This is a genomic window from Calothrix anomala FACHB-343 (assembly GCF_014696435.1).
Classification (GTDB): Bacteria; Cyanobacteriota; Cyanobacteriia; order Cyanobacteriales; family Nostocaceae; genus Aulosira; species Aulosira anomala_A.
This window is the reverse complement of the sequence record NZ_JACJQG010000077.1, coordinates 1-47,345: the sequence shown is the minus strand read 5'-3', so window position 1 is coordinate 47,345 and position 47,345 is coordinate 1. Positions and strand designations below refer to the sequence as shown.

36 protein-coding genes and 5 pseudogenes are annotated in these 47,345 nt (G+C 39.6%); 22 read left to right on the top strand and 19 right to left on the bottom strand.

Going from position 1 to position 47,345, the window contains the following annotated elements:
- Positions 1-284 precede the first annotated feature (284 nt).
- The 4 genes from H6G08_RS31135 to H6G08_RS31120 all read left to right on the top strand — a co-directional run bounded on the left by H6G08_RS31135 (position 285) and on the right by H6G08_RS31120 (position 3,238).
- Entirely contained in the window at positions 285-728 is a 444-nt protein-coding gene (locus tag H6G08_RS31135; protein ID WP_190550231.1) for a hypothetical protein, read from the top strand.
- 272 nt (positions 729-1,000) lie between these two features.
- Positions 1,001-1,657 carry a DUF1294 domain-containing protein gene (locus tag H6G08_RS31130; protein ID WP_190550230.1) on the top strand — a complete coding sequence of 219 codons (657 nt, stop codon included), beginning with the start codon at positions 1,001-1,003 and terminating at the stop codon, positions 1,655-1,657.
- A gap of 67 nt (positions 1,658-1,724) precedes the next feature.
- Positions 1,725-2,204, top strand: coding sequence for a DUF3592 domain-containing protein (locus H6G08_RS31125; protein WP_190550228.1), 480 nt, complete (start codon positions 1,725-1,727; stop codon positions 2,202-2,204).
- A 299-nt stretch (positions 2,205-2,503) separates the two neighbouring features.
- Complete coding sequence (locus tag H6G08_RS31120; protein WP_190550226.1) at positions 2,504-3,238, top strand: hypothetical protein; 735 nt, start codon at positions 2,504-2,506, stop codon at positions 3,236-3,238.
- Between the two features lie 250 nt (positions 3,239-3,488).
- Here H6G08_RS31120 and H6G08_RS31115 read toward each other — a convergent pair.
- Positions 3,489-4,589 (bottom strand): annotated as a pseudogene (locus tag H6G08_RS31115) (nickel-dependent hydrogenase large subunit); the annotation flags it as partial.
- 116 nt (positions 4,590-4,705) lie between these two features.
- On the opposite strand from H6G08_RS31115, the gene H6G08_RS31110 reads away from it, so the two are divergent.
- Positions 4,706-6,190 (top strand): site-specific integrase, encoded by a 1,485-nt coding sequence (locus tag H6G08_RS31110; protein WP_190550224.1) that lies wholly within the window; start codon positions 4,706-4,708, stop codon positions 6,188-6,190.
- A 55-nt stretch (positions 6,191-6,245) separates the two neighbouring features.
- Here the strand turns inward: H6G08_RS31110 and H6G08_RS31105 are convergent, their stop codons facing one another.
- Complete coding sequence (locus H6G08_RS31105; RefSeq protein WP_190550222.1) at positions 6,246-6,632, bottom strand: site-specific integrase; 387 nt, start codon at positions 6,630-6,632, stop codon at positions 6,246-6,248.
- Positions 6,633-7,306: 674 nt separating this feature from the next.
- Here H6G08_RS31105 and H6G08_RS31100 point away from each other — a divergent pair.
- Positions 7,307-8,134: a hypothetical protein gene (locus H6G08_RS31100; RefSeq protein WP_190550220.1), complete on the top strand. Its 828-nt coding sequence runs from the start codon at positions 7,307-7,309 to the stop codon at positions 8,132-8,134.
- Between the two features lie 408 nt (positions 8,135-8,542).
- Positions 8,543-8,857, top strand: coding sequence for a hypothetical protein (locus H6G08_RS31095; protein ID WP_190550218.1), 315 nt, complete (start codon positions 8,543-8,545; stop codon positions 8,855-8,857).
- Positions 8,858-8,907: 50 nt separating this feature from the next.
- Here H6G08_RS31095 and H6G08_RS31090 read toward each other — a convergent pair whose 3' ends face one another.
- A complete protein-coding gene (locus tag H6G08_RS31090; protein WP_190550216.1) occupies positions 8,908-10,467 on the bottom strand; it encodes an AAA-like domain-containing protein in 1,560 nt (519 codons plus the stop codon).
- Positions 10,468-11,038: 571 nt separating this feature from the next.
- On the opposite strand from H6G08_RS31090, the gene H6G08_RS31085 reads away from it, so the two are divergent.
- Both H6G08_RS31085 and H6G08_RS31080 read left to right on the top strand, forming a co-directional pair.
- Entirely contained in the window at positions 11,039-11,512 is a 474-nt protein-coding gene (locus H6G08_RS31085; RefSeq protein ID WP_190550214.1) for a hypothetical protein, read from the top strand.
- Between the two features lie 5 nt (positions 11,513-11,517).
- The gene (locus H6G08_RS31080; protein ID WP_190550212.1) at positions 11,518-13,680 is read left to right on the top strand and encodes a toll/interleukin-1 receptor domain-containing protein; all 2,163 of its coding nucleotides are present in this window, start codon (positions 11,518-11,520) and stop codon (positions 13,678-13,680) included.
- Between the two features lie 180 nt (positions 13,681-13,860).
- Here H6G08_RS31080 and H6G08_RS31075 read toward each other — a convergent pair whose 3' ends face one another.
- From H6G08_RS31075 to H6G08_RS31065, 3 genes and pseudogenes are all read right to left on the bottom strand, one after another.
- Complete coding sequence (locus H6G08_RS31075) at positions 13,861-15,420, bottom strand: AAA-like domain-containing protein (protein ID WP_190550211.1); 1,560 nt, start codon at positions 15,418-15,420, stop codon at positions 13,861-13,863.
- Positions 15,421-16,091: 671 nt separating this feature from the next.
- Positions 16,092-16,601, bottom strand: a pseudogene (locus tag H6G08_RS31070) (nickel-dependent hydrogenase large subunit); the annotation flags it as partial.
- A 95-nt stretch (positions 16,602-16,696) separates the two neighbouring features.
- Positions 16,697-16,834 (bottom strand): annotated as a pseudogene (locus H6G08_RS31065) (hydrogenase); the annotation flags it as partial.
- Between the two features lie 48 nt (positions 16,835-16,882).
- Here H6G08_RS31065 and xisF point away from each other — a divergent pair.
- Entirely contained in the window at positions 16,883-18,199 is a 1,317-nt protein-coding gene (gene xisF / locus H6G08_RS31060; RefSeq protein WP_190550207.1) for a fdxN element excision recombinase XisF, read from the top strand.
- A 775-nt stretch (positions 18,200-18,974) separates the two neighbouring features.
- Here xisF and H6G08_RS31055 read toward each other — a convergent pair.
- From H6G08_RS31055 to H6G08_RS31040, 4 genes are all read right to left on the bottom strand, one after another.
- Positions 18,975-19,724, bottom strand: a complete 750-nt coding sequence (locus H6G08_RS31055; RefSeq protein ID WP_190550205.1) for a glucose 1-dehydrogenase — start codon at positions 19,722-19,724, stop codon at positions 18,975-18,977.
- 473 nt (positions 19,725-20,197) lie between these two features.
- The gene (locus H6G08_RS31050) at positions 20,198-20,521 is read right to left on the bottom strand and encodes a hypothetical protein (protein ID WP_190550203.1); all 324 of its coding nucleotides are present in this window, start codon (positions 20,519-20,521) and stop codon (positions 20,198-20,200) included.
- A 228-nt stretch (positions 20,522-20,749) separates the two neighbouring features.
- Positions 20,750-21,334: an NUDIX hydrolase gene (locus H6G08_RS31045; RefSeq protein WP_242046345.1), complete on the bottom strand. Its 585-nt coding sequence runs from the start codon at positions 21,332-21,334 to the stop codon at positions 20,750-20,752.
- On the bottom strand, positions 21,327-21,557 hold the full coding sequence (locus H6G08_RS31040) for a hypothetical protein (RefSeq protein ID WP_190550201.1): 231 nt from the start codon (positions 21,555-21,557) through the stop codon (positions 21,327-21,329). The genes H6G08_RS31045 and H6G08_RS31040 overlap by 8 nt, the downstream gene beginning before the upstream one ends.
- A gap of 419 nt (positions 21,558-21,976) precedes the next feature.
- On the opposite strand from H6G08_RS31040, the gene sugE reads away from it, so the two are divergent.
- Both sugE and H6G08_RS31030 read left to right on the top strand, forming a co-directional pair.
- Complete coding sequence (gene sugE, locus H6G08_RS31035; protein ID WP_190550235.1) at positions 21,977-22,297, top strand: quaternary ammonium compound efflux SMR transporter SugE; 321 nt, start codon at positions 21,977-21,979, stop codon at positions 22,295-22,297.
- A gap of 44 nt (positions 22,298-22,341) precedes the next feature.
- Entirely contained in the window at positions 22,342-22,659 is a 318-nt protein-coding gene (locus H6G08_RS31030) for a DUF6022 family protein (protein ID WP_190550199.1), read from the top strand.
- A 64-nt stretch (positions 22,660-22,723) separates the two neighbouring features.
- Here the strand turns inward: H6G08_RS31030 and H6G08_RS31025 are convergent, their stop codons facing one another.
- A complete protein-coding gene (locus tag H6G08_RS31025; RefSeq protein WP_190550197.1) occupies positions 22,724-23,836 on the bottom strand; it encodes a protein kinase family protein in 1,113 nt (370 codons plus the stop codon).
- Positions 23,837-24,054: 218 nt separating this feature from the next.
- Between H6G08_RS31025 and H6G08_RS31020 the strand changes: the two are divergent.
- Positions 24,055-25,416, top strand: a pseudogene (locus H6G08_RS31020) (class I tRNA ligase family protein); the annotation flags it as partial.
- Positions 25,417-25,443: 27 nt separating this feature from the next.
- Positions 25,444-25,980, top strand: a complete 537-nt coding sequence (locus H6G08_RS38830; RefSeq protein ID WP_422614294.1) for a class I tRNA ligase family protein — start codon at positions 25,444-25,446, stop codon at positions 25,978-25,980.
- A 262-nt stretch (positions 25,981-26,242) separates the two neighbouring features.
- Here H6G08_RS38830 and H6G08_RS31015 read toward each other — a convergent pair whose 3' ends face one another.
- Positions 26,243-27,226: an SRPBCC family protein gene (locus H6G08_RS31015; RefSeq protein ID WP_190550195.1), complete on the bottom strand. Its 984-nt coding sequence runs from the start codon at positions 27,224-27,226 to the stop codon at positions 26,243-26,245.
- Positions 27,227-27,255: 29 nt separating this feature from the next.
- Positions 27,256-27,606 carry an ArsR/SmtB family transcription factor gene (locus H6G08_RS31010; RefSeq protein WP_190550193.1) on the bottom strand — a complete coding sequence of 117 codons (351 nt, stop codon included), beginning with the start codon at positions 27,604-27,606 and terminating at the stop codon, positions 27,256-27,258.
- Between the two features lie 346 nt (positions 27,607-27,952).
- Here H6G08_RS31010 and H6G08_RS31005 point away from each other — a divergent pair, with 346 nt between their 5' ends.
- The 5 genes from H6G08_RS31005 (at position 27,953) to H6G08_RS30985 (ending at position 39,012) form a co-directional block, all read left to right on the top strand.
- Positions 27,953-29,152 carry a sigma-70 family RNA polymerase sigma factor gene (locus H6G08_RS31005; protein WP_190550191.1) on the top strand — a complete coding sequence of 400 codons (1,200 nt, stop codon included), beginning with the start codon at positions 27,953-27,955 and terminating at the stop codon, positions 29,150-29,152.
- 92 nt (positions 29,153-29,244) lie between these two features.
- Positions 29,245-30,435, top strand: coding sequence for a DUF1822 family protein (locus H6G08_RS31000; protein ID WP_190550189.1), 1,191 nt, complete (start codon positions 29,245-29,247; stop codon positions 30,433-30,435).
- A gap of 727 nt (positions 30,436-31,162) precedes the next feature.
- Complete coding sequence (locus H6G08_RS30995) at positions 31,163-31,930, top strand: DUF928 domain-containing protein (RefSeq protein WP_190550187.1); 768 nt, start codon at positions 31,163-31,165, stop codon at positions 31,928-31,930.
- Positions 31,931-31,989: 59 nt separating this feature from the next.
- A complete protein-coding gene (locus H6G08_RS30990; protein WP_190550185.1) occupies positions 31,990-38,397 on the top strand; it encodes a CHAT domain-containing protein in 6,408 nt (2,135 codons plus the stop codon).
- A 396-nt stretch (positions 38,398-38,793) separates the two neighbouring features.
- Positions 38,794-39,012, top strand: a complete 219-nt coding sequence (locus tag H6G08_RS30985; protein ID WP_190550183.1) for a DUF4177 domain-containing protein — start codon at positions 38,794-38,796, stop codon at positions 39,010-39,012.
- A 128-nt stretch (positions 39,013-39,140) separates the two neighbouring features.
- Here the strand turns inward: H6G08_RS30985 and H6G08_RS30980 are convergent, their stop codons facing one another.
- The 6 genes from H6G08_RS30980 to H6G08_RS30955 form a co-directional block, all read right to left on the bottom strand.
- Positions 39,141-40,925, bottom strand: a complete 1,785-nt coding sequence (locus tag H6G08_RS30980; RefSeq protein WP_190550181.1) for a ShlB/FhaC/HecB family hemolysin secretion/activation protein — start codon at positions 40,923-40,925, stop codon at positions 39,141-39,143.
- A gap of 487 nt (positions 40,926-41,412) precedes the next feature.
- The gene (locus H6G08_RS38390) at positions 41,413-42,123 is read right to left on the bottom strand and encodes a calcium-binding protein (protein ID WP_190550179.1); all 711 of its coding nucleotides are present in this window, start codon (positions 42,121-42,123) and stop codon (positions 41,413-41,415) included.
- Between the two features lie 238 nt (positions 42,124-42,361).
- Positions 42,362-42,565 (bottom strand): hypothetical protein, encoded by a 204-nt coding sequence (locus tag H6G08_RS30970; RefSeq protein WP_190550177.1) that lies wholly within the window; start codon positions 42,563-42,565, stop codon positions 42,362-42,364.
- A gap of 44 nt (positions 42,566-42,609) precedes the next feature.
- The gene (locus H6G08_RS30965; protein WP_190550175.1) at positions 42,610-43,131 is read right to left on the bottom strand and encodes a hypothetical protein; all 522 of its coding nucleotides are present in this window, start codon (positions 43,129-43,131) and stop codon (positions 42,610-42,612) included.
- Positions 43,132-43,404: 273 nt separating this feature from the next.
- Positions 43,405-43,929: an RICIN domain-containing protein gene (locus H6G08_RS30960; protein ID WP_190550173.1), complete on the bottom strand. Its 525-nt coding sequence runs from the start codon at positions 43,927-43,929 to the stop codon at positions 43,405-43,407.
- A 45-nt stretch (positions 43,930-43,974) separates the two neighbouring features.
- Positions 43,975-44,523: a hypothetical protein gene (locus H6G08_RS30955; RefSeq protein ID WP_190550171.1), complete on the bottom strand. Its 549-nt coding sequence runs from the start codon at positions 44,521-44,523 to the stop codon at positions 43,975-43,977.
- A gap of 704 nt (positions 44,524-45,227) precedes the next feature.
- Between H6G08_RS30955 and H6G08_RS30950 the strand changes: the two genes are divergently transcribed.
- The 3 genes and pseudogenes from H6G08_RS30950 (at position 45,228) to H6G08_RS30940 (ending at position 47,239) form a co-directional block, all read left to right on the top strand.
- Entirely contained in the window at positions 45,228-45,833 is a 606-nt protein-coding gene (locus tag H6G08_RS30950) for a nitroreductase family protein (RefSeq protein ID WP_190550169.1), read from the top strand.
- Positions 45,834-45,946: 113 nt separating this feature from the next.
- Positions 45,947-46,618: pseudogene (locus tag H6G08_RS30945) on the top strand (glutathione S-transferase family protein).
- Between the two features lie 186 nt (positions 46,619-46,804).
- Positions 46,805-47,239, top strand: coding sequence for a QcrA and Rieske domain-containing protein (locus H6G08_RS30940; protein WP_190550167.1), 435 nt, complete (start codon positions 46,805-46,807; stop codon positions 47,237-47,239).
- Positions 47,240-47,345 lie beyond the last annotated feature (106 nt).

The window sequence follows — 47,345 nt, the reverse complement described above, 5'->3', positions numbered from 1 at the left end:
CCCCATTGTTCAACTGCCCAAGTTTGGAGGTCTGTGAAATTTTCTAATTTCATACTCTGACTCTAATACACCCCATTTCCACTTTAAAAGATGTTGGTAATGACAAGCCTTTTAGGGGTGGGATGAGCTTAAAAGTCGTTTTAGTCCTAGCTTTAACTAACTCTATAGAAAGAGCTAATTCTTTTGACAGGTAATCAAGTTGTAACCTCTGTCTCAGGTGCGTTTTAGCTGATGAGTCTGATGCAGTAAAAATAGAATGCTAAATCTAAAGGAGATTGTATTCTATGCAACTAAATTATTTTACCAAAAAGCTCTCTACTGTAGGTCGTTGGCTAGCTACAACTCTATTTTGCTTGTCAGCATTCGCTGTTGTTTGGCATGGTGGATTTTTGGCGAATACCGCAGCAATGGCTAATCCGATTGTAATTGCATCAGCAGATGCAGGCGATCGCATTCAAGGCAAAGCTAGTGAAGATGCTGGACGCGCGAAGAATTTTATCCGCGACGCAGCAGATAAAGTAGAGGAAACTGCAAATAAAAATGCTCGTAAAGTTGAGCGCGCCACCGATAACGATGGTAGTTTTGTAGAGCGCAAAGCCAAAAGAGACAGAGCGACAATTGAACGCAGAGCAGAAGAAGACGCAGCACGCACTCAAAAAGCTGTAGACAACACTAAGAATGCTGTTGAACGCGCTGTAGATAGCGTTAAGGATGCTTTTGGTCAATAGAGAATAAATACTAAGTATTTTTTTCTTAATTTCACATCAATTTTTCTCCCACAAACTTATTTAGGTTTAGTGGGAGATTTGATTGTTTATATACAATTAATCGATTTATTTGACTGCGATCGCCATATTTATGAAAGCGTAATGACTACGCTAACACCTTGGGGATCGCTTTTTGGGTAGAGCGATCGCACAATCTGCAAAACTAGAGTTATGATTGTTTATCTATGAATAAATGGGCACACTAAAACTAAGTATAGCCATAAAAATTGTCCATGAAACCTGTTTTCAGCAAAGGTCAAATAATTAGATGGATAGATAACCGGGGGTTTGGTTTCATACAACCTAGTGATGGTGGTGAAGAAGTCTTTATTCACATCAGTGCGTTTAAGAATGTTAACCATCGTCCCCAAGTTGGAGATTTAATTCAATATCAACTCCTAGTTGATAAAAACGGTAAACTAAGTGCGTCTAAGGCTTCCATTCAAGGGGGAAAACCAGCACCCATACTTCAGTCCTCATCTTCTCGGAAACCAGCACAGTCTAAAACTAAGCTACTAAAGAAGCTGGTGAAGAAATTTTCACCATTAGTTTTCAAGACGTTGCTGTTATCTTTACTGCCTGTTTTCGGTTCTATTTTTCTTGTAATGAAAACTAGCAACCCAATTGGGCTAATTCTTTATCCTCTAATGAGTGTAATTACCTTTGCACTCTACGCCAATGATAAATCTCGCGCAAAACAAGGTAAATGGCGGGTGCCAGAAAATACTTTGCATCTATGTGAATTTGCATGTGGCTGGTTAGGCGGGTTTGTGGCACAACAGATACTACGTCATAAGACAAGCAAAGTTTCCTATCAAGTTGTGTTTTGGCTGATAGCAACTGTTCATATTGTATTTTGGTTATATTGGCTGTTGAATATGACAATGTAATGCGATCGCTGTTTGGTGATATCGACAAGGCAAAATTATCCCAACACAGTTGATTAGCAAATGAATTATGCAATTTTCCTTTTGGTTTTCTCGACTTTTTCCCCTGCCATTTATTCTTGTAGGCGGACTGGTACTGTGGATAGGTGGGCAAAATCTCTACAATGGCAAAAGTAGTGAAACCTGGCCACAAGTTTCCGGTCAAATTATGGAATCATCTGTAACTAGCAGCAAAGGTTCAGGTAGTCAGAGAACTTATCGCGCTGCGGTGCGCTATCGGTTTAGAGTTAAGGATAAAGCATATATAGGCGATCGCATCACCTATAAAGGAAATGATTCCGGTGGCTCATCTGTTGCCGAGGCATTAGTCAAGCGTTATCCTCAAGGTAAGCTGGTGACTGTTTACTACAAGCCAGATAATCCCAGTCAAAGCGTTTTAGAACCAGGCTTAACCCTAGATGCATTTTGGGTACCGGGTATCGGATTTTTATTTTTTGGTGTGGGTTGTGTCATGGCTGTGATGCTACCTAAAATGATGCAGGATGTGTAAATTTGCATCAACAGCAATTTTTTTGCGATCGCTCTCAGCAGATGAGCGAAGAAATTCCTATTCAAAAAATACCCTAATGCCAGAGACACGGCATCAATGAGATATTTCCTTGAAAGAAAATCTATTTTTGCCGTGCTCCTACTTGCATGATAATTGATTATTTAGAATTTTATAATTAGTCCTAAATGCACTAAATATTCAGTATTATTGCCATTTAAGGCTTTAAATGTAAAAAACAAATAATATTTGAATAATCAATTCTGTCCAAGAGTTATACCTCATATATCCTGGGGAATACTATGATCATCCATCACATTTTTGATGGTGTCGGATACAGCAGTAAGGTATTTATGAATGACGCTCAAGAGTCTCCATTAGTTACTTCAATTCGAGAAGCAGCTTACTCAGAGATAGACCATATTTTTGATTTATATGCAAGAACAGAAGATATTAGCGATTGTCTACCACTAATGCACCCACATAGTTTACGTCAAATATTTATCAATGCTGGACAAAAGCTTTCAGAAGTCTGTTTAGAAGCTTGTGAAGAAATTTATGAGGAGTTCATAGAAGAAAATCCTAGCGCCCAAGTGTTTACTCTCAGACCGTCATTTCGTATGATGAAGAATGTTAAACATTCAATTTTAGGTAACACAGCATTTTTACAAAGTGAGATAAATCATTACGAATCTTGCTATGAAAGTTTCATTCAGGAGGTAGGAGAATATAAAGAAAAATATAGTGATAACGCTCACAATGCCGAGACTATGGGTAGTATAATTGGTGCTGTCTTGTTTGGGAAGATTGGTGAATTAGTTGGTGGAATGGCTGCTGGTGCAATTGCTGGTGGATTGTCAGAGAATGAACTTGACGATGAAATACAAGAATTATGTGCTAATTTCTCAGAAATTGTTAGTAAAGTCGAGGCTCACCTTCAAGATATGGCGGAACGTTCGATTCAGTTGATAGTTTCATATAGCGAACGTTTAGAGCATTGTCAGAGCGGACAGAAATTTAATCATTTAGAGGTTTAGTAAGATAATTTATGGAAGAGGTTTAAGTACTTTTCTTCTAATACAAAATCCATGCCTAAAAATATTATTTTTAGGCATGGTATATGAAGTCTAAATCTCTATTAAGTTTCAGCTTATCTCAGTCAATAATCAAAATAATAAGTAATTTTGTAATTTTTTGAATATACATATAAAATAATTTTTTTAAGTTATACACAGCTTTGGCTAATGACTAATTGAAGAATAATCAGCCATTAGCTATTAACTGAATCTAAGCAGTGCGAAAACGTGCCAGTTCTTCGCCAGTCTTCGCATCGTGGGCGTGAACTGTACACACCAAACAAGAGTCAAACGATCGCGCTACGTGCCCTACTTCTACTGGATCTCTCGGATCGTAAATCGGCGTACCAATTAAAGCTTCCTCAATTGGGCCTCTTGCACCTTCACCATCACGGGGGCCGACGTTCCAAGTAGTTGGCGCAATCACTTGGTAGTTCTTAATCTTACCACCTTCTACTTCTACCCAGTGGCTTAAACAACCTCTGGCAGCTTCCGTTGCACCCCAACCTCTACCATCTTTCTCTTTCGGTCTAATATACCAGGGGTCGTTTAATTTGAATTCCCTTAAGCAATGTTCAGCTTGGCGATATAGCTTCACCAGTTCGTGAACTCTCGCTAATTGACGCACATGGATACTAGCACCACCCATTTGTTTGAATACATCGAGGATAAACCCATCTTGATGTTGCCAAGGTTCGCCATGCTTACCACCTGCAACTAATTGACGTGATAAAGCACCAACTTCTAAACGTCCAAAGTCTTGGTGACGGACAGAAGTAGACCAAGAATAAGCATTATCAAAGTCTTTGGTATTCTTCTGAATCGGATTCGTAGTGCGATCGAAGGGGTGAATATCTGCTGTACCCTCATCATACCAAGAGTGAGTAGTATTCTCACGGGTAAAGGTATGATCCATCAAGGTGTGAGTGTTAGTAAAACTGTCATACACTCCACTTTTCATAATCATCGCAGCATTGCGCCCTTCAATTGTCGGGTTTTGGTATTTGTCCTCGTGAGGTAAATATCCCCATGTGACATATTTACCCACACCTGCACCATATCGATCCAGACCGATATCCAAACCCATGCGCCAATATAAACCCAAATCCGAATCCCGATGCTTCCGGTCTTCGTCTAGCCAGTTCATAAAGTCATCATAAGTCTGAATTTCTTCATAGCGTTCTAGAGAACAACCTAACCATACAGGTTCTAACCAGTTGGTGCGGAAATATTCTAACAACGACCAAGCGCGAGTAATATCGGTCAGGGTGGGGGCGCACATCACACCACCAGGCACCATATAACTGCTGTGGTTACTGGTGATATGCTAAAAATGTTCATGAGTAACTTGTTGTGTAAAGTGATTTTGCTCGGCAAGAACATTTTATTTTCACCATTTCAGTTTATAAATAAGGGAATATTTAGGGAATGAACGAGCAAAATCAAAATCAGGGTAATTGCAGTCGCCAAAATTTAAAATCAAAGACATATCCCATATCTACAGATGAGTATGGAAATGCAGACTCAAGGGATTTGTTCGCCGATATGTTTGTAGATTTTGAGCCGCACAGCACCACAGACGGTAGCTACAGGGGAACAATGGCGAAAATTAAAGCAACAGAACTACAGTATCAAGCAGTTTTTGAGCAGAAGTTAGTCGAAGCTAATAGTAATTTAAAAAGGGATAGAATTAGAGTTAGCATTAAACAAACTGGCAATTCTCTTCAGTTACGAGCTACCCTACCGTTAAAACCAGGCGATCGCAGTTTAGGTAAAGAAAAAAAGCAGTATGACTTGTCTTTAGGGATACCAGCAAATTTAGAGGGATTAAAAACTGCAATTGAAGAAAGTTACGAGTTGGGTAAATTAATCGCCCGTCATACTTTCCAGTGGAATGAGAAGTATTTAGGAATTAAGTCAAGAGAGAAACAAGAGATAAAAACTATTGGGGAATTATTAGAACAATTTTCTGAAAAATATTATCAAAACCGTCAGCAAACTATCACCAGTCAAAATACTTTTGCCAACTATATATCTGTAATTAAAAGAAACTTTCCTTTAAGCACTTTAGCCACAAAAAATAATTTTGAGGAAATTATCAATTCATTTCAGGGAAATAAAAAAAATGAACTAATAGCCGTAACTTCTGTTTTTATTAAAACCTTTCAGTTGGGATTTACACTCGATGTCACACGGGATAATGTCACCCCAGCCCATCGAGAAATACCCGAAGATGATAAAATAATATCTTCTTTTGACCTATTTGAAAAATTCGCCCTCAACCGCAAAAATACAAACATCAGTGATGAAATCGACACTTGGGAAATGTGGCGTTGGGTGTATGGAATGTTAGCGACATTTGGGTTAAGACCAAGGGAATTATTTGTAGAACCTGATATTAATTGGTGGATATCTCCCCAAAATATAGACCATACTTGGAAAGTGAATAAAAATACAAAAACTGGATATCGAGAAGTTATACCTTTTGTACCTGAATGGATAGAATTATTTGATTTACATAATCCCAAACCATTAAATATTTTAGAAAAAAAAGTGACAAAAATCGCCTCTGTGCAAAATATTAATTGGATGCGCAGAGATATATCCAGATGGTTTAGAAAAGTGGGAATTGAGTTTCAACCCTACGATTTACGCCATGCTTGCGCGATTCGAGCGCATCTTCAGGGAATACCCATCAAAGCCGCAGCAGACAATTTAGGTCATACTGTTGATGAACATACAAAAACCTATCAAAGATGGTTTGGGATTGAAAACCGTAAAAAAGCCTTTGGTGAGGTAATTAGTCAAAAGTCGTTAATTGAATTGCAGAAAAATGAAATATTGGCGCTCAGGATGGAGAATGAAAGGTTGAGGTTAGAGGTGGAAAAGTTGAAATTCTTAAAGAATGTCTAACAATCCAGAAGACTGCGAACAGCTTTACCTCCACGGTTAAGAACATGGGTATAAATCATGGTGGCATGGTGGTTTTGACATCCTTTTGAAGGATTGCAAAAACTTCATTTTTCGTAAGAATGGTTGGTAAATATTTAAATTTCTTCGCACTCACCGCATCAACTTTTAAATCTAAATCTTGTTTTAATACCTCTTTGTAGAGAAATAAAACGGCATGAAGTGCTTGATTTTGCGTTGATGCAGCGACATTTTCATTAACGGCGAGATGTGTTAAAAATTCTTCTATTTCCTTTCCTCCCATATCTTTGAGATGGCGCTTATGATGAAAAAATATATAGCGTCGAATCCAGTAAATGTAAGTCTTTTCTATTTGATAATAATAGTGCTTAAGCCTAATAACATCTTGCACCTGTTCTAGTAGCTTTTTGAGGCGTTGTTCCATATAATGTTTGGCAGGAAAATTCCGTATAATACTCTAAATAAGGATGTTATACGGAAAAATTCCATATAATCCTCCCGTAAAGGGTGGTTATACGGAAAAATTCGGTATAATAGCCGAATAAGGACATAAAAAAGAAGTTTTCCGTATAATCCGAACGGAGGTGGCTATGATGCTTAATATATGTAGATTTAGAAAAAGATTATACGGAAAGTTTCCATATAATAAATAGTTATGCCGCTTGTTTTAGTTGCTGAGACATAGTTTAGAAACTTTCCATTGGCGTTCAAGATTAGCAATTTGTTAAGGATTAGTGAGATTTTGTTTTCGGCGGTTGAGTAAAAATAGCGATGTTTGATGTAAGGTCGAAAGATTCAAGTGTTGAACTTACGAACAGATAGCGTGGGCAAAGAATGCGGAGAATTCAACGATTCATAAATCAATACCCACCGAGAGAACTACTACGATCTCTCTTTGATTTGCTGGGCGACATTATAATAAATGCTAAAAGCATTAGTCAAATTGCAATTGCGTTAGTAGTAGTTCCTCTTGCTTTTTTACTAATTATTTTTCTGTATTTAGTAGTTTCAATTAAATGGATTTCAACTAACTTATTCAATCTTATAAGATCGCTTTTGACAGTGTGCATCGTAGAAGTGCGATTTTACTGGAGAATTATGCGGGAAATGGGAGAGGCTCTTGCTGAAGATTTATCTAATTTAATCGCAGAAATGTTGGAATTCATATCATATCTTTTTGAAAAAATCTTCGATGATGAAGCCCTATATACCAATTCCGGCAATCAAAAATCACTATTGGGAATTCTTTTTAGATTTATCATATGGTTGTTTCTTGTATTACTATCTATATCAATGAGTATTCTACTCGTGGCAACTTTCATTATAGGCTTTCCGTTATTACATCAATACTTACGAAGACTTTTAATAACTGAAGCTGATATCGAAAACGAGGTTATGAATGCTCACTTCCCACAATCAAAGCATCGGAGAAATCGATACAATTACGTAGCGTTGGGAGTGGCTGTGATAGTAATAGGCGTGGGAGTTCTCTACGTAACCAACTTATTTCCTCAAATTAAATCTCAATTGGAGCAACTGTTCAATGAAAAAGTAACTATTGAATCAATTAAATTTAAGGGTGACAATGATTCTGGTCAGAATGGCATGAAAATTGATTTTTATGTTCAAGGTTCTGCTCTTAAAGATTGCAAATGTCGTATTATAGCATATTTTTCTGATAACTCAGATAAACCACTCAAAACTCAGAATAGGAATTATTCTGATATGGATGGTAATGTTGCTGTTGGCAAAGATTTAACTTCGGGTTCAACAAATCAAAGTATTTCACTCTTCTTACCTTATAATGCAATAAGTACAATTCCAGGTAAGTATAGCCTTAAGTTTGAAGTCAAAGTATTTGATGAAAAAAAGAAAGAATTTATATCAGAATCATATGAGCAATTCTTTCAGCTAACTATACCTTAAGAGGATATTTTAAGAATCAGACGAAGCTGGTGAATGCTCTTGGCATGACCTATCAACAGATACTAAGAATACGACTCGGAAATGAATTGCCTCTGATATGGCTGTCCGTAAAACAGGATTGTTGATTAAACAAGTTCAGAAATTTCAACAACGACCCAACGGCTTCGCACAAAGCTGAAGTCGATAGATGTATGGAAAGTTGATCGCAAAAAACTGCATAACAATCCAGTTGGAGCGGACAGTTGAGAGTCTTCTCGTCTATCGTTGTGGTCGATTTGCTGCCGCTCAACCGGAACGTTAAACATCTTTGAGAAAAGCGATCGCTCAATATTCAAACAAAGTGCGATCGCCACTTCCACTGCTCAGGTAAATTGAACGTTGTGAAGATAAGCTGGAGGAGGATCAATTATGAATCTCAATGAGTTGCCAGGATCTGAGATAATCTTACCTGGACTAAGTGATCTTAACAATGGTGAGTGCAATACAATTGGGGCATTGTTAGTTGCGATCGCAGCAACGCGCTTAACTGAAGCAGGTTTAGATATCCCTAAATATAGCTTAACCCCAGAGCCAGAGCTAACCTTATATGCCCTTCTCCAAGATGAACGAGACGATGCTTACGCTTATTATAATGCTTTGTTAAATCTCCTCAATAGCTTTTGCAATGCACTCGAACTCAGTTATAAATATAAGCCGTCTAACTTCATTGTTAAACATCTTTGAGAAATGCGATCGCTCAATATCCAAACAAACAAATCAATCAATCAAAATACTCACGCCCGAATCACAGTAATCCGACGCTGATTTTCCGTCAGCACAACCTGAGTCGATAAGCGTTCTTCCATTGGTAGGGCATTTTTACGCCTGTCAAACACAAATAACCAACCAAAATCCAACCCCAAACGCCCTAAATAAGATTCTAATTGCTCAATCCCCTCAGTCAGGGGGTCACGCTTTTTCTCCCGCCATACCTTTAACTCGATACCTAAAGTTACATCCTTGTAACGCAGACATAAATCCATTCTGTCACTACCAATTGCATATTCCCTCTCCAGGGTTCCACCACCATTCACAACACGATGTAAGAAAGCCATTAAGACGATGTGGGGGGCGATTTCATGGTAAACAGCGCTACCAAGTAATGGTTCCCCATGCTGTCGCCAAAACTTGAGAAATGCTTGTAGCAATGCATCTATATTTAACTCTCCTTTTGGGGTTAACCAACTGGGACTAATATGAGGTAAACTATCCTGGGTTCCTTGCACTAAAACGCGGGGAATAACTTCGCGATAAATTGGGTTAGCAATAACTAGTCCCCCCGCAGGATCGCGTCGCAATAACCCTAAATCGATTAAATATTGGCGATCGTCGGCTGGAGTATCGGGTAATGCTTGTCCTGATAAAATGGGTTCAATAATATCTTTAACTCGTTTCTCCCTGAGTTTTTCAGCTAAAGAATCAAGATGAGTATCTTGACGAGCAATTAATATTTCCTTAGCTTGTAAAATATGCTCTTTTGTAATAGCAATACTTCTATCTTTAACCATTTTTTCCACAACTTCTTTAGCCAGCGCATTCACTAACCAAGGTTGTCCCTGAGTTAAATCAAACGCTGTTGCTGCGGCTTCTAAAGTAAAAATTTGTCCTGTATCTTCTGTATGTTGTTGATATAGTTCTTGCACCTCTGTAGCGTTAAAGTTTCTCAGGGTGATGGAACTGACTTTAATGTTAAAAGGACTGGATGTATTTAATCTGTCACTACCACCAGATGCAACTTTGTAATCTCGCACATCGCGTAAACCAATTAATCCCACGGATGAAGGGAAATTTTCTGGACGATTGGGAAAACCATCTCTTAACTGTCGTAAAACTGAAATTAGTGTTTGGTCTTGTAAAGAGTCAATTTCATCAATAAATACTACCAAAGGTCGGGGGCAAGACTGTGCCCAAGCCTGGAAAAAAGTCCTAATTCTGCGTCCTGGTTCTTCTTTTTGCCCTTGTGTGAGAACTGGTGGTTGCAATTCATTGGGTAATCGGATTGCAATTGTATCGTACCAAGTTCCCAAAATCGCTAATTCTGCTGCACTGGGGTCATGATTAAATGCGCTTCCCACCTCTACCGATACCATTACTGCTGCATAACGTCCTGTTGCGGTTAGTTGCTGCGCTAGAGCTAACATTGCTGTGGTTTTCCCCGTTTGTCGCGGTGCATGAACAACAAAATAACTTTCTTGTTGAATCAGAATTTCCCAGTCGGGGAGACGACTGGTAGGGGATAGCATATAGTTTTTGTCAGCTTGACAAGGGCCTGCAATGTTGAACCAGCGAGACATGGGATTTTGGCAGTTGGCGGACACTTTGAGTTTAGACGATTTTCGGGTTGGGGATGGCAGGAAGGGCTAATTGGGGATTTTTGTTTGTTTAAACATCGGGTAGATATACCGAATCATTCCGTCTATTACTCGGAAAAAGATGATAGCCAGAAAAGTTCTTGCTATCTACCACTATTTAAGTAGTTATCTGGGAATTTTCTGTATAATATGTGGATATTGACGATATCCGCCAAAGTTCTTAATTTTATGACTAAATTAGCTGTAATGCTTTATATCACTGGATTGTTTGGTGTGATGGATAAACGGAAATTTTCCGTCTAATAAATAGTTAGGTAGCTTAAGTTATTGATATAGAGGTAAGAGTAAGCTGTTCGTCATTTAGATCGGTTAAGGCTAAATCACTAAATCCTTATGCTGGAACTGTGACAGCAGATTGGAGTACCCAATTTAAATGCATGACAGCTTAGTCTGTACGATGTGTATTTGTTCATGAGTGAGGTGATCGATGACTGTGTTTCTTGTGCATGACTTTTAATGAGGTTATATTTAAAAAAATAAAATTTATCGCTGTATGTCTTACTATGTTGCTCCGCATCAACCAGAACGTTTGTTTTCTAGAAAGAGCAAGAATGAAAGAGATGCAAGATATATAGCAGCTCAAGAACTAGCTTGTTTGGTTAATGACAAATCATTAAGATTGAAAATGCCTAATGGTTTCAGCACTAGACAGTTGGTTGAAATTCAAGAAGAAACTTTGATGCCAAAAAATAAAGAAGAAATTTTTACTGCGGTGGAAACTCTTGCAAAGCTTTCTGATTCAAAGCAAAAAGCTCAAAATCTGTATAAGCAATCTTTGGAAGTACACAAAAATATGGACTTATTGTTTGAGGAGAGATTATTGCCTGAAAGTGATTTTAATGAGATTAAAAAAAGCCTGAAGATTATTAGAGATTATGCTGTAGCACTTTCATCTTATAAAGAAGCTTTACCTGAAGCTGCAAAAGCGAGAAAGTACCTAGAAGAAATTTTAGAACTACCTGAGTAACTTTTATGAAACAAGAAAGCGTTCTTTTCTCTGAAGTTTACAATATTGAGGCATCAGAACAAGATGACTGGTTTAATCCTCGTCTTGATAGAGATACCCATTTATGTATAGATCCATTCCAAGTTTTTAAGTCTAAAGATCCATTTTTTAGTAATTGCCGTCAGAAGTTTATGAATTTTTTTAGATGTGCTTTTGATGTAGCTTCTAAAATTGGTGAAGTTCCTTCTGAAGAAAATAAAAAATCAGGAAATTTGCCGTCAAAATATAAGAGATTAATATATGATACACTTCGTTTTCCAGAAGTAGAAGAAGTGTGTTTGGGTTTTTCTAAACACACCACTGGTGGAGCAGGTATGGGTAAGGATTTTGCAATAAAACTATCTGATGCTCTTATAAACCTTTCAAAGCAATCTAGTTCGCCTCCTAAGCATTTTGAACAAATTGAAATTTTTACTCCAGGTATCGGTAAAGATAAAATTAGTGATGCAACAGGTAATCTGATCAAAAAAGAATTAGTGCATTATACGAGGGATATTTGTAAGAGGCTTTCTATAAGAGATGAACATCTTAAATGGAACGCTGTTAAAAATTATGATTTTGACTTTGAACGTAACGAGTGGGATGATCAAGGCTTTTACTTACCTTTTAATCCTTTCAATAACAAGCCTATACTTTTAGTTCCAAAGGCTTTTTTACGTGAAATACCATCTATTAGTTCTGAGCAATTTTATCGCTTTATCAAGAGTAAAGAAAATGAACAATTAAGAGCTAAACTAAACTCTGAACTGCATGATGATCTTGAAAAATATGATTTAGAAAATGAAGAAGAGGAAAAAGAAGATGACAGCAGCATTTCTGTAAAAAGATATGTTTTAAACTACATTGAACAAGATCCAGAAATTTTGAATGAATTTATAAATGATGTTGAAACTCATCCAGATTCATACACCCAGTATAACTTTGAAAAAGATACCAAGAATATTATCAAGCTTCCTAGAGCTATCAAAGAGTTTGTTGACAAAAATCCCCTTCCACGCTCAACATATTCCAACTCAGAGGAATTTCGTGAGTTTCTGATTTCATTGATTCTAAAACTAAAACAGTTTGTTGAAGATGAGCAATTCAACGGATACAAGCATTTATGGGAGATTCACGAAGTTGATAGTGATACAGACAATTTAGCTGAACACAATCTTAGATTTCGTAGCCAATTAATTGTAAAAAATCTTGTTGAAGAGCTAATTGGTGAATATTGCTATCAATCCAAGGTAAAACTTAAAAGTGAAAGTGGTCTCGGAAAAAATCCTGTAGACTTCAAATGCTCACTTTATAAAGAAAAAGCTTTATTTATAGCTAAAACTATTGGCAATGTAAATTTTGATGAGGATGCTTTAAAGAAGCTGACCTCAGATTTAAGGAAAGGAAAAGTAAGATTTTGTTATTATATTGTGTTTGTGCATAGTTCAGAGGCTTTTGAAAAGCTTAAGGAAGCTATTCAAGAAATTGAAAAATTTGACCTTCAAGACCTTTTCTTTAAACTAGTTATTATAAACTCTGCACAAGAAAGAGATTTGGACATATTATCATTGGAGTGCCGACATATGACTACACAAAAAGAGGTCTGTATTAGCTACGCTCGTGGAGGAGCTAGCGGTGAAATTGTAGATAAGCTATGTAAAATTCTTAAGGAAAAAAATATTGATATTGTTCGTGATTCAGAAGAGTTGGAGTATAAAGACTCATTAAAAAACTTTATGCAAAGATTGGGAAAGGGTAAATGTGTAGTTACAGTCATAAGTGATAAATATCTCAAATCTAGATACTGTATGTTTGAGCTAACTGAGTTTATTGAAAACGGAAGGTTTAAAGAAAGAATTGTCCCCCTTGTTTTGGAAGATGCGAAGATTTATGAGCCAGTTGAGATCATTGAGTATATTAGATTTTGGGAAGAGAAACTTGAGGCTGTGGACGAAGCGATGAAGTCTGTTAAACTTGCCAATTTAGCACCAAATATAAGAGAAGATATCGACTTATACTCAAAAATAACACGAACGATAAGTGAATTTATTGGTCATCTGAGAGATTTTCTAATTCCGCCAATTGATATACACGAGAACTCAAATTTTGAAGATGTTGTGAATGAAATCAATAAGATTCTTTCAAGATGAATTTCTTTTATTTTTTCAAGTTAGTTCCCCATAATACTCCTGATGAATCTGCTGATAAATTCCTCTTAACGTACCAAGATTGTGGACTTTAAGCAAGTGCGATCGCAGTCTAGAGGAGTTAGATTTGCCGTTAAACATTTTTGAAAAAAGCGATCGCCTAGCTATTTCCTGTTAAAATACTCACGCCCGAATCACAGTAATCGCACGTTGATTTTGTGTCAATACAACCTCAGTCGATAAACGTTCTTCCATTGGTAGGGCATTTTTCCGCCTATCAAACACAAATAACCAACCAAAATCCAACCCCAAACGCCCTAAATAGGATTCTAATTGCTCTATACCCTCAGTTAAGGGATCGCGCTTTTTATCCCGCCATACCTTTAACTCGATACCTAAAGTTACATCTTTGTAACGCAGACATAAATCCATTCTGTCGCTACCAATTGCATATTCCCTCTCTAGGGTTCCACCACCATTCACAACACGATGCAAAAAAGCCATTAATACAATGTGAGGGGCGATTTCATGGTATCCAGTACTACCTAATAACGGTTCCCCATGCTGTCGCCAAAACTTGAGAAATGCTGCTAGCAATGCATCTATATTTAACTCCCCTTCTGGGGTTAACCAAGTCGGTGCAATCATTGGTAGAGATGCCATTGGTGTCACCGTTAATACCCTGGGTAAAACTTCGCGATAAATGGGATTAGCAATGGTTAATCCACCCTGGGGATGCATTTTACACAACCCCAAATCAATCACAAATTGAATATCATCATTGGGTATATCCCCCAATTCCAAACCTGCTAACATCGGTTCGAGAATCGCTTTTATTCTTGGTTCACGTAGGCGTTCGGCTAAAGAATCAAGATGAGTATCTTGACGGGCAATTAATATTTCCTTGGCTTGTAAAATATGCTCTTTTGTAATAGAAATACTTCTATCTTTAACCATTTTTTCTACAACTTCTTTAGCCAGCGCATTCACTAACCAAGGTTGTCCCTGAGTCAAATCAAAGGCTGTTGCTGTGGCTTCTAGAGTAAAAATTTGTCCTGTATCTTCTGTATGTTGTTGATATAGTTCTTGCACCTCTGTAGCGTTAAAGTTTCTCAGGGTAATTGAACTGACTTTAATGTTAAAAGGACTGGATGTATTTAATCTGTTACTACCACCGGATGCAACTTTGTAATCTCGGACATCCCGCAAACCAATTAATCCCACGGATGAAGGGAAATTTTCTGGACGATTGGGAAAACCATCTCGTAATTGTCGTAAAACTGAAATTAGTGTTTGGTCTTGTAGGGAGTCAATTTCATCAATAAATACTACCAAAGGTCGGGGGCAAGACTGTGCCCAAGCTTGGAAAAAAGACCTGATTCTGCGTCCTGGTTCTTCTTTTTGCCCTTGTGTGAGAACTGGTGGTTGCAATTCATTGGGTAATCGAATCGCAATTGTATCGTACCAAGTTCCCAAAATCGCTAATTCTGCTGCACTGGGGTCATGATTAAATGCGCTTCCCACCTCTACCGATACCATTACTGCTGCATAACGTCCAGTTGCGGTAAGTTGCTGTGCTAGAGCTAACATTGCTGTGGTTTTCCCCGTTTGTCGCGGTGCATGAACCACAAAATAACTACGCTGTTGGATTAGCTCTTCCAAATCTGGTAATCGTGTTGTTGCAGATAGCATGTAGTGGATATCGGCTTGACAAGGGCCTGCAATGTTGAACCAGCGAGACATGGGATTTTGGCAGTTAGCGGACACTTTGAGTTTAGACGATTTTTGGGTTGGGGCGAGGCAGGAAGGGCTAACTGATTTCCGTATAATTTTCAAAGGAAGTGGTTATGATGCTTGATATATTGGGATTTGAGAAAAGCGATCGCTTAATTGACAAACAAAGTAATTAATACTTGTATACTTAAATTATACTGTCGATATTGAGACTAAAATAATAGTATTTACGTATTTATATTGAGAAAAATCCGGCTTTTTACTTCAAGGTAAAGAAAATAATTATACTTACAGCATATTTCAGGTCAATGAGGTACGCGCTTCGGGGCATGGCAGTGCCAGTGCCCCTACAATCAACGATAATCTGTACCTCACTAACTGGTAATGTGCTGTAACTAATTCTTTTGGACTGCCTTAACTGCGTAGACGCGGTAGACGAGCGGCGCGAGGCTTCTCGGAGAGTACGGCTTGTCGCTAGACATCGCTAATCTAGGAATAGGGAAAAATTAGGTAATATCTGAAGAAGATTAAATAACTTTTAGCAGAGAAAAATAAATTGATTTGCTGCTGGCGATCTTTACTTATGGCGTAGCTGATAGCCTAATTTAAGGAAAAGCCAGGGAATGATTACACCTATCTTGGCAAATCCTGACTATATAAGCAATTCTCCAATTTATTTCCATATAACTGCTGTGGGGCCATTGACCGCCCAATAATGCATAAATTTCTACAGGTTTAGCGGCAATAGTCACGCCAAGTTCGTAAGATGTGCCAGTAAACGCCCCAAAGCGTCTAGTGGCTTCTTCATAGAAGCGACTGCTGCGATACTTTCTATGGGTTAAGTCAATAGCATATAGAGCGTAAAAATGGCGAGGGATACTTTGAATTGTTTCGACAATTTGCCCTAAATTCCTTGCCAAAATCGCATTGCGCGGGACTTCTGTACCCCATGCGGTATCTAATGCCCATGATGCACAAGTCAAGTGGGAACCACCGCAGATACCACAGATCCGAGGTGTGACGATTAATCCTGCTTGGGGGTCTTTACCGCGTAGGATCACTTCAAATCCCCGGAAAAGTTCCGCATGAGTCCAAGCATTGACTACATACCCATCCTCTATGTCTACCCGGACATCTAAATCGCCCTCGACTCTACCGACAGGCGATATATCTAATGTTTGAATTGTCATTTGTCATTTGTCCTTTGTCAATAGTCAAGGGTCAATGGTCAATGGTCAATAGTCAATAGTCGCTTGACTGTGGACTTTTGACTTTGGACTATTGACTAAATCGTGAAAATATCTTCGTCTGCCCAAGATGGTGCTATGTCTTTGGCTACCATCGTGAGTAAGGCATAGTCTTTGGGTTTGACTCCTGGTGGTAATTCTTTGGGAACCCCCATGATTGTTTGTGTTTTAAATACGATGTGGTACTATGATTTTCAACCCGATCAAAACCCCAAAACCCCAAAATGCGTATAGGCTATGCCCGTGTTTCAACTCGTCAGCAAGCAGATACAGAAGCACTTGACCAACAAATCAGCCGCCTGGAAAAAGCTGGATCTGAGAAAGTCTTATATGATATCGAATCTGGTAGAAAGGACACCAGGAAAAACTTTAACCAAATAATTTCCCTAGCCAAGAATGGGGTAGCAACAGAAATAATTGTGACGCGACTAGATCGACTTGGGCGTAACGTAATTAGCATTCATAAAACATTAGAATTACTCCAACAAACGGGGGTTAAGTTAACTATCCTTGATTCTCCTTTAGGCGATACAAATTCTGCTTTCGGGTGGCTAACTATTAATAATATTGCTGGGTTGGCAGAGTTTGAGAGTCGCTTATTATCTGAACGTATCTCCCACGGAACTGATTACTACCGCTCCAATCTCAAATACTTTGGGAGTCCGCCATTTGGCTACACAAAGGACGAAAATACTAAGTGCATTCCTCATCCTTCTAACTGGTTGATTGCCAAAGAAATTATTCACAGGCTTTACACTAATTCCTACGGTTCTATTTCTCGTTGGCTTCTCGAAAGTTTTGCAATCAAAATGTACCCTTCTAGCATCCGGAATTGGTTACATAACCCGGCGCTGCGAGGGCACACATTTTATAAGCTCAAATCAGGAGAAATTGAACGGCATTACGGAACCCATGAGGCGTTAATATCCGAGCAAGAGTATGAGGATTTAGCAAAAATAACTGCTCACGTCAATAAAAAAGACCCAGCTAAGTTTAAACCACACATTCTTGCTGGAATATTCAAATGTGGCGTTTGTGGACGCGCAATGACAAAAACCAAGGCGGGGAAACAGTTTCAATGCTCCCAGTACAAGCGGCTAGGTAAAACTGCTTGTCCAAACGGAAAAATAATCGCAAAATCGATAGTTAAAAAAAAGGTAATCACGGTTCTCTCACAACATGCTCAGGATGTGGTTAGGGAGGTAAACAGCAGGACGCAAAAGCAAGTAAAAACTGATGAAACAGTTATTACCCTGACTCACCAACTGCAAACACTCCAAACTTTACCCCGAAACCCTGCTATTGATTTAGCTATTACCGATTTGCAGCAGCAATTGAAAAATCACGAGCAACAAAAAAACGCTCTTCATACCACGACGGAAGAAGATTATCTCATGTTGAAGTCTTTTGCTCAAGCCGATTTTTGGGAGTCGTTATCTGATACCGAATTTAAGGTAATTTGCCTACGATTTGTGGAAACAGTTGTATTTAAAGGAGGGAGAGATATATCTGTTTGTTTGCGAACCATTTCTCTTCCGTAAGCGATCGCTTTTTCTCGAATACTCTGCCAAATATCTTTATCTTTCTCTGACATTCTGTCTGTCCTGAAGCGTTGACTGATTTTAGATTAGTTTGTCGGCAGAAAATTTCTGTTACGTGCGATGCCTAAGGCTGGCTACGCCTACGCATTTAGCAAATGGTGGGTTGATCGCAATTGCTGAAAAGATACGCACGCTTGTTGAAGACAGATAGATTTTATCTGTCTTTTGCGTTATTCAATGAGTTGCAATTCGCCCTGGCTGGTTGGTTATTTAGGGCGATCGCAACTTCCATTCCTGCACTCGTTTGCTTCAGCTGATCCCAGAAAGTTCGGGTGTTTGGTGCATCCTCACAATTGTACCCTTCCAGTTCTAGGAAGCTTGTTCGCAGTCAGCGCAAGAGATGCGATCGCTTATTTTGATTCGTCAACGAAGAGGACAAGGGGCAGGGGGCAGGGGGCAGAGGGGAGAACCCCATACATAAATTCCGGTGGCTCTGAAATAAAGACGCAGTATTTCTTGCACTACGTGTCTCGAAATACATATTTTTTCTTTTTTCATAAATAAATTTAGTTGCTCTGTATCCCTTTTGGCAGTGGAATTTACTCAACTTTCCCCCCTGCTCCCTGCTCCCCTGCCTCTTTGGTCATTACTTCAACCCACAACGACTTTGCTCCCGGAAAACTGTGCATTTGCAACAATGAAATACGGTAGCCTGTCTCAAATTGTGTGCGATCGCGGAGCAATGTAGCGGGGGAGGAGGTCAAGGCATCTCAAGCTAGCGAAGCCCACCGCTGATGTACAGCGTTTCGCCAGTAATCCAGGCGGAATCAGAGGAAGCAAGGAAGACAACAGCAGGGGCGATGTCCTGTGGCTGTCCAATGCGACCTAGTGGTGTTTGCGCTTCAATTTGTTGGCGACCTTCGCTTTCGGTAATTCCTGCTGTGTGCGTACCTTCTGTTTCCACCATGCCAGGATTGATGGAGTTGACACGGATGCGGCGGGGGCCTAACTCTTTAGCTAGGGACTTCGTGATGACATCAACAGCTGCTTTGGTAGCGCTATAGATTGAAGCATTCGGGGGCGCGAGGGTGCTGACAATGGAACTGATATTGATAATGCTGCCGCCTGCCGAGTCGAAGTGTTTTACGGCTTGTTGCGAGGTGAGGATCAATCCCAGAACATTGATATCGAATTGCTGATGGAAGTGCGCTTCGGTGATGTCTTCGATTGGGGAAAATTCATAAATTCCCGCATTGTTGACCAAAATATCAACCCTGCCGAATGCTTGCTGTGTTTCTGTAAACAGATGTTCAATCTCTGCTTTTTTGGCAACATTTGCCTGAACTGAGATCGCCTTTCCACCGGCGCTAATAATCTCATCCACTACGCGATCAGCCCCTTGTTTGCTAGAGGCGTAATTGACAACCACTGCTGCACCTTCAGCTGCCAGGTGTTTGGCAATCGACGCACCGATGCCTTTAGACGCACCTGTAACAACTGCGACTTTCCCCTCTAGTTTTGTCATGCCTGCGATCCCTGTAGTTATTGGGTTGAAAATATTTGTCTGAAACAGGTGCATTCTTGCAAGAATGCAAGTTTTTTATTTAAGATAGCAGTTAACTGAGAGCTTACACACTTGGTTATATCAACGGGTAAGGATAAAAGCAGCTAAAGCGATCGCTACAACATCTATTAAAAGCATAAAGTTAAAAAAACCGAATTCTCATTTCAGCGATCGCCCCTGCGCCCAATTTCCCAGATAACTAATCCGTAAATGTGCGATCGCATCTATCCTCTATTTCCTCTAAGAAAAATTTACGATTAAGAACAATCCAGCAAAAATTTTCTCCCAGTATAGCAATTATTTATCGCACTTCCCAATAGTTATAATTGCTGTTTATAAAAATACTCAGTTATTAAATAGTTTTCAATACACATTGTCAGAATAAAGATTATTTATATTATTTTTATCGGCAATCTCCATTTAAGCAATTATTATTATAATCTCCTTATCACCCGAATTTTACCTCTAGCAATCCCATTATTTTTTTGTTTTTCTTGGCATGATTCCATCGTCATTGTCCCATCATAACGAGCAAAAAACTGAGCGCAAAGTTTGCCTTCATGGAGATTAATTAAATTGAGAATTTCATGAGGAGACTTGCTTAAAAAGTTGTAAACATTTAATTGACAATAATGACATTTTCTCACATCATTATCACCTTCCATATCTGCCCAACGAACCTGACATGGCTCCTGAATAATAATTTCCACATCATCAAGAGAACTAACTGCCTTAAATCTTCTTTCTTTCTTTGACATATTTAAATTTTCCTCTAGGGTTTTATGTTGCTAAAGGATGGAGTGCGATACCTGCGATAAATGTTTACCTATGGACAACTACCAATTAAACTACTTTCGCTACCACTTTACCTCATGCTATCTCCAAACAACTAGTAAATGCAACAGGAGCGTAGGCGTAGCCCACTGCAGGTATCGCCTACATACGCTATTTTTCCTTGCTTGAATTTTAGTCCTCAAGAGTCGAGTTTAATTTGCATAAAATATCTGCACAAGTTTGCTCAAGTCACTTTTTGCAGGTTCACCTTTATTTAACCATTCTATTAAATCAGAAGGAGATAACCAAAAACTTTCAATAAAATCATTCTGATTGTAATCTGGTTCATAATCTAATGTGATTTCATAAACTTTCATAAAAGCAGAAACTTGATATTCATGTGGTGTTAAATAACCCAATAACTGCGGATTAAGCATGTTTAAATCTAGGTTTAATTCTTCTTTGAGTTCACGTTGCAGAGCATCTTCGTAAGTTTCTCCACTTTCCACATGACCACCCATACTGACATCAAGACAAAGGGGAAAAATCCGTTTTTGTGCAGAACGGCGAGGTATCCAAAGTTGTCCTAGTGAATTAACGACAAAAGCATTGACAACTCTAAAATTGCACAACCCTTGACTATATATTTCTGAGCGTTTCTTTTGTGCGATAACGCAATCATTTTCATCTACAATGTCAAGTATCTCTAAATCTTGCATCATACAGATAAAATAAGCACTGATATAAGATGACAATCCAAAGTTAACCAATATTGGTAATTCTCTCTCATTATTCAAGCTGTTGTCTCAGGGATGGTGTCAAAATCATGATTCCCCTGACAATTTCTTCAGGGGTTGCTGTGCCATCAATTACCTTTGGTGTAATAGTCATAACTTCTAAAGCTAAATGGGTAGGAATTCCCCTTGCTTCTAAGCGCTTCAATTCTAAAATATCAATCCCTGCTGTTAATCCATCTAAATACTCTTCTACAGTAACTCCCAAGTCTTCAATTTCCGACATAAGTATCATTTGCTAATTTTTCAGGTGATTACACTTCAATTATCTGGTAAAACTTCAGTTCTATCCTCATAGCTGGTGAGGATAGTAGTGGTAATCTGTTTTGGCTAGGTAGTGTAACAACTACAGGGTGATGGTTGTCTTGTAGCTTTTATAGAATTGGTAACACCAAAGCAGATGCTTTGAGAAATTGGTGGACAATTTGATATTCCTACTGAAGACCTGTTTAAGAGTTATGCCTTTTGAGAGATAAATATCAAGTGGCTGTAGAGCGCAAAATACCAAAGGTAGTTCATACTTTTTTCGCTTTACAGTACAATCCTACTATTTGGATGCTTTTTCTCTGTAAATGAAAAATGTGCTGATGATTACTATTAGGGTTGCACAAGAGCGATCGCATGCAAACAGTAGAGGAGAAAACGATGGCTTGGATTTACCTGCTGATAGCTGGTTTACTGGAGATGGGATGGGCAATTGGTCTGAAGTATACACAAGGATTTACCAAGCTTGTTCCTAGCATCGCTACTGTTAGTTGCATGGTAGTGAGTTTTGTTTTCCTGTCAATAGCACTCCGCACACTACCAGTAGGTACTGCCTATGCAGTCTGGACTGGTATAGGAGCAGCAGGTACTGCTTTGCTAGGTGTAATTCTGTTGGGAGAATCTGCTGAATTCAGGCGCTTTTTCTGCATTGGCTTAATTATCGCAGGCGTGCTGGGTCTGAGACTTCTCTCCTCACACTAGTTGCAGCATCAAAATAATATTGTGTCCGCTATCAGAACTTAGAAATGAAAAACTCCACCCACAAGGGGATGGAGTTTTTGGGTATGCGTTTCCACGCTGGTGGTAATCGTGAAGAAACAAATCAACAGCGTTGGATGTGGAGTACTATCAAGTCAAGAGAAGGAGATTCGCTAGGAACAATTGTCACAATTACTTTTCACGACCACAACCAGTTTCGCATCCCTCAACAGCCCGGAATTATCGCTTTAGCCCAAACTGATACAGATGCTGTTGTAGAAGTGCTTTCGCAGTTTTCTACTGATTTCAAGAATGCACACGAATTCAAGATTGAATATGCAGAATATTTGCAAAGTCAAAATTAAAGTTCTCAAAAATACGCGTACCGCACCAATTAATAATATTAAAAGAGAACTATCTGCCGTGTTATTAAGCGCTACGAATAAATCCTGTCTCTTTGAGCAGCCGCTCTAGTTCTGCGTGTGGAAATTTCGTATCCTTGTTTTTGTTATCCCACATGGCAGCAAAGAAGTTTTGCATGAGCGTAATGATGCTACGGTATTTAACAATGCTGGCAACGTAGAAATCATTTAACTTAATATCGCCGTCAGCATATATTTGTTCGATGTTGTCGAGTAATATTGAGCGCTGTTCATAAGGTTTTAAACTTTCTTGAATGCTATATTTTTCTCTGATTCTGCGTTGGTCGTTTTCTGAACATGAATCATAAGGTGCGCGAATCAAAAGACCCAGATTTCGCATAACTTCGCCGTAATCGTAAAATTTGTTCCGCTCAAAAAAAGATTTTTCTTCTGTTGTTAATGCAAAACTTTTGTCCAGTACCAAGCCAAAATCGCTTAAATAAATCTGCTCGCCATCAGTGAGAACATTACGAAAATGTGCGTCAAAGTGGATGATTTCCTTCATTCTCAAAAAGTCAATCGTTGTGCGTAACTCATCCAAGGGTTGCTGAAGTTTGTCGGGGTTTAAGAGTAGCCATGTTTCCAAAATATGGGGAATGTATTCTAGGAACAGAACTAATTCATAGTTGGCATTTGCTCTATCTAATAAATATTTCCCGGCGTTCTCACTATTACCCCAGTATTCTATGTAACTTTTGTAATGCTCTCTATCAACATCAGTACGCTGCCCAGAGAAGGGAATAATCCGATAATGGTACATCAAGGGGAAAGTGGCAATTTCACCTGCTAATACCCAGTTAGTTGTCTTGATATGGGTTACGAGTTCCCGGAAGACTCCAAAACCAGTGGAACCTAAGCCGTAATTACAGTAAGTCGGTAAGTTATAGAGGTTTTTGGTAGAAAAGAGGTTGTCAAATTCGATGTCCGTCACAGGAACAAGTTTCACAAAAACCTGGTATTCTTCCAGAGTTATGGTGTAATTTCTCCCCCAACCTGTACTTGAATCATTCGATTCACTATTGTTAAACAAAGAAAGCAATTGTGCATTATCTAACTGAGCAATTTGTGAACTAAGGTGGAAATATTTCTTGGTTCTAATTTCTATAGGATTCTTAGCCATTTTCCTCCGTCTAGCTACAGCGCATAGAGTGTCAGCAGTTAACGAATCTAGATGGAGTGGCTTTTCCCGCTGACTTTCCGTAATATCTAAATTTTCATTGTAGCCAATCTCAGGAATCGAAAATGGGAGTACTTCCCTAGTTAGAATTTGGCAACAAACTCTATTGAGTGTATTACAATTATATTACAGGTAGACATTGAGAATTTTATGATGCACGACTGAGACCTATAAAGCCGGATCAAAGAGATCCGATCAACTCTATTCCACCTTCTTTTACTTACGATCACCGTGCAATCGAAGCTCGATGGCAATCCATCTGGCAGCAAACCCAACTGCATGAGGTCGATTTAGCAACAACTGCTCAACCTTTTTACAATTTGATGATGTTCCCCTATCCCTCAGCAGAGGGTTTGCACGTTGGGAATGTCTATGCTTTTACCGGAGCAGACATATACGGTCGTTTCATGGCGATGCAAGGCAAAGCGGTATTTGAGCCAATGGGCTTTGATGCTTTTGGTATTCACAGCGAAAATTTTGCCATTAAGCAAGGCGTTCATCCCCGTGAATTGACGGCGCGTAATGTGAAGCGATTTCGAGAAACGCAGTTGCAAAGAATTGGCAATCGTTTCTGTTGGAATCACGAAATTCAGACTACCGAGCCCGCGTATTATAAATGGACGCAGTGGATTTTCTTGCAGTTGTTCAAAGCTGGGTTAGCCGTTCGCAAAAAAGCGGCAGTGAATTGGTGTCCTTCATGCAAGACAGTACTTGCTGATGAGCAGGTGATAGGGGGCGAATGCGAACGCTGCAATACCATTGTCATACAACGAGAATTGGAACAGTGGTTTTTCAAAATCACTCAGTATGCTCAAAGGTTGTTAGACAATTTGGAGCGATTGGACTGGTCAGAAAAAGTCAAAACGGCTCAACGCAACTGGATTGGGCGTGACGAAATAGATGGCACAGTGCAGTATCACTTGCGAGATTGGTTAATTTCACGACAACGCTATTGGGGCCCGCCGATTCCGATTATTTACTGCTCCCGCTGCGGTACAGTGCCCGTTCCGGAGGAGCAATTGCCAGTGCAGTTACCAGAAACTGAGAATTGGTTGCCTCAAGGAACTGGGAATTCACCTTTGGCAGACATTCCAGAATTCGTCAATACAATCTGTCCTGGCTGTGGTGGTGCAGCACGACGAGAAACGGATGTGTCTGATAACTTTTTGGATTCTGCCTGGTATTTTTTGCGCTATCCATCAAGCGATCGCTCTGATGTTCCATTTGATGGAGCAATTACAGCTAAATGGTTACCTGTGGATATGTATATTGGTGGCGCAGAACATTCTGTGCTGCATCTGTTGTACAGTCGATTCATCACAATGGTGTTGCATGATTTGGGGCATATCCCTTTTGAGGAACCCTTTGAGCGATTCCGCGCCCACGGATTGCTGACTAAGCAGGGTGCCAAAATGAGCAAATCCAAGGGCAATGTGGTGAATCCCGATGGCTACATTGAGGAATATGGTGCAGATACATTGCGGACTTACTTGATGTTTTTGGGGCCATACGACCAAGGTGGCGATTTTTGCGATCGCGGGATTGCTGGTATGCGGCGATTCTTGGATCGAGTGTATCAATGGGTGAGCAAACACAAAACTAGTTTGCAACCAAATCCACCAGATTTGGCATCACAGCGACGTTTACATCAAACAATCCACAAGATTTCTGAGGATATGCAATCGCTGAAATACAATACAGCGATCGCTGCTTTGATGAGTTATTTCAATGTGTTGCAGTCAAAGTCGAGTATTGCAGAGGTGGAATTGAAGTCATATCTGTTGATGTTGGCTCCCTTTGCACCCCATGTGACGGAAGAACTCTGGCAGCAATTAGGTGAATCAGGCTCGATTCATCAGCAGACTTTTCCCCAGTTCGAGCCAGAATTGTTGATTATCGAACAGGTAACAGTCGCAGTACAAATTAATGGACGTACTCGTACTACAATTACCGTTTCACCGGAGGCTTCACAGCAGGAAGCGATGGCGATCGCCAAACAAACAAAAGCAGTTCAATGGTATCTCAAAAATCAGGAGGTTCAGCGTGTGGTTTACGTTCCCGGTCGAGTTATTAACTTCGTCATTTGAACACAACTGACTGTAGAAAGCGATCGCGCATTTCGGTTCCTGGAATCAATTTGCGGTTTAGCAATTAAAATCGAACCGCAGATTCCGTAAAAATTCAGTGCTGTTCGCGACACATAAATTATGGGTAAGGGTACAGCAATACTTGTGCCCTTACCTATCTGTCACATTCTTTTATATTTCCCTAGCTAGGTTTTATGCCTACAGCGATCGCGGGAAAACTCATGCAGCAGGGTTGTTCAAAATGCTATCCCTTGTAGCATTGTCATCCTATGGATTTCAGGAGTTCTTCGAGACGGTTGAGAGTTTCGCTCAGTCCCTCTTCCATACCAGATTGGAGATGTCCATCGCGTTGTTCTGTTGACTGGTGTTGGATGTATATATGGAGAGTTGTTTTTCCCTCAAGCTCAGTCAGGGTGAGAATATTGACATGGTCGCTATTGGGAACAGGTTCATATATTTCAGTAGTTACCAATCTTTCTGGCGGCACAATCTCACGATATTCTCCTGAAAATGCGTGTTCAGTGCTGTTCTTGGAGTCTTGCAAGACATAGCGCCAAGCACCTCCCACGCGCAGGTCGATTTCACAAACAGTCATTGTCATACTGCTACAACCCCCAAACCAGCGCTTAACATGTTCGGGCTGAGTCCATGCCTCAAATACAAGTCTGCGTGGGGCATTAAATATGCGAGTAATCAGGATTTCCGTATCTGATGGCAACGTGACAGCAAAACCATTCTGCTGCTTTTTAACTTGCTTGGCCAAGAATTCGTCGAGACAATCAAAACTGGAATTCCACCCAGCAACCACACCCATCTGTTCGTGCTTGCGGCGATCGCTTTCGGTTGCATGACGAATTTGCAGAGTTAGTTTAGTCTTGCCTTCCAAATCTTCAAACATCACTGTCATGACGATTCCCTGCGGCAAATCTGCGTTGATGACTTTTTCAAAGCCTTCATCAAATTCATCGCTGCTGACAATCCGTTCAGGAGGCACGATTTCAAAGAAAACACCTTTGACCGGGTACTCTGTGCCATCGGGGCCAACCATGACATACCGCGATTGACCGCCTGGACGCAAATCTAGTTCAGTTACACGAGTTGTAAAGCCTTTTGGCCCCCACCATTGGACAATGTGTTTTGGGTCTGTCCATGCCTGAAATACAAGTTCTCGCGGCGCATTGAAGATACGGGTAATGATAATCTCGCGTTCGGACTGAGTGGATGTGGAGTCATTTTGTTTCAACATCTTGTTTCTCCTGAAGAAGGGAACGCAGTTTATGATTCGCGATCGCGTTTGTTGTCCTCTGCTTGCAATTGTTGTAAATACTCGTCTAGACGATCCAAATTCTGTTCCCAGAATTGGCGATATTGCTCAATCCAATCTGCTGCATCCTTGAGCGCTTGTGCCTCTAGTCGGCAGGGTCGCCACTGAGCCTCTCGACCCCGTGCGATTAATCCCGCACGTTCCAGCACTTTGAGGTGTTTAGAAATGGCAGGTAGGCTCATCTCAAAGGGTTGGGCTAGCTCAGTTACCGATGCTTCGCCCTTAGCAAGATGAGCCAGGATTGCCCGCCGAGTCGGATCGGCAAGGGCGGCAAAGGTGACGCTCAATTGATCGGTGGACATTTAGATTGGAAGTATTTAACCGCGCAGTTAATTAACTACTAGGTTAAATGTACTAGTCCACAATGTCAACCCCTCCAAGGAATTTAAAATTCAAAATACCCAGTGGATTTGCTGTAGTGCTTTGCAGTGTCCGTATCCCTACGTTTAAGCGAGCTATGGCTTATGCAAAGATGGAATATTTTTGGGCGAATTTCGGACTCGCCATCCGCAAATTGAAGCGATCGCTGTTCGATTTAAGTAAAAAAACAGCTTTACTGTAAAAAAAGGCGCAAATCGAGATAAAGTTGAAAAAACAGATATTTATCTCTATCAAATCCCCTTTAAAGTAGTTCTATTTTCTTAATATATGCGCTCTCGTTTAGAAATCACCGAAATGTTTTCTACTTTCGCTCAGTTCAATAACGACAGTAGCGGTCAATGGGTGACGGATATAAAACTGCGTCGCAGTATCGAAAATTGTCTCAAGCAATTTACCGACGCACCTGCATCAGAAAATTTTTGGGCAATATATTGGTATAAAATTTGGCATAGAGAATATACAGTTTTGGCAGCGAAGCATTTGTCAGCTTACTTACAAGAACCTTGTTATTACGCAGCAAAATATACAATCAACAGATATACGAGTAATCAATATGGGTTAGCTGACTACTTTCAAATGGCGATCGCAGAAGTCAACAAAATTTTAACAAAGTTCGACCCCGAAAAAAACTCCAATTTAAAAGCCTATGCCATGATGGTGTTTCCCAGTTTGCTCAAAGATATATTGCGCCAACGTCAAGACGCTGATATCTGTACAAACTGGGCTTTGTTACGCAAAGTGGGTAAAAAACGCCTGGTAGCAGCTTTACAAAATGTTGGACTATCTCCGGATGAAGTGGCTCGGTATAAATTGGCTTGGATGTGCTTTAAAGCGTTATACGTGCAGACTCAAATTGGTGGTACCCAGAGATTACCAGAACCAGACCAAAAATTATGGGAAGCGATCGCTAATCTTTACAACACTGAACGTTCAAGCCAATTACTATCTCCGGGTACAGAACTTAAGGTAGAAACTATCCAAAAGTGGTTGACAAATGCTGCAACTTGGGTGCGTAAATATCTTTATCCGCCAGTCGATTCTCTGGATGTACCCAAGCCAGGAAATGAGTCAACCGGAAGTTGGGATTTACCGCAATTGGCTTGTGAGTCGCTGCTAGCTGAACTGATAGCTGAAGATGAAAAACGCGATCGCCAAAATCAAATCAGCCAAATACATAATGTGTTACTAGCAGCTTTGAGAGAACTGGCTCCTGAGTTACAGCAAATACTGCAAATGTACTACAAACAAAACCTCACCCAAACTGAAATTGCTAAACAATTTGATCGGCCTCAAGCTTGGGTATCTCGTCGCCTAAATAAAGCCAGAGAATTGCTGTTAGGCGCATTAATTCAATCATTTCTAGAATCGCCAAAAAATCAACAACAACTGTATATTCCTTCAAACTCAAACCAATTAGAACATGGAAGCGTTGCTTTAGAAGAATGGCTTCAAGTTCGCAGTTGGTGAACTTGAAATCGGTTTATCCGTGATTGTAGGAGCCATCCCCTACGAATGGAAGAAACCATTTCCTAGACCCTAGACCCTTGAGAGACAAAACTATGAGTTTTAAATTTGCACAACCCCAGGAATGGTGGTTAGATGTACCACCGCTAACACGAACAGAATCGTGGGAACAAAGCCAACAGCACGCGACACCCAATAGTCGCTGGAATGCATACATCAATCAAATTTGCCTAAAAGCAGTTTTAGCCAGAATACAAGCTAATAATACCCCTGAAGCTAGTATTTGGCTGAATGATGCTCAAATGCCTGCTTTATGGGAAGTTGTCAATGGTAGCGCCATCACCATAGGCGCAACAAGGTTAGTATTAATTCCTACTGAAGCCATAGATGATGGTGAATTAGAAGTTCCGCAAGAGTGGGTGGATATTCCCAATTGGGTTGGAGATTATTATATTGCCGTACAGATCAGACCAGAATCTGAATGGCTGAGGGTTTGGGGTTATACAACCCATCATCAATTAAAAACTACAGGTACTTATGATGCAAGCGATCGCACTTACTGCATCGATGCAGAAGATTTAACTGACGATATGGATTCTCTGTGGGTAAGGTGTCAATTTTATCCAGATCTGCAAACACGAGTGGATATTTCTCCATTAACAGAATTATCAACTATCCAAACAGAAAATTTGATCCAGCGTTTAGGAAATCCAGAGATGATCTTTCCACGTTTGCAAGTACCATTTTCTACTTGGGGCGCATTACTATCAAACAATAATTCGCGGCAAAAATTGTATGCCATGCGACTAGGAATTACCAATAAAGTAACCGAATTGACTAGATTAAGTGAATGGTTGCGCGGAAATTTTGCACCTGTTTGGCAAACAATCCAAGATACATTGACAGATCAACAAATCGCTACAGCTTGGAGAGGAAGTAACACCAGAAGTTTAACTAATCAAAACTCGGTATTTGATGTTAACCGAGTTAAGGTTTTAGATTTTGGTTCTCCAGTAAATCAAGAACAAGTAGCTTTATTGATTGGTGTATCTGCAACCAATGATACCGAAGTCACAATTGGAGTAAATATTTGTCCTACAGATAATGCTGATTTACCTCATGAAGTTCAGGTGCGGTTACTGGACGAAGATGGTAATGAAATTGCCCAAGCTAGTGCAAATGTCACTCAAACAATTCAACTGCAATTTGCTGGACAACAAGGTGAGAAATTTAGTATAGAAATAACTTGCGGTGACAAAAGCATGACTGAGTATTTTGTGATTTAATTTACTTTCCCGCCTGCAATAGTCACTATTTTATCTATAGATTAATTTCTATTCTATATAACTAGATAGCTGATGTGGATATTTTACTAAGTATAATAAAATACTAAAAATCAGAGAAATTGAGAACCAAACTATATTTAGTGCTGGCTGGATGTGGAGTGTTAGCTAGCCTCTATGTAGTTTGCTGTTGGATTTTTCTCGCTGGTGGATGGATACCGTTAATTCCCGCGATAGCAGGTTTGACAGTGACAGGATTGAGCGTGATTTTCATAGCCTCTAAAATTCAAATTGCACAAAAAAGAAACTGAACTAGTACCTCTGCGCGGAAGTCAAAAGTCAAAAGTCAAAAGGTTAATACATCAAGGCTTGTGACTGTTTGAAATGGTAGCTTTATTTACACAGTTTTGTACTAGTGCGCTCAAAAACAAGATTATGTATTTTATATTACTTGTTTTTCCCACTGCAAGCTTGTAATGTTACATACTAAAAATTCTGTATGATTGTCAGTAATTTTGCGTTAAAATACTGTTCATGGGTGCTTTATCAGCTTTAATCAAGATTTTTGCCTAGAAAAACCGAGCAACAACCCAAATTCATTGATATAAGTCAATTCAATACTATTGAAACTAACGATCCGGGAGTAAATTTTTGCTCTCCAAATTTTGCTAATTTCCTTACTTAGTATCAAAACAGTTATCAAAAATACTAAATTTTCAGAATCCGAATCATGACTCAGATGCAAAAATATCGTCGTAAGGTGCTGCTTACAAATGCGATCGCTTTAATATTAACCAGCTTTCTTGGTTCATATTTACAAGTCCTAGCACAAGAGAAAGCAAAAAAAGAACCAAATTTTAGCGGTGACGGTCGGCCTCGCAAGACAGCATCTACAGGAAGTCGTGGAGATATTTGCTATTTTACAAACAAACCTCTGAAACTATTAGTACACCAAAATCCCAACAACGGAGCAACTACCGCATCCGAACGCCCGACTTTTTGGATTTACGTTCCTTATAAAAAGGTACCTGAAAACGCATTTAAATTTAACTTAAAAGACCCAAGTGGTAAAGATTATCCACTCAAAGTTGCAGGTGGGATTAACTCTCCCGGAATTATTAGTATTACTCTGCCGAAAGAAATACCTGCATTAGAAATTAACAAAGATTACCAGTGGACTTTCTCTGTAGATTGCAGCATTGTTACGGGAGTCTCCAGCAAAGTACCCGATGAAATCATCGGTTGGGTGAAACGAGTACCCCTTGACTCTAGTATTGTGACAAAAATTGAGCAAGCATCACCAAGCGATCGCAGCAAAATTTACGCAGACCAAGGTATTTGGTACGACACACTCAACACCCTTGCAGAAGCATTACGCAATGACCCCAAAAATCCCCAACTTCTAGCGAGTTGGAAAGAACTATTGGGATATTCCACTGTGAATTTAAAGGATTTTGACTCAGAACCAATCACCCCTTGCTGTACCGCACAGCAATAATCTCCAACTGAACCACCATTTTCCACACATCCCTGGAATCATTAATTTCTACAGTTTTTATGATGAAAAAAGCCTGGATTATCTCGTTAACAAAGAATATAAGCGGAATTCTATTATCCCTATCTTTACCGATAATTTTCGCTCTTCACACCATTACAGCCGCAAAAGCTCAATCAATTACCCCTGCTGCTGATGGTACAGGAACAAATATTACAACAGAGGGAAACCGCATCAATATTCAAGGGGGAACTCTTTCAGGAGATAAAGCAAACCTCTTCCACAGTTTACAGAAATTTGGTCTTAACCCCAACGAAATCGCCAACTTTGTCTCTAACCCACAAATTCAAAATATTTTAGGGCGTGTCACTGGTGGTAATGCTTCAATAATTAATGGCTTAATTCAAGTAACAGGCGGTAATTCCAACCTGTATTTAATGAATCCCGCAGGTATAATTTTTGGTGCAAATGCTCGTTTAGATGTTCCAGCAGCTTTTACCGCAACAACCGCCAATGGTATTGGTTTTGGTACAGATTGGTTTAACGCCATTGGTAGCAACAATTATCAAGCTTTGGTGGGAAATCCCAACAGTTTTGCGTTTACTATGTCCCAACCAGGAAGCATTTTCAATGCAGGGAATTTAACGCTGAAGGAAGGACAAAATTTAATGTTGCTGGGTGGAACTGTAGTTAATACAGGAACCATCAAAACACCATCTGGAAATATTACCGTTAGCGCCATACCGGGAAGCAACTTAGTCAAAATTAGTCAGCAAGGTAACGTGTTAAGTTTGGCACTAGAAAAACCAACCAGCAATGCGCCAAATCCTTTACCATTCTCACCTTTATCCTTGCCACAATTGTTAACTGTCGGAAAAATTACTAGTGGGGAAGCAGGGTTAACAGTTGATAACAACAGCAAAGTTAGGTTATCAGCTACCGGGACAGAAATTCCCACAGAACCAGGAACTAATATTACCTCCGGCAACATAGATGTATCTGGTAACACAGGAGGTAATGTAAATATACTAGGGGAGAAAGTAGGGGTAGTTAGCGCCAATATTAACGCTTCTGGGACAAATGGCGGTGGAACAGTGCGGGTTGGTGGCGATTATCAAGGAAAAGGTAATGTAGCAAATGCTTTGCAGACATTGGTAAGTCAAGATTCAACCATCAACGCTGATGGAGTCAGCACCGGCAATGGTGGTAATATTTTTGTTTGGGCAGATAAAGCAACCCGCTTTGATGGCAATGCCAGCGCTAGGGGTGGTAACCTATTTGGCAATGGTGGGTTTATTGAAATTTCCGGCAAAGAAAACCTGGGGTTTGCGGGTAATGCTAATGTAGGCGCATCTTTTGGTACGCCTGGAACAGTTTTGTTTGATCCAAGAGATATTAACATTGTGGCTGGTACCGGTACTGATGCTCAAGTTGCCGATGGCTCAATTTTCTTTGCAGATGGGGATACAACAACTGATTTTGAAATTAATAACACAGCATTCTCAGGAATTACAGGTAATATCACCCTGCAAGCAACTAGAGATATTAACTTCAATGCACCAATTGACATCACCACTGCTGGTGTAGGATTGACTGCTCAGGCAGGTAACAATATTAACGTTAATGCCAACATCACAACCAACGGCGGAAACGTTAATCTGATCGCTAATGGTGCCCTGACGATGTTGGGAAATCCTCTAGTTATTACTACAAAAGGTGGTAACTTTACAGGTACTGGTAATGGCAATAATACCGTTAACTATGGCATTAGCCTGAATACCACCATTATTGATACAGGTAGCGGTAACATTAACCTCACAGGTATAGGAGGAACAACTGCTAATAGCAATGCAGGTATTCTTTTAGTTGGGAGTGAGTTACGAACCACTGGTACTGGAACCATCACCTTGAAAGGTACAGGTGGTAACGGTGGTGGTGGAATCGGAATGGCTTTTGGCTCGAAAGTCAGTGCAGTAGATGGAGATATTAGCATAACTGGCGTTGGTAATGGTACGGGAGAAGGAAATGATGGGATTGTCCTGATTAATAACGCAGTTGTAGAATCGACTGGCAAAGGAAATATTATCTTAGATGGTACTGGTAGTCAGGACGGAACTGCCAGGTATAATCGAGGTATTGCGATCGCTAATCTTGATATTGTCCGCTCAACTGGATCGGGAAATATTACCATCATCGGTAATGGAGGGAAAGGAACAAACGAAGTTCTCGGAGTAGAGATTCAAGGAAATGTTACCTCAGTAGATGGGAACATCAGCGTCAAAGGTACTGCGGGAAACGGTTCGGGAAGCGGACAGATTGGAATTCGCCTAAACGATGCTGCTGCTGTGAAATCGCAAGGAAGCGGAAATATTACCTTAGAAGGAATTGGTGGTACTGGTAATATTAGTGGCAATGGTAATAGTAGCTGGGGAATACAGATTGGTGGAACAGCTGGTGCAACAATCACCTCAGTGGATGGAGATATTACTCTCAAAGGTCAAGGTGGTGATGGTTCTAATGAAGGTATAGTTCTTGGTACTGGTTCTGTTGAAGGTAATGGTAGCTTAATCGAATCCACTGGTAAGGGAAATATTACTCTAGAAGGAACAGGTGGAAATGGGACAGTAGGAAGTAGTGGTATACAGCTGGGTTCCTATGCAGCAAAATCGGGAGTCTCGACAATTAGATCGAACGATGGCAATATCAATTTGACAGGTATTGCTGGTAATGGATCTGGGCAAAATTACGGTATTAAAAACGATGTTAATAGCGTAGTGGAATCTGTTGGCAAGGGAAATATTTCTTTAACTGGTACTGGAACTAACGGTGCAGAGGGAATTTTCTACGCTAGCGGTTCAATTAACTCCAATAGCAATGGCAATATTGTTCTCACAGGTGATGCTAGGTTTAACACTCCGCTCACCCTTCGTGCTAATACGATTAACCATAGCGGGGGTACTCTGTTTGGTACTGGTGATTTCCCCTTTACCTTAGAAGCTAACGAGATTACCGTTGGTAATATCGTCAATCCAGGACAAGCAATTACTATCACCAGTCAAGGTAATATCAACGCCGGAAATCTTGACTCTAACTCCACAACTGGTAATGGTGGTGCAATTAATCTCAACGCTAATGGCAACATCACCGCAGAAACAATCAACTCTAATTCTACAGTTGGTAATGGTGGTGCCATTAATCTCAACGCCAATGGTAATATTACTACACAAACCCTTAACTCTAGCTCGACCACAGGCTTTGGTGGTGCGATCGCTAATGGTGGTAACATTAACCTGACCGCCAATGGCAACATTACTATTGGTAGTAGTCTTATATCTCCTGTGAATGGGATTGCTGTTAGTCTACTATCAGCATCGGAAACAGGTAATGCTGGAAACATTACTATTACCAGTACCACTGGATCTATTAATACTACTGCTGGATCTTTGGAATCTACCGCCGTGACTCCCGGAAATGATGTTAGTGGGAATGGAGGTGCAATTACTCTGACGGCTGCTAGTAATATCTCTACTAATGCTTTGTTTTCTTTCTCTTATGGCACTGGTAGCAATGGCGGCAATATTAATATAAATAGTACTGGCGGCTCAGTTAACGTTATCAGTGCAGAATCTTTCTCCAACTTTGCTAATGGAGGGGCGATAACTTTAGCTGCGGCTGGTGACATTATTATTACTGACAATTTGTCCTCTTCCGCTTACGCTGGCTCATTTCTTGAACGTGGCGATGGCGGGGCGATTACTTTGACCGCAGGTGGTAACATCACTACTAAAATTTTGGACTCTTCCTCCTTCCCTCTTGGAATTGGTAATGGTGGAGCAATTGCTGTGACGGCATCTGGTAATATCACTACTGGCAGCTTAGTATCCAGGTCTGATGGTACTGGCAGTGGAGGAAACATTAACCTCAATAGTATTACAGGATTAATTGACACTAGTGCTGGATCGTTGGAGTCTGTTTCTTTAAATGGCAATGGGGGTGCAATTAATCTTAATGCTGCTGGTAATATTGTTTCTGGTTCAATATTATATGGTTCCGGTTCTGGATTAGGTGGCGGTTCGCTGACGGCTAATACTGCCAATACTATCGACTTTTCTGCGGGATTTGTGCCCTCTGGATCTGATACCATCCTGGGTAATGTCACAGCCCCAAACAGGGTTTTGCTACCAAATAGCATTAATACTGGCGGTGGCAATTTTAACTTAAATGTCAGTAGCGACTTTAATTTATTGAGTTCTGTGGTTACCGGTGGTGGTAATTTCAGCCTTAGCAGTATCGCAACAGTGACAGTTTCCAATCCGATAACCACTACTGGGGGCAATATTACTCTTAGAGGAACAACAATTAACGCCCCAGCAACCCTAGACTCTAGTAACGCTACTGGAAACGGCGGTTTAATTTCCCTCCTAGCCAGAGACAGTATCACTGCGGGTACTATCAACTCCAGTTCCGTAGTTAGCGATGGCGGTAACGTTATCCTCGATCCGATTGGTGACGTTCAGGTAAACTCAATCAATGCTCAAGGCGGTGTCAATGGCAGAGGTGGTACAGTAGATATTACCGCCGGACGCTTTTTTCGTGCTTTAGGAAGATTTAGCGATCGCAATGGTAAATTAGCCAGTATCTCTACTGCTGGTGGACAGGGAGGCGGCGATATTATCATTCGTACTGGGTCAAAAAACGCTCCTTTGATTGTCGGTAATGCCAATCGCAATGGTACAGTAGGAGCAATTACCAGTGGACAAAGCACTATTGCACCCACAAGAGTAGTTTTTGAGAACTCAACTCAAGGTAATATCCAAATCCAAACTGGGACAGAGTCACCACCTAAAACTGCGGAAGAACAACCAACAAAAAAAGAATCTGATCCAGGAAAAAAACCACAACTTACTCCTACCCGTTTTGTTGCAAATCCCCCAGTTTTAGACCTTGGTGTCGTTGAAATCGACAAGAAATTTACTGAAAAATTTACCAATAATCTTCAGATAAAAATTAATACGACAGCAGGTGAGTTATCTAAAAACTCAAATACTAACACCTTAGTTGCTAGCGATATTCAAAACATAACAACTGCTGATAATCCTAGACCTACCCTTCCTAATGATTCAAATCCCAATCCGCAGTCTCCAAGTATTGAAACCCCAAAAAATCCAACGATTGTGGATGAGCAAAATCCTGTAAATTCACCTTTTTCCTCTCATTCTAATTCATCTGAAACCACTTCAAAAGCACCAGGTAATTCAGCACAAGAAAATACTAGTCCACAAAATAGATCTGGCAAAAATAGCGGTGCAAATACTCTAGGAGAAACTAGAGAACAATTAAGAAGAATCGAATCAGAAACAGGTGTTAAACCAGCAGTAATTTACGCGGTTTTTCAAAACAATCAATTAAATCTTTTTTTAGTGACAGCTAATGATGCCGTTGTTTTTCGTCATGTAGGAGTTTCATCACAAGACGTAAAACATCAAGTTGAAAGATTTGGAACTTTGATGGCAGATTACCAAAAAGCTTTAAAAAACCAAAATGAAGACGCTCAAAAAGTTTTGAAAAGTGAAGACCACTTAAAAATATCTCAAGATATGTATCAATGGCTTTTTAAACCTTTAGAAGAAGAAGTCAAAAACAGAAGAATAAACGGCTTAGTTTTCATTCTTGATGACGGATTGCGTAGCTTTCCTTTAGCCGCCCTTCATGATGGCAAACAATACATTATAGAAAAGGAGGAAAATTATAGCATTGGCTTGATGCCAAGTTTAAGTTTAACTGATACTCGATATGTAAATATTAAAGATACCGAAATGTTAGCAATGAGTACATCAGAGTTTTCTGGTTCGTTGAGAGATAAACCATTACCAGGAGCCAAGCTAGAAGCAGAAATACTTTCAAAACAAGTTTGGGGTAGAGGTCGTTCAATTCCAGATAATTTAACGTTGAATACTCTTAAAGAACGCCAAAATCAAGGGATTATTCACCTAGCAACTCATGCAGGTTTTTCAGATTATAACTCTTATATAGCACTTCGAGATGGAATTTTAAATTTAAACCAAATTCGTGAGTTGGGATGGAATAACCCACCAGCAGAATTAGTTGTATTAAGTGCTTGTCAAACTGCACTTGGAAATAAACAAGCTGAATTAGGTTTTGCTGGGTTTGCTGTGAAAGCAGGAGTAAAATCAACTCTGGCGACACTTTGGCAAGTTAATGATGCTGCTAGTTTAAGAATGATGGTTGAATTTTACGAACAATTAAAAAATGCTCCGGGTAAACCCCTCAAAGCTAAGGCTTTAAGAGAAGCACAATTGGCGATGCTCAACAGTAAAGTGAATAGTGGAAAAAATAAATTCAATTGGACAAATATTAATTTACCAAACGAGTTAAAAGACCTTCCCAATCAAGATTTATCCCATCCTTATTACTGGGCTGGTTATACAATGATTGGTAGTCCTTGGTAAAATTTTCACTCAATTATACCATTTTGAAAAAAGAATGCGACAGATGGGTAGGGGCACGGCACCAGTAAGATAATTTGAGATACCGAAAGATTGTGGATGTTCCCTACAAAGAATTTATTTGTCGCAAATATTATTTGAATTAGTATTAAAACATGTTTTAAAAATTTAAAGATGATTTTGTACCGATAAACCGATCGCAAAAAACCCTCACCTGGGTAGATGTGAGAGCTATATTTAGGACTTACGCACCGAACACAAAAACCCTCACAAGGGTGGTCAAAATTCAGGTATTTGGACTATGGACTATTGACCATTGACAAAAAGCATGAAAAATATCTGACACTGCGTAAGTCCTAATATGTTGTTGATTCCTAAACTTTTCAATTGAGGTAACTAATGGCTTGGGAATATATTACAAATGTTCTGGCTATTGCAGAGCAAGATATCAATGACTCAAATTTGGCTGATTCTTCACTTCATACAGTTTTGAATGATTGGGGTAAAGAAGGGTGGGAGGTAGTTAGCGTAGTACCTGTTTTAACTAGGGTTTATGCTGGTTTCGAGTATACTTCAAAAGTAATGGTAGTTTTAAAACGTTCCTATTCTCCAAAATAAAGCAACACATAGAAAGTAGGGGAGCGGGGGAGAAATATCTGTAGCTAGGATTTAGAGAAATGGTATTATTTTACAACCCAGCATCAAGGAATTGGAATAATTTTATCAATAGAGTCAAAAGTCTAATATTACGGTCGATAACGAAGACTAAAATATAAACCATCGTCTTGTAAATTATTCCCCTTATCGCTCAAATTAATAAATGGCAAACCATAATCAATTCGCAAGCTTAAACCATCAATTCCTAAAGGTTGATTCCATAATAATCCTAAACCTCCACTGGCAATAAATGTTTGTTCAGGTAGCTTATTCGGATTATCAGATTTATTCCAAACAGCCCCTAAGTCAACAAAGGGAATGAGTTGGATTGTTGGAGCGGCAGAAGCATCGCGTTGTAAGGTGATTCTATCTTCTATACTCAAGCGAAATCCATTGTCACCGAAGCGAGAATTTTGTCGATAACCTCGTACAGATTGGCTACCTCCCATCACAAATTGCTGAGATGGTAATAAACTGTCTGGTGTTAATTGTAAATCTGCTAATATTAACAATAAATGATTTTCACTGAGTCGTTGTACCCTCTGTACCTGTCCGATCCAACTAAAGAAATTTCCATCAGGAATCGGAGATTCATTGATAGTAGCATTGAATAAGCCAATCCCAAAATTAAATTGCGATCGCACTGACCAAGCTCCTTGAGGATCGCGTTTGGTATAATCTTGGCTAAACTTAATTACACTAGTACGACTCACCCCATCCGCATCAGGGCCAATACCAAAAGGGTTGGGGAGTTCGTTAAAAATAAAAGTTTGTCCTTCCTGGAAAGCAAAACCTAAAGATAAAGCGAATTCTTCTGTAGGATTTCTCACCAATGGCTGACGATAGCTAATTTCGTAAGCTTGTTGGTTTCCGCGAATTCCTAATTCATCAAATGGTGACTGGGTAATATTATTTTGATCAAATGTTGTTCTTAAGGTTAAAGTCCCATTTTTGGCATTTATTGCTACTTGATAAGTAAAACTTAATACTTCCGAACCTCCAGTCAGAGAACGATAATAAGAACCTGTGATTTCATCCCCAATTCCCGTCAAATTACGATAGTTTAAATCAACACCAATTCTTTCGGAACCGACACTAGGAGGTGAGTTATTATCAATAGTAAAACTACTGTTAAAAGAATTTGCTTCTTGAACTACGATTTGCAAATTACTTAAACCATCTTCACCTGATGGTATCAGCGTTGCTTCCACGTTTTTAAATAGTGGGTCGGTTCTCAGTATCTTTAACTGGTCTTCAAGTTGATTTGTATTGAGTGGAATACCGATACCCAGAAGAATGCGATTACAAATATAGGATTTACTTAGCCGTTGATTCCCATCAACTGTAATTTCTTTAATCTGACCTTCAATTACTTTAATTTCGTCTTTTTTCTCAGGATTAACAACTGCAGTCGAGGTTATATAACCTTTATCTAAATAGAGTTTAATAATTGCTTCCGCCAGTTGTTTAGGGAATGCTAAATTTTGTGAATCAAGCTTTTTTGCTGCTTCTGCAAAATCTTTTTGATCAAAAATACTGCTACCCCTAATTGTGACATTACCAACAATTGGGGGTATGCGATTTACAACTGAATTTTTAGCTATTGGACACAGTTGCTTTGGCTTGCTTTCCGGTTCTTGTTTGGGCGTTTCTGCTAAAGAAGTTTCCGAAACATTTGTCTTACTGGGAATTTGATTAGATACATAATTTTTTTTAAAAGTCAAGTCTAATGTTTGATTTTTAACTTGATGCAAAATTTGCAGAATGCGATCGCTTTTATTCTCAGAGTTCGCTTTTGCTTTGACAATACTTCCATCGACAATACTGATGCTATATATGAGTAGCAAGCTTTGTAACAACCGCCAATATTTCATATAGGGATAAAGTACAGAAAGATAGTGAATGTACTACTGTAGTGACACCAGATCTAGAATTAACCGTCAGTAAATGTAGTCAATATTGCACAGATATACCATAACTATGAGTGAATTGCACAGTATTAAATTTTACTTTTGTTTGAAAACGCACCTTCCTGAATGCGATCGCTATATACAAGCTTTATCAATAAAATAAGTATTTTTGCTTATGGAATAAGGTGCGATCGCAGAAAATTTTAATTCAAGTTTCATCAGTTTTTCTCCAAATTACTAAGTTAATTTATTGCAGCTTTTTCTGGAATTATTTTGGTATGCTCTTAAATTAAAAGTAGGACATATAAATGTCCTACCCGTTCAGCTATGACAAACTAGTTTGTGTTACTAACAGCCTTGTTTGCTCCAAGATTGCATTAGCCAGATTGCTTGTGTTGAATGCGATCGCAGACTTCTCTAATTAATACAATCTTGGTGAAGATATTGCTATTTAGACAAAGTTGAAGTCTCGAGCAAAGTTCACGTTAGTTGAGTCTTGTACAACACCAATCAAATCATTACCGAAGTAAATCGCCGTATCGAGAGCAGAACCACCAGACCAGTTTTCTGAGCGGAGAGAATATTGACTAGCACTACCTTTAACTTCGATATAATCTAGCTGCCAATCCCAGTCATTAATAGTAGCAAAACCAAGCCCTTGATATGAAACTCCCCAGCCACCACCAAGGATGAAAGTATCAGATCCAGCACCACCAGTGAGGGTATCGTACTCTATACCGCTAGTAGCATAGCCATCAAGGCGATCGCTACCATCTCCACCATACAGAATATCGTTGCCACTCATACCTCGGAGGGTGTCATTACCTCCATTACCATACAGGGTATCGTTACCAGAGCCACCATCAAGAATGTCATTGGCATAACCTCCAAGGAGGGTGTCATTACCGCTTCCACCGTAGAGATAATCAGGACTAGTATCATAGGCAGTTGGTGTGCCACCATCAAGATAATCGTTACCAGCGTCACCATATAAGTAGTCGCTTCCGTAACCGCCGTAAATCCTGTCATTGTCATTCCCGCCGTACAAAGTATCATTGCCGTCGTAGCCATACAAAGTATCATTGCCATTGTAGCCGTAGATAATATTGTTACTGTTGGTGCCATATATTGTCTCGCTATACGAGCTACCGTTGATTACCATTTGCGTTTCTCCTTCTAGTTAATGTTGTTGATTGTTAGAAACTAAATTTGTAGTTCAGCCAGCAGTAATTTATTCTGCCTGATGAGCGAATTTATCGTTTCTATTTACTTATTGGTTGACCTTTTTCTTTTTATTCACTTTGGCGATTTATGGTGAATAAAGTTCGTGTACTCGGGGTTGATATCAGTGCATTAACCCCTCTATTTAGTTATAGGTTTAGATTTTTAGCTTTATACAATCAGGTAGAAATATTTTTTCGAGAGATTTGATTCAAGTAATATACAATTAGTTCTAGCAATGGTTGAGCGATCGCAATCAAACAAGCAAGAAGAATACAAGTGGTGGAAATGAATCTATACTCAAGTAAATTACCCTCCACCTTACCCATTGATTCACAGCATCGACCACCTAAAGCATCAACGCCAAACTCTTCAGTAACCATTCTTGAGAGTTTGGAGTTAATCTATTAGTTGATGAATTCTGCTGTTATCTTTCTTGTAAAATATAGTTACTACTGCCACTGTTGTCATGAGAACCACCAGCAGCACAAGCTCCAAGAGAATCTCCACCAGCAAAAGCGATCGCCTGACATTTACGACACCATCGCCATTCAGCTTGACCAAAATAATCTGGGGAATCTTCTTTCGACTTCAACAAATAATCTGAGCTTCCTGTAGGATCGTGTTGTCCACCAGCAGGACAAACTCCTCTAGAACCATCTCCAGCAAAAAACAATTCTTGGCATTTACGACACCAACGCCATCCATATTGACCGCGCAGATTAGGTGTATTTAATATCAGAGAATAGTTACCACTACCTTCAGAATTATGCGAACCACCAGCAGCGCAAGCCCCAAGAGAATCTCCACCAGCAAAATGTAGTACTTGACACTTATTACACCAACGCCATTGATCCTGGCGATTAACCGCTTGGGCTAAAGTTGGATAAAACAAGTTTGTTGCACTGAAGCCAACTGCTCCTAATCCAGCGATTTTCATCGACTTCAAAAAATTCCGCCTTGTCCTGTGATAATGGAAGACACGATTGTAGAAGTTTAATTTCTTCATAGAATTCTTTCAGGAAAAATCCCAGAAATTGATAAATTACATAGCTCTTAGGTGAAAGATTAAAGAATGTAGGTCTTCACCATCTTTGAACCTTCTATCGATTAATTGGTTGATATCTTCCTGCTTATACACCTACTCCCAAAAATTTTTACAAAAACTTATCGCAAAAACTCTAAACTCTTCGTCTTCAAGATTGCGAGATTGACAATTTAATCAGAATACAGGTTCTAATTTCCATTTAACATTGTCATGATTCACACAATCCCACTGAGTAATTGCAGCACCATTGTTCTGTGAAAGCTCAACTACCTGGGCGCATTTATTACTATGTTTAGCTTTAATGAAGTAGTAGCCATTACCTGGTTTATCTAGCGACCATTTAACATTGTCCTGATTCACACAATCCCACTGGGTAATTGCAGCACCATTTTGCTGTACAAGTTCAACGACTTGGGCGCATCTACCACTCCACCTCGACCTAATAAAGTAGTATCCAGGTTCTCCTGATGCTTTTTCTAGTTTCCACTGTAAGTTAGGTTGATCGACACACTCATATTGAGTAATAGGAACACCATTTCCAGTTCCTCTATCACCAACAACATGGAAGCATTTATCACTGTGCTTTGCTCTCAAAATGTAGTATTCTGAACTTTGTGCTTCAGCAGTAATAGGAAGCATAGCCGCTACAATTGAAACCAAAGAAATAATCTTTGCACAAGCTTTCGTGTTAATTTTCATTACTTGTATTTAACTACTGGTGAACTTGAGTAAGTTGGAAATTTATTACTGACATTGATTAGCTGGATAGACATAGCCTTCAGTGCGCACAAAATTGTAACCAGCATCCTTTGCAGCCTGTATTCCTGCTGCTGATGCTGTTGTCATGTTGTCTCCTCGTCCAGCATTCCAATAAAGATTTAACGGAACTGTGCCAGGTTTTTGGGTAGTGAAAACATATCCATCAATTCCTACGTATCTGTAACCAGCATCGACAGCACTCTTCTGTCCTACTGTTGTTGCTGTACTAAAGTTATCTTGTCGTTCTTCGCTCCAATACAGCTTTAATGCAGACGTATCAGGTTGTGAACTAGAGAGAACACAAGCTTCGTTTTGTGCATATTCATAACCCATATCTGCTGCTGTTCCACCTCGGTTCGGCTCTGCTGCTCGTTCCTTTGTTGTAATGAAATTGTCTTCTCTTCCTGAGTGCCAATAAAGAAGTAATGCCTTCAGGCTTGATTGTCCAAAAGCTTCTTGGGCAATAGGAGAAAACAACAAAGCACTGAATATGGAAATAGAACAAGTAAGACTCAATAAAATTTGCTTTTTCATTTTGATTCCACACTATATTGAAGTTATAAACAGTGTTGGTACTGCTCAGATTTACTGAAATTGATGTATTGCAAACAAGCAGAGAATTTTTTGGTTCTTCTACTTAAGGTGTAATTGCAACTTTCTGTATATCTAGACCAAGAAGTTTGATATTTTGGGCTATATTGTGCGAAGGCAGGCTCAATAATTTCAGAACCTTAGTTACTTTCCTTACATATTTGAAACTTCCCCTTCATGCCTCTATATAGTTATTGGTTTGCTTTCCTGCGTTTATACACTTAACAGACAAACGAGAGCTAACGAGATAGATCCTCATAAAGATCAATGTTCCGAAGCAAAAGTCAAACACATCAAGTAAGAAATTCTCGTGTTGAGTTTCTTACTTTGATGTTTCTGAGAGCATTTTGACAATCTCCTGCAAAAAGCGATCGCCCTCCAAATCACAATTCCTGAATAAATGTTTCATGCTTGCAATTAATTGCAATATTCCGTAACGTATCGGTTTTTGATTCCCTGATACTTGATTAACTGCTGATGGATGCAGTAGGATAATTAAAATTCGGTTCTTACACGTATTTACCGTAGTATTGAGTATTTCTTCTCTAAACAAGTTTTTTAACTGCTACAAGCCTTTGGCAAGCAGCAATCAAATATAAATCGGTGATGTAGATCTATTCAGTTCATTACCCAGGACATTCACTCAGATGACGCAGAAACTTGCTCCTACGGAATACCCTGTTCATGACTTCATTCGCAGTCGTTGGAGTCCGAGAGCTTTTAGCGATCGCGCTGTTGAACCAGAGAAACTACTTTCTTTGTTAGAAGCGGCGCGTTGGGCACCTTCTTCCTTTAATCATCAGCCTTGGAGCTTTATTGTTGCAACCAAAGAGGATGTAACAGAATACAATCGCTTATTTAGTACCTTGGTGGAGTTTAATCAAGGATGGGCGAAAAATGCGCCGGTATTGATCCTCTCGGTGGCAAAAATTCGTACTGACGATGGCAAGACAAACAGACACGCATTTCATGATGTGGGACTGGCTATAGAAAACCTGATTCTCCAGGCGACATCTCTGGGTTTATTTGCTCATCAAATCGGGGGATTTAACGCAGATACCGCCAGAGAAACATACCAAATTCCCGCAGATTATGAACCTGCAACTGTGTTGACAATTGGCTATCCAGGCGATCCAGAGAATCTCCCTGATGGATTACGCGATCGCGAATTAGCACCCCGTACCCGCAAACCTTTAAGCGAATTTGTGTTTACGGGACAGTGGGGAAATACTTCACCTTTGTTGAAAGGCTAAGACAATTTTGGATTTTGAATTAATAATTCATCCCAAAAATTTTGAGATTTTTGAGATAGAAAATCTCTATCACAATGCCAAGCAACCAACCCTATTTATAGAGGAACATTAACATGGCGGACATTAAGATTTATAGTGCAGTTGTTTGTCCTTATGCTCACCGTACACGCCTAGTTTTGCAAGAAAAGGGCATTGATTTTGATTTGATTGAAATTGATTTGCAGAATAAGCCAGAGGGTTTTACAAAAGTTTCTCCCTATGGCAAAGTACCTGCAATTACACATGGTGAAAATCGAGTGTGGGAATCGGCGGTAATTAATGAATATTTAGATGAGGTATTCCCTAATCCACCACTTTTACCTAGCGATCCCATTGCTAAAGCACAAGCTCGAATTTGGATTGATTTTGCTAATACAAGATTAGTACCAGCTTTTTCTACTCTGTTACGCAGTACAGATACTCAAAAGTAAGAAGAAGCCAAACAAGAACTGTACAAACATCTAGAATTTATTGAAACTGAAGCTTTAGGGAAACTCTCTCAAAATGGCCCCTATTGGTTTGGTGAATCTATTAGTTTGGTTGATTTCACATTTTTCCCTTGGTTTGAACGCTGGCCTGCACTTAAGGAGTATCGTGGTTTTGGTATACCTGCGGAATTTGCTCGTGTAAAACAGTGGAAACACGCTCTAAAAGAACGTCCATCTGTGAAGGCGATCGCTCATTCTAAAGAGTTCTATATCGAGCGATATGCAAGGTTTGCTAAACCTACTCCTGTTGCTGCTTAGTAATTGGTAATTCGTAATTTTTATTATGAATTATGAATTACGAATTACAGCGAATTGCAAGTTGGTGAGTTACAGATAATCGTTGATTGTAGGGGCATTGGCACTGCCATGCCCCGAAGCGCTTACCTCATTTACCTGAAATATGCTGTATTTGCTCCTGAATTCCTGAACTAAAGAGGTAATATCTTGACTTTTCCTTTTTCTGCTACGCGCCGAAGATTGCTATTTTTTGCAGCCAGTTTTGCTTCTACTTTCGGTACTGCGATCGCCGCTTTTGGACAACAATCTAATAACTCTATCAAGCAAGCTAAACCCAGAACTGATGGTTTTGAGCCTGTTGTCGGCCCTACCAGTATTTTAGATGAACATGGGAAAGTATTGACTGATAAGCTTCTTATTGTCAGAAATAGCGCTAATAAAAAATTAGTCGCTGTCAGCCCTCTATGTGCTCATAGAAATTGTGTAGTTGATTGGAAACAAGAAAAGCAGCGTTTTGTCTGTCCTTGTCATGGTTCTGAATTTGCTACTAATGGGAAAGTGGTTAAAGGCCCAGCAGAACGAGGGCTAAAACCTTTTGAAGCTAAAATCGAGAACAATCGTTTCTTAGTCAAACCTCTCTAAGAGGATGTTTGAAAAGTCGGACAGATTGTAAAAAAGCTCTCTCGGTATACGCTGTGAATAGATAGTAGACAGCACCGAGAGAGCAACATGAGTAAAGCATATCCCA

Excerpts from the sequence above, each read along its gene's own strand:
- sugE (WP_190550235.1), top strand. The coding sequence starts at position 21,977 with ATGGCTTGGATTTACCTGCTGATAGCTGGTTTACTGGAGATGGGATGG.
- H6G08_RS31030 (WP_190550199.1), top strand. The coding sequence starts at position 22,342 with ATGAAAAACTCCACCCACAAGGGGATGGAGTTTTTGGGTATGCGTTTC.
- H6G08_RS38830 (WP_422614294.1), top strand. The coding sequence starts at position 25,444 with ATGCGGCGATTCTTGGATCGAGTGTATCAATGGGTGAGCAAACACAAA.
- H6G08_RS31025 (WP_190550197.1), bottom strand. The coding sequence starts at position 23,836 with ATGGCTAAGAATCCTATAGAAATTAGAACCAAGAAATATTTCCACCTT.
- H6G08_RS30955 (WP_190550171.1), bottom strand. The coding sequence starts at position 44,523 with ATGAAAAAGCAAATTTTATTGAGTCTTACTTGTTCTATTTCCATATTC.
- H6G08_RS31135 (WP_190550231.1), top strand. The coding sequence starts at position 285 with ATGCAACTAAATTATTTTACCAAAAAGCTCTCTACTGTAGGTCGTTGG.
- H6G08_RS38390 (WP_190550179.1), bottom strand. The coding sequence starts at position 42,123 with ATGGTAATCAACGGTAGCTCGTATAGCGAGACAATATATGGCACCAAC.
- H6G08_RS31050 (WP_190550203.1), bottom strand. The coding sequence starts at position 20,521 with ATGTCAAAGAAAGAAAGAAGATTTAAGGCAGTTAGTTCTCTTGATGAT.
- H6G08_RS31100 (WP_190550220.1), top strand. The coding sequence starts at position 7,307 with ATGCGGGAAATGGGAGAGGCTCTTGCTGAAGATTTATCTAATTTAATC.
- H6G08_RS31010 (WP_190550193.1), bottom strand. The coding sequence starts at position 27,606 with ATGTCCACCGATCAATTGAGCGTCACCTTTGCCGCCCTTGCCGATCCG.
- H6G08_RS31015 (WP_190550195.1), bottom strand. The coding sequence starts at position 27,226 with ATGTTGAAACAAAATGACTCCACATCCACTCAGTCCGAACGCGAGATT.
- H6G08_RS31080 (WP_190550212.1), top strand. The coding sequence starts at position 11,518 with ATGAAACAAGAAAGCGTTCTTTTCTCTGAAGTTTACAATATTGAGGCA.
- H6G08_RS31125 (WP_190550228.1), top strand. The coding sequence starts at position 1,725 with ATGCAATTTTCCTTTTGGTTTTCTCGACTTTTTCCCCTGCCATTTATT.
- H6G08_RS31085 (WP_190550214.1), top strand. The coding sequence starts at position 11,039 with ATGTCTTACTATGTTGCTCCGCATCAACCAGAACGTTTGTTTTCTAGA.
- H6G08_RS31120 (WP_190550226.1), top strand. The coding sequence starts at position 2,504 with ATGATCATCCATCACATTTTTGATGGTGTCGGATACAGCAGTAAGGTA.
- H6G08_RS30990 (WP_190550185.1), top strand. The coding sequence starts at position 31,990 with ATGATGAAAAAAGCCTGGATTATCTCGTTAACAAAGAATATAAGCGGA.
- H6G08_RS30950 (WP_190550169.1), top strand. The coding sequence starts at position 45,228 with ATGACGCAGAAACTTGCTCCTACGGAATACCCTGTTCATGACTTCATT.
- H6G08_RS30995 (WP_190550187.1), top strand. The coding sequence starts at position 31,163 with ATGACTCAGATGCAAAAATATCGTCGTAAGGTGCTGCTTACAAATGCG.
- H6G08_RS31000 (WP_190550189.1), top strand. The coding sequence starts at position 29,245 with ATGAGTTTTAAATTTGCACAACCCCAGGAATGGTGGTTAGATGTACCA.
- H6G08_RS30970 (WP_190550177.1), bottom strand. The coding sequence starts at position 42,565 with ATGGTTACTGAAGAGTTTGGCGTTGATGCTTTAGGTGGTCGATGCTGT.
- H6G08_RS31005 (WP_190550191.1), top strand. The coding sequence starts at position 27,953 with ATGCGCTCTCGTTTAGAAATCACCGAAATGTTTTCTACTTTCGCTCAG.
- H6G08_RS31040 (WP_190550201.1), bottom strand. The coding sequence starts at position 21,557 with ATGTCGGAAATTGAAGACTTGGGAGTTACTGTAGAAGAGTATTTAGAT.
- H6G08_RS31095 (WP_190550218.1), top strand. The coding sequence starts at position 8,543 with ATGAATCTCAATGAGTTGCCAGGATCTGAGATAATCTTACCTGGACTA.
- H6G08_RS31130 (WP_190550230.1), top strand. The coding sequence starts at position 1,001 with ATGAAACCTGTTTTCAGCAAAGGTCAAATAATTAGATGGATAGATAAC.
- H6G08_RS31110 (WP_190550224.1), top strand. The coding sequence starts at position 4,706 with ATGAACGAGCAAAATCAAAATCAGGGTAATTGCAGTCGCCAAAATTTA.
- H6G08_RS30985 (WP_190550183.1), top strand. The coding sequence starts at position 38,794 with ATGGCTTGGGAATATATTACAAATGTTCTGGCTATTGCAGAGCAAGAT.
- H6G08_RS31090 (WP_190550216.1), bottom strand. The coding sequence starts at position 10,467 with ATGTCTCGCTGGTTCAACATTGCAGGCCCTTGTCAAGCTGACAAAAAC.
- xisF (WP_190550207.1), top strand. The coding sequence starts at position 16,883 with ATGCGTATAGGCTATGCCCGTGTTTCAACTCGTCAGCAAGCAGATACA.
- H6G08_RS30980 (WP_190550181.1), bottom strand. The coding sequence starts at position 40,925 with ATGAAATATTGGCGGTTGTTACAAAGCTTGCTACTCATATATAGCATC.
- H6G08_RS31075 (WP_190550211.1), bottom strand. The coding sequence starts at position 15,420 with ATGTCTCGCTGGTTCAACATTGCAGGCCCTTGTCAAGCCGATATCCAC.
- H6G08_RS31105 (WP_190550222.1), bottom strand. The coding sequence starts at position 6,632 with ATGGAACAACGCCTCAAAAAGCTACTAGAACAGGTGCAAGATGTTATT.
- H6G08_RS30960 (WP_190550173.1), bottom strand. The coding sequence starts at position 43,929 with ATGAAAATTAACACGAAAGCTTGTGCAAAGATTATTTCTTTGGTTTCA.
- H6G08_RS31055 (WP_190550205.1), bottom strand. The coding sequence starts at position 19,724 with ATGACAAAACTAGAGGGGAAAGTCGCAGTTGTTACAGGTGCGTCTAAA.